We start from the raw sequence: 54849 nt of genomic DNA, 5'->3' as shown, positions 1-54849 counted from the left end.
TGCCACTTCAACGCCGCCGACGTGGTGCGCCACGAACTGGTCGGCCGCATCGTCGCCGCCTATGACAGCAAGGACGCGGCGGCGCGGGCGGCGGCGCCCGCCGGAAACGGGGCACCGCGACGATGAGCGAGGCGACAGGCGGCGGCGGGCCGCGCATCGAGGTCGACGTGCTGGTGGAGGCCGACCGGTGGTCGACGCTCCCCGGCGCCGTTGACCTTGTGGCGCAGGCGGTGCGCGCGGCCTGCGCCGGTGCGCTGACCGAGTACGAGATCGACATTGACGGCGCCGAGATCGCGGTGAAGCTGACCGACGACGACGCCATCCGCGCCCTCAACCGCGACTGGCGCGGCAAGGACAGCGCCACCAACGTGCTGTCCTTCCCCACGCCCGACGTGGCGCGGGCGGGCGGCGATCCCCATCTCGGCGACATCGCCATCGCCTATGAGACGCTGGCGCGCGAGGCCGAGGCGGAGGGAAAGCCGCTGGCCGACCATCTCGCGCATCTGGCGGTCCATGGTACGCTTCACCTGCTCGGCTACGACCACGAGGCCGTGGACGACGCCGAGGAGATGGAGGCGATGGAGCGCCGCGTGCTCGCCGGACTGGCGATACCCGACCCCTATGCCGAGACCGAACCCGTTCACCCCTGACCCAAACCTGATCCAGGCAAACAGACCCAAGACCGATGTCCGATCCTGTCTCGACCTCGTCCTCCTCCACTGCGGGCAGCGAGGGCCCAAGTAGCGGCGCCGCCGGTAGCGGCACCTCCAGTAGCGGCCCGGCCGGCGCCGGGCAGCGAAGCAAGGCCGGCGTGCGCTCCAGCGAGCCCCGCGCCGGCATCTTCGACCGCCTCCGCCACCTTATCGGCGGCAGGCGCTCCACCGGCTCGCTGCGCACCGACCTCGCCGCCATCCTCGCCTCGACCAGCGCCGAACCGGGCGCCGACCTGACGGCGACCGAGCGGACGATGCTGAAGAGCATTCTCGACCTGCGCGAATTGCGCATCGGCGACCTGATGGTGCCACGCGCCGACATCGTCGCGGTGCAGAAGGACATCTCGCTGGGCGAACTGCTCGCCGTCTTCGCCGAAGCCGGCCATTCGCGTCTGGTGGTCTATGACGACACGCTCGACGACCCCGTCGGCATGGTCCATATCCGCGATCTCGTGACCTACCTCACCCAGCGCGCCATGACGCCGCGCGGGCCGAATCCCGGCGCCGGCCTTCGTGGCAACGGCACGCCCGCCACGGAGGGCGCCTTCTCCTACGGCGGCAAGGCGGCGCGGCCCGCCTTCAACCTCAAGGCCATCGACCTCTCCAATTCGCTCAGCGGCGCCAAGCTGATCCGCCGGCTGCTGTTCGTGCCCCCCTCCATGCCCTCGATCGAATTGCTGGCCAGCATGCAGGCGAGCCGCATCCACCTCGCCCTGGTGATCGACGAATATGGCGGCACCGACGGTATCGTCTCGATGGAGGACCTGGTCGAGGAGATCGTCGGCGACATCGAGGACGAGCACGACGAGGACGAGACCCCCACCATCGCCCGCCAGGCCGATGGCAGCTTCATCGCCGATGCCCGCGCCAGCCTCGAGGACGTGGCGGAAATGATCGACCCGGCCTTCGCGCTGGGCGAGGAAGCGGAGGAGGTCGACACGCTGGGCGGCCTGCTCGTCACCCTTGCCGGCCGCGTGCCGGTGCGCGGCGAGATCGTGCTGGCGCCCGGCGGTTTCGAGATCGAGGTGCTCGACGCCGATCCGCGCCGGGTCAAGCGGCTGCGCATCTCGGCGAGCCGTGGCGAGGCCGGCACTGAGGCGCGGCCGGCGGGCGCCGAGGCGGCGCCCGGACACCCCCGCGCCCTGCCGCCGCCGGCCCAGCAGACGGATGAGGGCTCACGCAACGAGCGGGCACGCGGCACCGATGCCGCCTGACCGCGCGCGCGGCGCGGCGCCGGCTTCCCCCCGATGCTGATGCCCGGCCTGTTGCAGGCGGCGCCGGCGCGCTGGCGCGCGCTCGCCGCGCTTCTCGCCGGCGGGCTCTCGGCGCTCGCCATGCCGCCCTTCGGCCTGTGGCCGGTGCTTGCACTGACGCTGCCGGTGCTGGTGTTCCTGATCGACGCCACGGCCGGCCTGCCGCTGCGCCGGGCGCTGGGCGTCAGCTTCCTGGCCGGCTGGCTGTTCGGCCTGGGCTATTTCGTCGCCGGCCTGTGGTGGATCGGCGAGGCGTTCCTGGTGCAGGCGGACGCTTTTCTCTGGCTGATGCCGTTCGCGGTGATCGGGCTGCCGGCCTATCTCGCGCTCTATACCGGGCTTGGCTGCGCGCTGGCCCGGCTGGCGTGGACGGCGGGACCCGGGCGCATCCTCGTCTTCGCGCTCGCGCTCACCGTGACGGAGGTGCTGCGCGGCACGCTGCTCACCGGCTTCCCGTGGAATGATTTCGGCTACGCGCTGGCCACCGATCTGCGCTTCGCGCAAGGCGCCTCGGTGATCGGGCTGACGGGGCTGTGCCTGGTGACGCTGGCGACGCTGGCGGCCCCGGCGGCGCTGTTCGACGCGCACGCCTCCAGCCGCGCCCGCCATCTGCCGCTCGGCCTCGCCGTGGGGCTGCTCGCCGCGCTTTGGGCGGGCGGCCAGTGGCGCCTCGCCAGCACCGAGGTCGGCAGCGTGCCCGGGGTGACGCTGCGGCTGATGCAGCCCGACCTGCCGCAGGACCAGAAGTTCCGCTACGACGCCCGCCGCACCGTCATGGACCTCTACCTCGCCACCAGCGAGGGCCAGGGCGGCCTTGCCGGCGTCACCCATCTGTTCTGGCCGGAATCGGCGTTTCCGTTCTTCCTCGAACGCGAGCCGGAGGCCCTCGCCCGCATGGTGGCGATGCTGCCGCGCGGCACCACGCTGGTCACCGGCGCCGCGCGCTACCAGGCGGTGCCGGGACGCGAGCGGCCGGACGTGTTCAACAGCGTGCGGGTGATCGATTCCAGCGGGGCGATCCGCGGCAACGCCGACAAGGTCCACCTCGTTCCTTTCGGCGAATACCTGCCGTTTCAGGAAACGCTGGAGGCGATCGGGCTGGAGGCGTTGACCCGGGTCCGCGGCGGGTTCGCCGCCGCGACCTCGCGCCACCTGCTCGACATTCCCGGCCTTCCCCCGGCGGTGCCGCTGATCTGCTACGAGGCGATCTTCCCCGACGAGGTGATGCCCGCCGATCTCGGCGAGGGGGCGCGACCGGGCTTCCTGCTCAACCTGTCCAACGATGCCTGGTTCGGCATCACGCCCGGCCCCTACCAGCATTTCGAACAGTCGCGGCTGCGGGCAATCGAGCAAGGGCTGCCGCTGGTGAGGGTCACCAACAACGGCATTTCCGCCATAGTCGACCCGATCGGGCGAATCAGGGGAATTCTACCTCTGGGTGCACGCGGGGTGCTGGACGGCAGCCTGCCGCAAGCCCTGCCCGGTACCATTTATGCGTCGTTTGGCAGCAAGATATCGTGGCTGCTGGTTCTCGGCCTCGGCTTGGTGGCGTTCATGCTGCGCATGCGAGATATGCACGCCTAGATTGATCGACGGTAGAACCTGCTTTGCCTAGACTACTGCCGGGCTCGGGCACTGCTTCTCTCCCTCTGATCGGGGGGGAGAGGTATTTTTTTGTTTGCAGTCGGGGAAGCCGATGACCACGAAATCTCCCAATCCGATCGACAAATATGTCGGCAGCCGGGTCCGTATGCGCCGCATGATGGTGGGCATGAGCCAGGAAAAGCTCGGCGAAAGCCTCGGCATCACCTTCCAGCAGATCCAGAAATACGAGAAGGGCACCAACCGGATCGGCGCCAGCCGGCTGCAGAACATCTCCCAGGTGCTCGGCGTGTCGGTTTCCTTCTTCTTTGAGGGCGCGCCCAGCATGGGCGGCGAAGTGGCCGGCTTCGCCGAGGATGCCTCGCCCGCCTATGTGTCCGATTTTCTCGCCTCCTCCGAAGGGCTGGCCCTTACCCGCGCCTTCCTCAAGATCGCCGATGGCAAGGTCCGCCGCCGTATCGTGGACCTGGTCGAGGCGCTCGCCGAGCCTGGCCCGACCCCCTGAGGCGAACACGTCGCAGCGTTCTTTTTTCCGAACGAATCCGCCGTTAAAATCTTGACCGGCCCGACCGCGCTTGCAAAAGATGCGCGGCCGGGCGCGCTCCACATGCCCCGGTCGAGAATCGAGGAGCCGACGCGTGTCCCGCCAAGCCTATCTCTTCACCAGTGAATCCGTTTCCGAAGGCCACCCGGACAAGGTCTGCGACCGTATCTCCGATGAGATCGTCGACGCCTTCTTCAAGCACGGCCCGGAATTCGGCTGGGACCCGAGCCACCTGCGCGTGGCGGCCGAGACGCTGGCCACCACCAACCGGGTGGTGATCGCCGGCGAGACCCGGGGCCCGGCGCAGATCACCCGGGATTTCCTCAGCCACATCGCCCGGCTCGCGATCAAGGATATCGGCTACGAGCAGGACGGCTTCCACTGGGAGAAGGCGGAGATCGACGTGCATCTGCACGCGCAGTCGGTTGACATCGCCCAGGGTGTCGATTCCGCCGGCAACAAGGATGAGGGCGCCGGCGACCAGGGCATCATGTTCGGCTATGCCTGCCGCGAGACGCCCGAACTGATGCCCGCGCCGATCTATTACGCCCACAAGATCCTCAAGCTGCTCGCCGATGCCCGCCATTCCGGCGAGAGCACCGTGCTCGGCCCCGATGCCAAGAGCCAGGTGACGGTGCGCTATGAGGGCGGCAAGCCGGTCGAGGTGACGCAGATCGTGCTCTCGACCCAGCATCTCGACGCCGACCTGTCCTCGCACGACGTGCAGAGCATCGTCGAACCCTATATCCGCCAGGCGCTGCCGGAAGGCTGGATCACCCCGGCCACCGTGTGGCACGTCAACCCCACCGGCAAGTTCGTCATCGGCGGGCCGGACGGCGATTGCGGCCTCACCGGCCGCAAGATCATCGTCGACACCTATGGCGGCGCGGCCCCGCATGGCGGCGGCGCCTTCTCCGGCAAGGACCCGACCAAGGTCGACCGCTCGGCCGCCTATGCCGCGCGCTATCTGGCCAAGAATGTGGTCGCCGCCGATCTGGCCGACCGCTGCACCATCCAGCTCGCCTACGCCATCGGCGTGTCCGATCCGCTGGCCGTCTATGTCGACCTCTACGGCACCGGCAAGGTCGAGGAAGCCAAGCTGGAGAACGCGCTGCGCGAGGTGATGAACCTGCGCCCGCGCGGCATCCGCGAGCATCTCGGCCTCAACAAGCCGATCTACGCCCGCACCTCCGCCTATGGCCATTTCGGCCGCGCGCCGGAGGCCGATGGCGGCTTCTCCTGGGAGCGGACCGACCTGGTCGCGGCGCTGAAGTCCGCCGTCGGCTGACGGCTTGCCGCCCGCGCCGCGATTGCGCGCGCACGACACTGCGATTATGCGGGGCGGACAGGTAATTGTCCGCCCCGTCTGTCTTTCGAGCGCCCGCATGACCGCCGACGACCCCAGCAATGACGAGCCGGCCGCCGGCCGCAGCGGCGAGCCGCGCGGCGCCGCCTTCTACGGACGGCGCAAGGGCAAGAAGCTGCGCACCGCGCAGGCCGCCCATCTGGCGCAGGACCTGCCGCGCCTTGCCATCGCCCTCGACGATATCGGCGAGGCGCCACTCACCGCGCTGTTTGCCGGTCCGGTGCGCGCGGTGCGGCTGGAGATCGGCTTCGGCGGCGGCGAGCACCTGCTTGCCGAGGCGCGGCGCCATCCCGACATCGGCTATATCGGCGCCGAGGCGTTCCTCAACGGCATCGCCAAGGCGACGGCGCGGGTGAGCGAAGAGGGCCTCGCCAATGTTCGGCTCTATGGCGACGACGTGGTGCCGCTGCTCGACCGCCTGCCCGGCGGCAGCCTGGAGCGCATCGACCTGCTCTATCCCGACCCGTGGCCGAAGCGCCGGCACTGGAAGCGGCGCTTCGTGCGGGGCGACAACATCGACCGCTTCGCCCGTCTTCTCGCGCCCGGCGGGCATTTCCGCTTCGCCACCGACATCGAGCACTACGCCGCCTGGACGCTGCGCCTGCTGCTCGCCGATCCGCGCTTCGAGTGGACGGCGGCGCGCGCCGACGACTGGCGCCTGCCGTGGGAGGGCTGGCCCGGCACGCGCTACGAGGCCAAGGCGCTGCGGGAGGGACGGAGGCCGGGATACTACGAGTTCCAGCGCCGGTGAATACCGCCTAGAGTGGGAACCATGGCAATGGCGCCCGCGTTGTCGGGCTGTTCCTTTCCTCGTTTCCTACTCCCCGGAGATCACCATGGCCCAACCGAATGCGCAGGACGATTTCGCCAAGCTGTCCGCCGACCTCTCGACCCTGCGGGGCGATGTCGCCAAGCTGACCGAGACGCTTGCCGCCATCGCCAAGGCGGAGGGCGGCGCGGCCGCCGATGCCGTCACCGGCCGGTTCCGCTCCGGTGCGGCACGGGCCGAGGCGGCGGCCGCCGGCCTGGCGGAAGAAGGCTATGCCGCCCTGCACGATGCCAAGACACGGGCGCAGGCGCTCGGCGGCGACCTCGGCGCGACGATCGAACGCAATCCCTATGGCTCGGTGCTCGCGGCGCTGGGGGTCGGCTTCGTGTTCGGCCTGCTGTCGCGGGGCCGGTAATGCTGCGGCTGCTGCTGTCCATCTTCGGCGCGGAACTACGCCTGACGGTACGCAGGGCCGCCAACACGGCCCTGCTGCTCGCCATTGGCGGTCTGCTGGTCGCGCTCTCCGTGCTCTTCTTCATCGCGGCGACGTTCATCGTGCTGGCCGAGCGCTATGACGCGCTCACCGCCGCGCTGGTGCTGGGCGGGGGCACCTTGGTGGTGGGCCTGATCTTTTTCCTCGTCGCCCTGCTGCGCAACCGGCGGCGGCCAGGGGCGTTTGGTGGCTATGGCGGGTATGGCGCCTTTGGCGCCGCACCGCCGGTGGCAGGAGTGCCGCCGGCGGCGCCCCCCACGCCGTCCCCCGGCCTGAATACCACCTTGGGCATTGCGGCGGGTGCGGCGATAATCGGCCTTATTCTTGGCCGACGGGTCTGAAACTGTCGCATCGGGCCCTCGCGGGCCCGGTCCGCATTAGCCTCCCGTTATTGCAGCGGCCGCTAAAAAGGACCAATCTGCCACAAAGGCCGGAACCCGGCGCTACCCACGTGGTGCAGGGGTGTTCCGCTTGCCGCAGGAGGTTCCAACTTGACGTTCCGACGCTTGTCGCTGCGGCCGGGAGCGGCCATTCTCGCCACGCTCACGGCATTGGGCCTCACCCTGCCCGCGCGCGCCGACGCCCCTCCGGCCGATTTCATCGCCCGCTCCGCCCCCGCCGGCAACTATCTGGCGGCCCGTCTCGCCATTGCCGAGCGCGACACCGCGGCGGCGGCGGCCTATTACCGCGAACTGGTGCGGCTGTTCCCGCGCAATGGCGAACTGCTGGAGCGCGCCTTCCTCACCCTGCTGGCGGAAGGCTCGATCGAAGAGGCGGTGCAGCTCGCCCGGCGCATCGTCCGGATCGACCCCGAGCACACGCTGGCGCGGCTGGTGCTCGGCGTGCGCGCCATCAAGGCGAAGCAGTACGTCACCGCCCGCAGCAATCTGCGCCGCTCGGGCCAGGGCGCCATTGCCGAATTGAACGCCACCCTGCTGAGCGCCTGGAGCCAGTTCGGCTCGGGCGAGGCGCGTGCCGGCGTCAAGGCCATCGACGCGCTGCAGGGGCCGGAATGGTACACCGGCTTCAAGGATTTCCACGCCGGGCTGATCCTCGACGCGGCCGGTGTGAAGAAGGAGTCCGGCCAGCGGCTGGAGGCGGCGCTGAAGCTCGACCCGCGCACGCTGCGGGTGGTCGACGCCTATGCGCGCTGGGCCTCGCGCAACGCCGACAAGAAGCTCGCCATCGAGACCTATGAGGCGTTCGACAAGCTGGTGCCCGGCGATCCGCTGGTGGCCGGCGCGCTCGCGCAGCTGAAGGCCGGCAAGACCCTGCCGCCTCTGGTGACGACGCCTGCCGCCGGCGCGGCGGAGGTGCTTTACGGCATCGGCGCCGCGCTCGGCCGGCAGGGCGGCGAGGACCTTGCCCTCGTCTATCTCCAGCTCGGCCGCTGGCTCGACCCCTCGCAGCCGCTGATGACGATCACCCTCGCCGACCTGTTCGAATCGATGAAGCGGCATGAGGATGCCATCGCGCTCTATGCCGCGGTGCCCGATTCGTCGCCCTTCAAGACCAATGCGGAGGTGCAGCGCGCGCTCAATCTCGACGCCGTCGGCCGTCATGACGAGGCGCTGGCGGTGCTGAAGCAGGTGGTTGCCGGAAATGTGAAGGACCAGCGCTCGATCATGGCGCTGGGCGATGTGCTGCGCGCCAACGAGAAATATGCCGAGGCGGCGGAGGTCTACACCCGGGCCATCGACGATCTGGGCACGCCCGACAGCAAGGACTGGATGCTGTATTATTTCCGCGGCACCTGCTTCGAGCGCACCAAGCAGTGGGACAAGTCCGAGGCCGATCTGAAGAAGGCGCTGGCGCTCAGCCCCAACCAGCCGCATGTGCTGAACTATCTCGGCTATAGCTGGATCGACCAGGGGGTGAACCTCGAGGCCGGCACCGACATGATCCGCAAGGCGGTGTCGCTGCGGCCCGATGACGGCTTCTTCATCGACAGCCTCGGCTGGGCCTATTACCGCACCGGCCATTATGACGAGGCGGTGCGCGAACTCGAACGCGCGGTCGAGCTCAAGCCGAACGAAGCGGTGATCAACGACCATCTCGGCGACGCCTACTGGAAGGTCGACCGCAAGCTGGAAGCCCGCTTCAAGTGGAACCACGCCCGCGACCTGAAGCCGGAGCCGGACGAACTCGCCGACATCGAGCGCAAGATCGCCGTCGGCCTCGACGAGGCGGAGCGGGTCAAGTCCGGCAAGGACGGCCAGAGCGGCGAGATCCAGAAGACCGAGGCGTCCCCCGCCGCCGCGCCGCAGAAGGCGGCGGTCGACAAGTCGCAGGACGCGCCGAAGACCGGCGACGGCGGCTGATCCCCGCCCTGTCGGTACTCCCGGGATTCAACACGGGCGGGTCTGGCCAGACCCGCCCGTGTTCGTTTCAGCGGCCGCCCGCTCAGGCAGCGGCCGGGCGGCCGACAAAGAGCAGCGGGCGCGAGCGCAGCGCGAAGGCGCCGTCGCCGATCAGCCACAGCGCGAAGGAACTCACGATCAGGAAGCCGGGATATTCCCAGCCGCCGCCGGCGGCGGAGAACAGCCAGCCATTGGGAATGTGCACGCTCATGGCGCCGGCCATGACCGGGATGAGCAGCAATGCCACGTGGCGGGCATAGACCCCGGCGATGATCAGCAGGCCGCCGGCCAGTTCGGCCAGGAACACCGGCCAGGCCAGCGCTTCCGGCAGGCCGAGGCTGCCGAGATAGCCGGCAAAGCCGGGAATGGTGAAGACGGCGTATTTCAGCAGGGCATGGGTCACCCACATCAGGCCGAGGGCGACGCGGAGGACGAAGGCGCCATAGGGCGCGGAACGGGAATCGATCATGGCGGGTCTCGCGGGAAGCGTTGAGGGAACGGAGCAGGCAGCGCCTGCCATGGCCCCGAGGTAACCCAACGCCTTCTGCAACACGATAGCCGCAATTACCGGAACGACCTTGCGCCCGTGCAATAGAAGAGTGATTGACAGCCGCCTCTCGAACGGCAGCCATCGGCATGGCCGGGAATTCCGGGAGAGCCACGCCTTGACCGATGGAGCCGCTGCTCGACGGTCGGGAGCGGCGCCTATTCCTCGGAAACGATCTCGGCCGCGTGCGGCCCGGGCGCCGCCGTCTTGCGGCTGGCCGAGCGCTCGGCCAGCCGGGTGCGCCCGCTGCCGCCGCGCTTGAACTCGCACCACAGCCGGTCCGCCCCGGCGAGATTGCCGCGGAAGCTGACCTTGTCGGTTTTCTCCAGCTCGAAACAGGGCTGGAACGCCATCCCCTTGAGCTTGGCGCACACCTTCTCGCCGCGCACCATGATGGTGCCGGCCGGCAGCGTCACATAGCGCGCGCTGCCCTTGCCGCGGATCTGGATGGTACCGGCCACCGAGCCGTCCGGCATGATGCGGCCGGAGCCGGCCGTGCCCTCATAGCAGGTATAGGAGAAGGTCTGCCCCATGACGAAGCGCTGGGCGTCCTGCGCCGTGAGCGTTTCGGCCGAGGCGGACGCCATCGGCGCCGCGACGGTGGCGGCGAGAACGGCGACAGCCGGCAGGGCAGAAAACACGCGCATGAGGGTTTCCATCGCTCGGGGGCATTCACGATGCGCTGCGAAGGGCCTGCCTTGTCAAGGCCGGGCGGCGAATCAGCGCCCTCGGCGAGGGCACGCGACCTGCCTTGTGTGGCCCCGTCGCAACGCCATCGGTACCACGACGCCTATGGTGAAGGATGAGGGTTAACGCCGCGCAAACACGCGGCACCCTTACGGCGTGGCCGGCTGCGGGCTGCGCGCCACCGGCTTCTCGACGATCGGCAGGTTGATGGCGGCAGAGGCGAAGCTCAGCGCCACCGACAGCCACCAGACGAAATCATAGGAGCCGAGTTGCTCGTAGAGCAGCCCGCCCAGCCAGACGCCGAGGAACCCGCCCACCTGGTGGCTGAAGAAGGCGAAGCCGAAGAGCATGGCGAGATAGCGGGTGCCGAACATCAGCATCACCAGCCCCGAGGTCGGCGGCACGGTGGAAAGCCACAGCAGGCCGAGCACCACGCCGAAGCCCAGCGCGGTGACCGGCGTCGCCGGCAGCAGAACGAAGGCGATGATGGCGAGGCCCCGGGCAAAATAGATCGCCGCCAGCAGGTAGCGCCGCGGCATGCGGCTCGACAGCCAGCCCGAGCCGAGCGAGCCCACCATGTTGGCGAGGCCGATCGCCGCCAATGTCCAGCCGCCCACGGTGATGGAGAGCCCGCGGTCGATGAGGTAGGCCGGCAGATGGGTGGTGACGAAGGCCAGCTGGAAGCCGCAGGTGAAGAAGCCGAGCACCAGCAGCACATAGCTCGGGTGGCGGAACGCCTCGCCCAGCGCGGCGCCGATGGATTGCTGGCGCTCCCCCGCCCTGGCGGCGGAGGGCGCCCCGGCCAGCGCCAGCGAGATCGGCAGCACCAGCAGCATGACGAGGCCGAAGACGATCAGCGTCTGGTGCCAGCCAATGGTCATATTGAGCCCGGCGGCGAGCGGGGGAAACAGGAACTGGCCGAACGAGCCGGCTGCGGTGCCGGCGCCGAAGGAGAGCGGGCGCCACTTCTCCGGCAGCATCTTGCCGAAGGCGGCGAGCACGATGTTGAACGAGCAGCCGGAAAGACCGAAGCCGACCAGCACGCCGGCCGACAGATGCAGCATCCCCGGCGTCGCCGAATAGGCCATCAGCACCAGCCCGGCGGCGTAGAGCAGCGCGCCCAGCCACAGCACCCGCATCACCCCGAAGCGGTCGGCGACGGCGCCCGCGAAGGGCGTGCCGAGGCCCCAGACCAGATTCTGGATGGCGATGGCGAGGCCGAACGTGTCGCGGCCCCAGCCATATTCGCCCGTCATCGGCAGCATGAAGATGCCCGACGAGGCGCGCGGGCCGAAGCTGAGCATGGCGATGAGGCAGCCGCACAGCACGATCAGCAAGGGCGCGCGGGCGGCGAGGCCGGTTCGGGGGGCAGGGCTGGGCCCGGGGGCGTCGGTGGCAGCGGACATCGCAGGGCCTCGAATCGGGACGGGCTCCAGGGCCGCGTCGAGCGGTCAGATTACGATCGGGAGCCTATGGTGGATAACCAATAAATTTCAGGATGACCATCAGCAAAACTGATGAGCCGTGCCGGGAGCGCCGATGAAACGGTGCCTGCGTGCGTCAGGCGTGGCCATCGTGCCACAGCCGCCGGCAATAGAGGCCGCTGACGCGCCCGTGATCGGCCGATTCATGCACTTTGCCATGCTTCGCCTGTAGGTGAGGATCATTGCCCCATTTCACCGCCTCCCCGTCTCCCCTCCCCGCGTGCGCCCCCCCATGCTCCTCGACCGACGCCTGTTCCTGATCGCCTCGCCCCTCGCCCTCGCCGGCTGCGTCACCACGCGCGAGCCGATGACGAGCCGGGTCCTGCCGCCGGCGATGGACCCGCACTATCTGCGCATGTATGCGGCGATCAACGACGAGCCGTTCCCGGTGCCGGCGGTGGACCTGACCGAGATCGACCCGCGCTTCCTGCGCCAGGAAGTGGCCTTCAGCACCCGCTACCAGCCCGGCACCATCGTGGTCGACCCCAATGAGCGCTTCGCCTATCTCGTGATGGCGAATGGCCGGGCGCTGCGCTACGGGGTCGGCGTCGGCCGGCAGGAAGGCTTCAATTTCCGCGGCGAGGGCATCATCGCCCGCAAGGCGGCGTGGCCGGGCTGGACGCCCACGCCCGACATGATCGCCCGCGAGCCGGAGCGCTACGGCCCCTATGCCGGCGGCCTGCCCGGCGGGCCGACCAACCCGCTGGGGCCGCGCGCGCTCTACCTCTACAAGAACGGCCGCGACACCTATTACCGCCTGCACGGCACCACGGAGCCGTGGACCATCGGCACCCAGGTCTCCTCCGGCTGCATCCGCTTCATCAATCAGGACATCATCGACCTCTACCGCCGCGTGCCGACCGGCACCCGCGTGGTGGTGCTGCCGGCGGGCGGCGTGCCGGTGAGCTGAGCGCGGGGCGCGACGCGCACCGGCCACCCGTGCAGACCTTTGACGCCCGGGAACGTAGCGCACGCCGCCAGGGCGGCGTCGTGCCCGGGTCTGGCCCCGGGGACGACGGCGAGGTTCCACCACACCCGGCGTCGGCCGCCGCGAAGCTCTCAGCCCAACTTTATCTCGAACGGCTCGTTCTCCATCGCCTCGCGGCCACGGCCGATAGCAGCGATGGCGGCGCTCATGCGGCCCTGCCGGCCGAGCGCGGCATCGGCGATCTCGACCAGCAGCGCGTTCGGCGTGGCGATGGGCGAGGCGGCGCGCAGCGCCTGCGCGAGTTCGGCCTCATTGCGGCCCGGCTCAAGCGCGCAGGCGGCGATATAGGCCGAGGCGGTGGAGCGGCTGATGCCGGCAAAGCAATGCACCACCAGCGGCGCCGCGCGCGGCCAGCGGCTGATGAAGCCGAGCATCGCCTCCACATGCTCCGCCGCCGGGTGGATCAGCCCCTGCTGCGGGGCGAGAATGTCGTTGAAGCCGACGAAGAGATGGTTTTCGCGCCGCACCGTTGCCGGCAGCGTCACCGGCGTGGCGACATTGATCACGCTCAGCACATGCTGGGCGCCGGTGCGGGTGACGGTCTCCTCCAGGCGGGAGAGCGGGCAGACGTGGATCATGATGCCTCCGCGACCAGTTCCTCGAAGCGGGCAAGGAAGCGCGCCTTGGCCTCGTCCGCGCTCCAGGGGGTGAGGTAGTCCCGCTCGTCGGCGCTGTCGAGCGGGCACGGCGTGCCGAAGAAGCGGCGGGCTTCGGTGACCTCGAAGCCGGCGAGCCGCGTCGCCTCCAGGAAGGCGCTGGCGCGGTCGGCCGCCTTCACCCGGGCGACCAGCGCCGCGGGCCAGTGCGGCGGCAGGCCGAAGCGCAGGCTCACCGCCGCCAGCAGCCGCGCCTCCACCGCCTTGTAGTCGCCGCCGATCACCGCCTTGAACGGGCTGATCATGTCGCCGACCACATATTCCGGCGCGTCGTGCAGCAGCATGGCGAGCCGCCAGCGGCGGTCGAGATCTCCGCCGCGCGCTCCGGCCTGCCGGCGGGCGATCAACTCCACCAGCACCGAGTGCTGCGCCACCGAGAAGATGTGCTCGCCGCGCGTCTGGCCGTTCCAGCGGGCGACGCGGGCGAGTCCATGGGCGATGTCCTCGATCTCGATGTCGAGCGGCGAGGGATTGATGAGGTCGAGCCGCCGGCCCGACAGCATGCGCTGCCACGCGCGCAACGCCTTGCCGCGGCCCGGCGCCCTGGCACCGGCGGCGCTGGCGCTCTCGCTCATCGCGCCGCACCCGCACCCGCACCCGCACCCGCACCCGCACCCGCACCGTGACGGTGGCAGGTGACGGCGTGGTCGTCCACCATGCCCACCGCCTGCATGAAGGCATAGACGATGGTCGGGCCGACGAAGTTGAAGCCGCGCGTCTTCAGCTCCTTCGACATGGCGAGCGCCACCGGCGAGGTGACCAGCGCCGGCGCGCCGGGTTCCCGGCGATTGTCCAGCACCGGGCCGTTGATGTCCCAGAGCAGCCGGGAGAAGCCCGGCCCGCGTTCCTGGATGTCGAGCCAGACCTGCGCCGAGCGCACCGTCGAGACGATCTTCGAGCGGTTGCGCACGATGCCGGCATCCTGCATCAGCGCCTCCACCTTGTCAGGGGTGTAGCGGGCGATGATCTCCGGCTGGAACCCGTCGAAGGCGGAGCGAAACCCCTCGCGCTTCCGCAATATGGTGATCCAGGCGAGGCCGGCCTGGAAGCCGTCGAGGATCAGCTTCTCGAACAGAGCGCGGTCGTCATATTCGGGCACGCCCCATTCGGTGTCGTGATAGGCGACATAGAGCGGATCGGTGCCGCACCAGGCGCAGCGGGTGACGCCGTCGTCATGGCTGTGGACCTTCATGCCGCGCCCTCCGTGCCGGGGACGGCAAAGCGTGCCCAGCTCGGGCGTTCGGGCACCAGCGCGGCGCCGTCCGCCTCCACCACATGGCCGGCGGCGCGTGCATCCTCCAGCCGGTCGAGCCGCACCAGCGCCAGCGCCCGCCCCTCCACGCCCGAGCCGACGCGGCCGATGCTCTTGCCGCCGGCGGTGATCGGCGTGCCCTCGGCCGGAGGCGGGCCGCACAGGGCGAGCGGGATGATGCGGGTCCGGGCCGTGCCGCGATGCTGCACGCGGCTGACGATCTCCTGCCCGACATAGCACCCCTTGTCGAAGTCGATGCCGCCGAGCTGGTCCATGTCCGCCTCGTGCGGGAAGGCGTCGCCATAAAGGAAATCCTGCCCGCCCTCCGGCACGCCGAGGGCGATGCGGTGGGCCTGCCATTCGGCCTCCGGCACCATGGCGATCTGCGCCGCCTCGGCGGCGGGCAGCAGGAAGCGCCGGCCGAGCGCGGGCAGGCGCGGGTCATCATAAGCCAGCGTGTCGACCAGCGGGCTCGCCCCGCCCCAGGCCACGGCGACCGCGAGATCGTCGAGCAGGCCGATCTCGACCTTGGCGCGCAGCCGGTAGAGCTGCAGCCGCTTGAGAAGATCGGCGGCGACGGCGCGGGGAATGTCGAGGCGGAAGCCGCCCTCGGTCGCCAGCACGATCATGTCGGCGACGATCTTGCCCTGCGGGGCGAGCAGCGCGGCATAGCGCGCCGCGCCCGGCGCGGGGGTGCGGGAGGTGAGCAGGTTGTCGAGAAAATGCGCGGCGTCGGCCCCGGCGATGCGGGCGACGGCACGTTCCTTCAGGATCGCGATCGGCATGCAGGCGCGCTCCAAAAAACAGCGGGGCCCGGCGGTGCGGGCGGGTTGCCCGAGAGGTACGACGCAGGGCGCTTTGGGGCAAGCACAAAGAAACGAAACGGGAACAGAGCGCCGGCCTGTCGATCGCGCACGGGCAATTGCCCGCGCGCGGTTGCCCGGCGCCCCGGACGCCCCATCTTCTGGCGGGGCCGCGCTGTCCCGGCCTCCACCATTTCCCAGGGAGATTCTGATGTCCGGCACCGTTCTCTTCACCGGCACCGCCACCGCCATCGGCGGGCGCAACGGCCATTCCCAGACCAGCGACGGCTCGGTCTCCGTCGATCTCGGCATGCCCAAGAACGGCGTGCTCGAACCCGGCATGACCACGCCCGAGCACCTGTTCGCCACCGGCTATGCCGCCTGCTTCGGCTCCGCCGTCGAGGCGGTCGGCCACCAGAAGAAGCTGGACGTCACCGGCGCCGCCGTCACCGTCGCGGTGTCGCTGGTGAAGGGCGATGACGGCTTCAGCCTCGCCGCCAAGCTCTCGCTCAAGGCCCCGACACTCACCGCCGAGCAGACCCAGGAGGTGCTGGAGGCGGCGCATCAGATGTGCCCCTACTCCAAGGCGACGCGCGGCAATATCCCGGTCGAGCTCAGCGTGGCGTAAGAGGCGTCGAAAGAACGACGTCGCCAAACTGAGGCGTCATTCCGGACGGCCATAGGCCGATCCGGGATCGCTTGCCGTCCCGATCCCGGCTCTCGCCACGCTCGGCCGGGATGACGATCGGGGCGGCCCCGAACAGCGTCGTCCCCGGGCCGTGCCCGGGGATCAACGACTTTGATGTGCGACAACTAAGAACGTGGATGGCCGGGTCCAGCCCGGCCATGACGTTGTTGGCGGTGGTGCCGGCGCTATGGGCGCGCCGGCCTCTCCTCACGCCGAGCGGCGCAGTTCGCCGGCGTCGCCGCGCGCCACAAGGTCGCCAAGGCTCGGCAGCTCGACCGGCGCCCCCGTCGGGCTGACCAGGCCGCGCGCGCCGGTGAGCGCGCCGGGCGTCAGCTCCAGCCCGAGGAAGCGGTTGCGGTCGAACGCGCCCGGCAGCCACAGGCCCTGCGTCAGCCCCACCTCGAAGCCGAAGCGGGCGTAATAGGGCGCGTCCCCGACCAGCAGGATGGCGCCGTGGCCGAGCCGGGTCGCCTCGCAGATCGCCGTAGTCATCAGCGCGCCGCCGAGCCCGCGGTCGCGGAACCACGGGTGCACGGCGAGCGGGCCGAGCAGCAGCGCCGGCCGGCCGGGGCCGGCCGCGACATGCCACAGGCGCAGCGTGGCGACCACGCGCCCGTCCGGCCCATGGGACGCGAAGGCGAGCCCTTCGGCGGGCTTGCGGCCTTCGCGCAGGCGCTCGCTGGTCTTGGCGAGGCGCGCGGCGCGGCCGAAGGCGAGATCGAGCAGCGCCTCGCGCTGGGCGATGTCGGCTTCGGTTTCCAGCGAGATGGCGGGTGCGGCGGTGGCGAGCGAAAAGGTGGACATTGACGGCCTCCAACACCCGGGATCGCCGGGTAAAGAGGGACAGGGAATTGTGAAAGCTCAGGGCCCGGCCATGAGGCGAGGAAGCGGGCGCGGCCCGCTCAGATCACATAGGATCGCAGCGGGTCGAAGCCGTTGAACGCCACCGCCGAATAGGTGGTGGTGTAGGCGCCGGTCGCCTCGATGAGCACCTTGTCGCCGATGGCGAGCGACACCGGCAGCATCACCGGAGTCTTCTCGTAGAGCACGTCGGCCGAATCGCAGGTCGGGCCGGCCAGCACGCAGGGCTCCACCGCGTCGCCGTCGCGCGGCGTCACGATCGGGTAGCGGATCGCCTCTTCCATCGTCTCGGCGAGGCCGCCGAACTTGCCGATGTCGAGATAGACCCAGCGCACCGAATCGGTAGCCGACTTCTTCGAGATCAGCACCACCTCGGCCTCGATCAGGCCGGCGGCGCCGACCATGCCGCGGCCCGGCTCGATGATGGTCTGTGGGATGGCGTTGCCGAAGTGCCGCGACAGGGCGCGGAAGATCGCCTCGCCATAGGCCTCGGCCGCCGGCACGTCCTGCAGGTACTTGGCCGGGAAGCCGCCGCCGAGATTGACCAGGCTCAGCGAGAAGCCGCGCTCGGCACATTCGCGGAAGATCGCCGAAGCGGAGGCCAGCGCCGAATCCCAGGCTTCGACGTTCTTCTGCTGCGAACCGACATGGAACGACACGCCATAGGCGCGCAGGCCCAGCCGGTGGGCGTGCTCCAGCACGTCGACCGCCATGTCCGGCTCGCAGCCGAACTTGCGCGACAGCGGCCATTCGGCGCCGGCGCCGTCGCACAGGATGCGGCAGAACACCTTGGAGCCGGCGGCGACGCGGGCGACCTTCTCGACTTCCTCGGTGCAGTCGACCGCGAACAGCCGCACGCCAAGCTGATGGGCGCGGGCGATGTCGCGCTCCTTCTTGATGGTGTTGCCGAAGGAGATGCGGTCGGCGGTGGCGCCGGCGGCGAGCGCCATCTGGATCTCGGCCACCGAGGCGCAATCGAAGCACGAGCCGAGCTGGGCCAGCGCCGAAAGCACCGCCGCGTCCGGGTTGGCCTTCACCGCGTAGAACACGCGGGTGTCCGGCAGCGCCCGGGAGAAGGCGGCATAATTGGCGCGCACCACGTCGAGATCCACGACGACGCAGGGACCGTCTTCACGGCGGGTACGCAGAAATTCACGGATACGGTCAGTCATGGCAAATCCCACAGACCCGAAGCTTCGACCCAGATGAAGCGAACATCTGGATGCGAACACTCGCCCGCGGCGCCAATGGGCCGCGTTGATGGCGAGAATGCGCATCCGTTCGCCGACCGCACGGCATTTGCCGATTGGCCGTATGGAAAGGAGCCGTGGCATCAAATCGCTCGCCGAGCGCATGTGGAGAGCGCCAGCGTCGTCCGATGCCTTCGCTTGGTACGGGAGACCCGACCGCACGCCCGGCAAGATGTAGTGCCTCTTCAGTTTCCCGACCTTTGGAGGGCCGACAGAGACTAAAAAAGCCCGTACGTCGTTGCTTCAAGTCACGTTCCCCGCTGAGAGCGAGGTGCGCCGGTTTCGCCTCCGGCTACCGATCTGACTGGCGATTTTCCGGCCTCTTGTCCGGACTTCCGCCGATCGGCACGCGACCACAGGCACGTGCGAATGTTGGGCAAGGCGGGATGTATGGATTTACGCTGTCATTTGCAAGCGGGTGGTGCGGAATTTTTGTCGTTTACGCCGGATTCAGGCAGCACGATACCCGCAGCCGGCGTGCATATCCGACATAGCCGGCAAAGCTTGACCCGGCCGGCGTTCCGACGCGCAAGGACTCCGCCGGTCGCGGCCGCCGGCGGGGCGATGTCAGCCCTCGACGAAGGGCTCGATCGACTTCGCCTTCTTCACGAAGCGGTAGATGCCGTAGATGGCGAGCAGGGCGAAGATGGCCTCGAAGATCAGCTCCCACACCCAGCTGGCCTGGAACAGGGCGGCGAGGGCCCAGCCGGCGGCGAGGCCGGCCCCGATGAGCTCGGCACCCAGCAGAATGGCGGCGCTGCCCACCGTGCTGACATTGTCCCAGCGAATGCGTCGGCCCGTGCTCATCTCGTCCCAATCCGTCTACTTCGGCGGGGCGCAAACTGCTATGCCCGGCGGCGCGGGTCAAGCTGCCGGCCGCCGGCGGCCCTGCGGGGAGTACGAAATGGCTCACGATCGGCTTCACGAGAGCGCGCGCGCCGGTGCCGGCATGGTCGCCACCCCCCACAGACACGCCACCGAAGCGGGCCGCGCCGTGCTGGAGGAAGGCGGCAATGCGGTGGAGGCGGCGCTGGCCGCCGCCGCGACCCTGGCCGTGGTCTGCCCGCATCTGAGCCAGCTCGGCGGCGACGGCGTCTGGCTGATCCGCGACCCCGCCGGGCGCGTCGCCTGCATCGACGCCGCCGGGCCGGCGGGCGCCGGGGCGACGCCGGCCTTCTACCGCGAACGGGGCCATGACGAGATTCCTTCGCGCGGCGCGCTCGCGGCATTGACCGTGCCGGGTCAGGTCGGCGGCTGGAGGCTGGCGCAGGAGGCCGCCCACGCCTATGGCGGCAAGATGCCGATGCGCCGGCTGCTCGAATCGGCGATCGAGCAGGCGCGGGCCGGCATCACCGTCTCGCCCGCGCAGCACCGCGCCAGCCTTGCGACCCACGCCGCGCTCGGTGAGATCCCCGGCTTCCGCGACGCCTTCCTGGAGCCCGACGGCAAGGTGCCGGCCGTGGGCACGGTGACGCCCTGCGAGCGGCTTGCCGACACGCTGGCGCAGCTCGCCGGGGCCGGGCTCGACGATTTCTACCGCGGCGATGTCGGCCGCGAGATCGCCGCCGATCTGGCGCGCGCCGGCAGCCCGGTGACGCGGGCGGACCTCGCCGCCTACCGCGCCGCGACCCGCTCGCCGCTGACGCTGAAGCTGCCGGAGATGACGCTGTGGTCGGCGCCCCCGCCGGCGCAGGGGCTGGCGACGCTGATGACCCTCGCGCTGTTCGCCCGTCTCGGCGTCGCCCGGCCGGAGGGCTTCGCCCATGTCCACGGGCTGGTCGAGGCCACCAAGCGCGCCTTCCACGCCCGCGACCTGCTGGTAACCGAGCGCGACCTGCTCGCCCGCGACCCCGCCGATTTTCTCGCCCCGCAGGCGCTCGCACGCGAGGCGGCGGCGATCGACCCGCGCCGCGCCGCGCCCTCAAAGCACCGGGTGGCGCCGGGCGGGGCGGTGTGGTTCGGCGCGGCGGACCGGAGCGGGCTGATGGTCTCCTGCGTCCAGTCGCTCGGCGCGGTGTTCGGCGCCGGCCTCGTGCTGCCGGCGACCGGGGTGCTGATGCACGCCCGCGGCGGCGCCTTCTCGCTCAACCCGCGCGCCACCGGCGCGGGCGCCACAACAAGCCCGCTCGCCCCCGGCCGCCGGCCGCCGCACACGCCGGCCCCCGGCCTCGCCGAACTGCCGGACGGGCGCGTCATCGCCTATGGCGCGACGGGTGGAGACGGCCAGCCGCAGGCCGAAGCGGCGGTGATGAGCCGCTACGCCCTGTTCGGAGGGCCGCTGGGCGAGGCGATCGCCGCCCCGCGCTGGCGGCTGGGAGGCGGCACCCGCCCCGGGACGGCGGGCCTCGACCTGGAAGAGGGGCTCGACGGCGCCGTGGCCGAGCAACTCGCCTCGGCCGGTCACGAAGTCGAGATCGCCGCCGCGCCCTTTGCCGACGAAATGGGGCATGCCGGGGCCGTGGTCCTGCATCCGGGCAGGGGCGGGCTGGAAGGCGCGCACGACCCGCGCGCGGAGGGCGCCGCGGGCGGCGTGTAGGGCGCGCGGGGCGGCGGACTTCATCGAAAGGTCACAACAACATGCGAGAGGCGCGATCATGGATGTGATTCTGACCAATGCCCGCCTGGTACTCGAAGACCGCGTCATCGACGGCACGCTGGTGCATGCGGACGGGCGCATCCGCGCGATCGACGAGGGCCGCTCGCATCTTCCCGCCGCGCTCGACTGCGAGGGCGCCTATCTCGCCCCCGGCCTGATCGACCTGCACACCGACGCGCTGGAAGGCCATTTCGTGCCGCGCCCCAAGGTGATCTGGCCGGATGCGCGCGCCGCCGCGCTGGCGCATGACGCGCAGATGGCCTCCTCGGGCGTCACCACCGTCTATGACGCGATCTGCGCCGGCGGCTTCGACCAGGCCAAGGCGGACCGCCGCGCGCTGTACGAGATCATGCTCGACGCGGTCGATTCGGGCGTCGCGCGCGGCCTGTTCCGCGTCGATCACCGCATCCATCTGCGCTGCGAACTGACCGACCGCACCCTGCCCGAACTGGTCGACGCCGCGCTGGGGCGCCCGACGCTGGCGCTGGCCTCGCTGATGGACCACACGCCCGGCACCCGGCAGTGGCGCAATGTCGAGCACCTGAAGGTCTATCTCACCGGCATCGGCAAGAGCGGCGGCGACATCGACGCCGAGGTGGCCGACCGCATCGAACGGGCGCGCGGCGCGGTGGCCGGAAATTTCCAGCGCATGGTCGCGCTGTTCGCCTCCTCCGGCCTCGTGCTGGCGAGCCATGACGACACCACCCCCGACCATGTCGACGAGGCGGTGGCGGCCGGCTGCACCGTCTCCGAATTCCCGACCACGATGGAAGCCGCCCGCGCCGCCCGCGACAGGGGCCTCGCCACCATCGGCGGCGCGCCGAACGTGGTGCGCGGCGGCTCCCATGCCGGCGGCGTGTCGATGCGCGATCTCGCGCGCGAGGGGCTGCTCGACGCCCTCGCCTCGGACTATGTGCCGGCCAGCCTGCTGCAGGCGGCGCTGGCGCTGACCCGTACCGCCGGGCTGTCTGTGCCCGACGCGCTCGCCCTCGTCACCGCCGCGCCGGCCCGGCTCGCCCGGCTGGAGGATCGCGGCCGGCTGGCGCAAGGGCTGCGGGCCGATCTCGTGCGATTCCGCCTCGCCGACGACACCCCCCGGGTCGACGAGGTGTTCCTCGCCGGCCGGCGCGTCTTCTGAAGGCCATGCCCATGTCTGCACTGACGATGTCTGCCCCGACGATGTCCGCCAGGCTCGGCCCCTCTATGCCCGCCGCCGTTCCCGACGACCACGCGCGGCGACCGGAAACCGCCGTACCGCAGGCCGGTGCGGTCGGATCGGGCCCGCAGAGGGCGGCCACGCCGCGCTATGCGGTGTATTTCGCCCCCCCGGCGCAGAGCCCGCTCTGGCGCTTCGGCTCCGCCGCGCTCGCCTATGACGCGGAGGCCGGCGCCGAGTGCGCGCCGCTGCCGCTGCACCGTTTCGACGCCGCCCGCTGGCGCGAGATCACCGCCGAGCCGCGCCGCTACGGCTTTCACGGCACGCTGAAGGCGCCGTTTCGCCTCGCCCCGGGCCGCACCGAGGCGGAGCTGCGCGCCTGCTGCGCCCGCTTCGCGCAGAACCGCGCCGGCTTCGCCTGCCCGGGGGTGACGCTGGCCAGCATCGGGCGCTTCCTCGCCCTGCGGCTCGCCGTGCCGAGCGCGGCGCTGGACCGCCTCGCCGCCGGCACGGTGGCGGCCTTCGACGATTTTCGCGCGGCGATGACCGAATCGGAGCGCGAGAAGCGCCTGCGCGCTCCGCTGACCCCGCGCCAGCAGGAATATCTGGGGCGCTGGGGCTACCCCTATGTGCTGGACGATTTCCGCTTCCACATGACGCTCACCGGCTCGCTCGACGACGAGGAGCGGGCGCTCGCCGAGGCGGAGCTGGCCGAGCATTTCGCCGCCAGCGGCGCCGACGGGCCGCTGATCGTGCGCGAGATCGCGCTCTACCGGCAGGAGGCCGGCCCGTTCCGGCTGATCGCCCGCTTCCCCTTCGGCAGCTGAGGCGGAACGTCCCATGGCCGGCAGGCTCGGCCCGGCGCCGACCATCGACGAGACCGCCCGGGTGGTCCGCTCCAGCCTCGGCCGTTACACCGAGGTGGGGCCGCGCACCCAGCTCCTGGAGGTCGAACTCGACGATTATTCCTACGTCGTCAACGATTCCGATATCGCCTACACGCGGATCGGCAAGTTCACCTCGATCGCCGCCATGACCCGGATCAACCCGGGCAACCACCCGATGCAGCGGGCGAGCCAATCGCATTTCACCTACCGCGCCTCGGCCTATTTCGACGATGCCGAGGACGAGGCCGGCTTCTTCGCCTGGCGCCGTGCGCAGGGCGTGACCATCGGCCACGATGCGTGGATCGGCCACGGCGCCATCATCCTGCCCGGCCGCGCCGTCGGCGACGGGGCGGTGATCGCCGCCGGCGCGGTGGTGACCAAGGACGTCGCGCCCTACAGCATCGTCGCCGGCGTGCCGGCCCGGCCGGTGCGCGAGCGCTTCCCGCCCGCCATCGCCGGACGCCTGCAGGCGCTGGCCTGGTGGGACTGGGAGCATGCGCGGCTGCGCGCCGCGCTGGAGGATTTTCGCGCGCTGCCGGTCGAGGCGTTTCTGGAGACGCACGGCGGGTAGGGGCGCATGGGGGGTAGGGGCGCATGGCCGCCCTCCCTCCCGCGCTCGCCCTTGCGCCGGTCCCGCTGCCCGGCTACGCCTTGGCGCCGGAATCGGGGAGGACGCGATGGCCGCCAGCGCATTGGATGTCGACGAAGTGCTCGCCCGCCGCCGGCTGCGCCGCAAGCTCGCCTTCTGGCGGGTCCTGACGCTGCTGGTGGTGCTGCTCGGCGGGCTCGGCGCCTTCGCCTGGTGGAGCGACGGCGCGCTGCTGCCGCGCGCCTCCGCCCATGTCGCCCGAGTCACCATCGGCGGCATCATCCGCAACGAGCGCGAGCGGATCGAGATGCTGGAGGCGATCGGCCGTTCCGGCGCCAGGGCGGTGGTCCTGTCCATCGACAGCCCCGGCGGCACGGTAGTGGGCTCGGCCGCGCTCTATGACGCGCTGCGCCGCCTCGCCGCCAAGAAGCCGATCGTCGCGGTGGTGGGCGGCATGGCCGCCTCCGGCGCCTATATCGCCGCCATGGGCGCCGACCACATCGTGGCGCCGCGCAACGCGCTGGTCGGTTCGATCGGCGTCATCTTCCAGTTCCCCAATTTCTCCGAGCTGATGAAGAGCGTCGGCATCTCCTATGAGGAGATCAAGTCGAGCCCGCTCAAGGCGGCGCCCAACATGTTCGACCCGCCGACCGAGGAGGCCCGCGCCGCGGTGCGCTCGCTGGTCGAGGACAGCTATGACTGGTTCAAGGGGCTCGTCGCCGAGCGCCGGCTGCTGGACGGCGACAAGCTGGCCTTCGCCGCCGACGGGCGGGTCTTCACCGGCCATCAGGCGCTGCCGCTGCGGCTGATCGACGAGATCGGCGACGAGCGCACCGGCCGCGACTGGCTGGAGCGCGAGCGCGGCGTCGACCGGGATCTTCCCGTACGCGACTGGCACACCAGCCGCGCCGGCGACGAATTCGGCTGGCTCCGCGGTATGTCGATAAAGCTCATGTCGTTGATCGGGCTTGAAGATCTGGGGCGGATCGTGGCAGATGCGGCCGGCGGGGCCGCCACGCAGGCCCGCCTTGACGGTCTTCTGGCCCTCTGGCACCCTCGCGGAGGCTAGACGGGGCCAACAGCTTCCAAAATATCAATTTTTTTGGAGTACCGACGAGCCGAACAAAAAAGGGGCCGGGGCGTCGATGATCAAGTCCGAACTGGTGCAGCGGATCGCTGAAGCCAATCCGCATCTCTATCAGCGCGATGTAGAGAACATCGTGAACGCGATACTCGACGAGATCGTCGCGGCGCTGGCGCGTGGCGACCGCGTCGAACTGCGCGGCTTCGGCGCCTTCTCGGTGAAGGCGCGCCCGGCGCGCACCGGCCGCAACCCGCGCACCGGCGCGCATGTGGATGTCGACGGCAAGGCCGTGCCCTATTTCAAGACGGGCAAGGAAATGCGCGAACGCCTGAATGATGGCGTCGATCTGGAATGAGCCGCCCGAGGGAGTTGTCGTGCTGCGTCGTCTGCTGCTGATCCTCATCGTCCTGCCGGTCTCGGTGGGTCTCGTCATGCTCGCCGTGGCCAACCGCCATTCGGTGCCGCTGTTCGTCGATCCGCTGTCCGGCCCCGAGGGCGCCTCGCTCGATGTGCCGCTGTTCCTCGTCGTGTTCGCGGCGATGATCGCCGGCGTCGTGCTGGGCGGGGTGGCGGCGTGGCTGAGCCAGGGCCGCTACCGCAAGGCCGCCCGCCAATCGGCGCGCGAGGCGCGCTCCGCCCATGCCGAGGTCGAGGAACTGCGCGCCGCCACCCGTGAGCCATCGACCCGGCCGGCGCTGGCGCATCGTCGCGACGCGGCCTGAACATGCCCGACCTCCGCTTCGTCTCGTCCGGCGAGATCGCCGGCCTGCTGTCCTTTCCCGCGCTGATCGACGCCATCGAGGCCGCGTTCCGCCGCTCCATCACCGTGCCGGTGCGCCATCACCACGCGCTGCCGCGCCCCGATGGCGAGGCGACGCTGCTGCTGATGCCGGCCTGGACCGGCGAGGGCAGCGAGGCCGACATGCTCGGCACCAAGCTGGTGACGGTGTTTCCCGGCAATGGCGCCCGCGGCATCGAGAGCATCACCGGCCTCTACATCCTCAATTCCGGCGCCACCGGCGAGCCGCTGGCGGTGATGGACGCGCGCGCCCTCACCGTGTGGCGCACCGCCGCCGCCTCGGCGCTCGCCGCCCGCTATCTCGCCCGCGCGGATGCCAGCAGGCTGGCGCTGATCGGCGCCGGCGCGCTGGCGCCCCATCTCGCCCGCGCCCATGCCAGCGTGCGGCCGATCCGCTCCATCGCGATCTGGAACCGGACGCTGGCGAAGGCCGAGGCGCTGGCGCAGACGCTGCGCGCGGTAGGCTTCGACGCGCGGGCCGAGGTCGACCGGGGCGCCGCCATCGCCGGCGCCGACATCATCAGCTCCGCCACGCTCTCGCCGCAGCCCCTCGTCGAGGGGCTCTATCTCAGCCCCGGCCAGCATGTGGACCTGGTCGGCGGCTTCACGCCCACCATGCGCGAGGCCGACGACGAGGCGATCCGCCGCTCGCGGGTCTATGTCGACACCCGCGCCGGCGCCGGCAAGGAGGCGGGCGACATCGTCATCCCGCTGGCGAGCGGGCTGCTGACGCCGCAGGACATCCACGGCGACCTGTTCGAGCTGACCGCCGGCACCGCCCAGGGGCGCGGCAGCGACCAGGAGATCACCCTGTTCAAATCGGTCGGCACCGCGATCGAGGACCTCGCCGCCGCCGAGCTGGTGTGGAAGGCGCTGAAAGGCTGACGTAGCTCGCTCTGCCCTGAGGAGAGAGTGAAAGGTTCTCTTAATGCCCCGGCTTGCCCTGCGCCTTCACCCGCGCGGCGTCGAGCCGCTCGATGATCGCCTTGGCGACCAGGGTGACCAGCGCCACCAGGGTCAGCAGCGTCGCCACCGCGAAAGCGGCCACCGCGTTATTGTCCTGGTAGAGCAGCTCGATCTGCAGCGGCAGGGTGTTGGTCTGGCCGCGGATGTTGCCGGAGACGATCGACACCGCGCCGAACTCGCCCATCACCCGCGCATTGCACAGGGCGGCGCCATAGAGCAGGGCGAAGCGCACATTGGGCAGGGTGACGAGGCGCAATATGCGCCAGCCCCCCGCCCCCAGCGTCACCGCCGCCTCTTCCTCCTCCGACCCTTGAGCGATCATCAGCGGGATCAGCTCGCGGGCGACGAAGGGGGCGGTGACGAACAGGCTGGCGAGGATGATCGCCGGCACCGCGAACATGATCTTGATGTCGTGCTCGGCCAGCCACGGCCCGAGCAGCCCCTGCCCGCCATAGACGAACAGATAGGCCACGCCGGCGATGATCGGCGAGATCGAGAACGGCAGTTCCACCAGCGCCACCAGGAGGTTGCGGCCGGGAAAGCGGAACTTCGCGATGCACCAGGCGGCAGCGATGCCGAAGCCGACATTGATCGGCACCACGATCAGCGCGGTGAAGACGGTGAGGCCGATGGCGTATCGGGTGTCCGGCGCGGCGAAGGAGGCGGCATAGGCGGCCGCGCCCTGCCGGAAGGCCTCGGCGAAGATCGCCAGCAGCGGCGCCACCAGCACCAGCGCGGTGACCAGCAGCACGCTGCCGATCAGCACGGCACGCGCCAGCGGCCCGTCGCCGACGCGGATGCGGCGGGGGGAATGGGCTGAGGGGGAGGGCAGGGAGTCGCCGGGAAGCGGTTCGCGGACCATGATGTCAGTCCCCCGTGCCGATGCGACGCTGCTGCCAGAGCTGGATCATGTTGACCAGGAACAGCAGCACGAAGGCGAAGCCGAGCAGCGTCGCGGCAATGGCGGCGGCGGCCGGGTAGTCATATTCCTCGATGCGGATGAAGGTGAGCAACGACACCACCTCGGTCTTCAGCGGCAAATTGCCGGCGATGAAGATGATGGCGCCGAACTCGCCCAGCGAGCGGGCGAAGCCGAGCGAGGCGCCGGTGAGGAAGGCCGGCAGGATGGCCGGGAAGATGATGCGGGCGAAGACCCGCAGGTCGGAGGCCCCGAGCGTCGCGGCGGCTTCCTCCACATCGGTGGCGAGATCCTCCAGCACCGGCTGCACGGTGCGCACCACGAAGGGGATGGAGGTGAAGGCCATGGCCAGCGCGATGCCGAGCGGGGTGTAGGCGACCTCGATGCCGATCGCCGCCAGCGGCCCGCCGAACCAGCCGTTCTTCGCGAACAGAGCCGAGAGGGCGAGGCCGGCCACGGCGGTGGGCAGGGCGAAGGGCACGTCGACCAGCGCGTCGAGAAAGCGCTTGCCGGGAAACTCGTAGCGCACCAGCACCCAGGCCAGCCCCAGCCCGTAGATGCAGTTGAACACCGTGGCGATGGCCGCGGTCGACAGCGTGACGCGGAAGGCGGCCATGGTGCGCGCCCCGCTCATGATGGCGAGGTAGCGGTCCCAGCCGACATCCAGCGCCTGCCAGACCAGCGCGCCGAGCGGCAGCAGCACGATCAGGCTGAGATAGAGCAGGGTGATGCCGAGCGAGAGCGACAGGCCCGGTATGACGCGGTTCAACGGGCGGCTCCTTCCGTCGGTGGCGCCGTTCGGCACGGGCCGTGAGGGAAACGGCGATGGCCGGGACACGCCCGGCCATGCCGCAATTCAATGCCGATGTCCAGCGCGGGGTAGCCGGCCCGTCATGCCCGACCCCCGGCCGGGCATCCACGACGTCAGCAGGTGAGATGACGTGGATGGCCGGGACCCGCCCGGCCATGACGGTGCTCAGGAAACGCTTCGACCGCGATGGCGGGCGGCGCTTCACCGCTCACTGGGCGACGAACAGCTCGTCGAGCTTGCCGCCGGAGGCGAAATGTACCTTCTGGGCGTTGGCCCAGCCGCCGAACACGTCCTCGACCTTGACGAGGCGCACCGGGGCGAACTTGGCCTTGAACTCCTCGGCCACCTTGGGGTCGACGACGCGGTTGTTCAGCTCGGCGGCGATCTTCTGGCCTTCCGGCGTGTAGAGATAGGAGAGGTAGTCGGTGGCGATCTGGCGCGAGCCGCGCTTGTCGACCACCTTGTCGACCACGGCCACCGGGAATTCGGCGAGCAGGCTCACCTCCGGCACCACGACCTGGAAGTTCTTGTCCTTGTAGGCGTCCTTCACCCCGATCACCTCGGCCTCGAAGGTGATGAGCACGTCGCCCTGCTCGCGCTCCACGAAGGAGGTGGTGGCGCCGCGCCCGCCGGTGTCGAACACCACGACGTTGGAGAGCAGCTTCTTGGCGAATTCGTCGGCCTTGGCGGTGTCGCCGTCGAACTTCTCCAGCGCGAAGGCATAGGCGGCGAGATAGGTGTAGCGCGCATTGCCCGAGGTCTTCGGGTTGGGGAACACCAGCTTCACGTCGTCGCGGACGAGATCGTCCCAGTTCTTCACGTTCTTCGGGTTGCCCTCCCGCACCAGGAAGGCGGGGAACGAGTACCAGGGGGAGGAGGCGTTGGGCAGGCGCTGCTGCCAGTCCTTGGCGACGAAGCCCTTGTCGACCAGGAACTGGATGTCGGTGATCTGGTTGAAGGTCACCACGTCGGCCTCGAGGCCCTCGACGATCGAGCGCGCCTGCTTGGAGGTGCCGGCATGGCTCTGGTTGACCTTGATCTCCTTGCCGGTCTTGGCCTTGTAGGCCGGCTCGAACTGCTTGTTCTCGGCCTCGAACAACTCGCGCGCGATGTCGTAGGAAGCGTTGAGGATCTGGTTCGGCTCGGCGGCGCGGGCCTGGGAGGCGAAGGCGCCAAGGACGAACGGCCCGAGGGCGGCGGCGAGGGTCGAGGTCAGCATCAGGCGGCGCGAGAGGCGCATGGGCAAGCTCCGGGATCGGAAGTGGGCGCGACCGGGGAGGCGGCCGCTATATACGTTATTTGTGAGTGAATTAGATAATTTCACAGTCAAACATGAGTAGCATGCGGAATATCGTGACGGAAGGGGTATTTTCAATCCCGCCCGCGCCCATTCACACGCCGGGCAGGCACCAGCGCCCGCCACGAAGCGCGCACCGGGAAAGGCGCTCCATGTCGCGCCGCTTCAGCGTGGCCTTCGGCGACACCCTCGCCTCGCCGGGCGGTTCCGTGCTAGGTGGCTCTCTTCCAGGAGGCGTCCTTGTCGCTTGAGATCAAAATCTGCGGGCTCAGCACCGCCGAGACGCTGGAAGCGGCACTCGGCGCGGGTGCGGATATGGTGGGCATGGTGTTCTTCGCCCCCTCGCCGCGCCATGTGGACCTCGCCGTCGCCGCCGGCCTCGGCGCGCGGGCGCGCGGGCGTGCCCAGATCGTCGCGCTCACCGTCGATGCCGACGATGCGACGCTGGCCGCGATCGTCGACGCGCTGCGACCCGACATGCTGCAGCTGCACGGCCGCGAAGCCCCGGCGCGCGTCGCCGCGATCAGGGCACGCTTCGGCCTGCCGGTGATGAAGGCGCTCGGCATCGCCACCCAGGACGATCTCGCCGCGCTCCCCGCCTATGAGGCGGTGGCCGACCGGCTGCTGCTCGACGCCAAGCCGCCCCGGGGCGCCGTGCTGCCCGGCGGCAATGGCGTCGCCTTCGACTGGAACCTGCTCGCCGGGCTCGACCTCGCCCGGCCCTACATGCTGTCGGGCGGCCTCGACCCGGAGAATGTCGCCGGCGCGGTGCGGCTCATCCATCCGCCCGGCGTCGACGTATCCTCCGGTGTCGAGCGCGGTCCCGGTATCAAGGACCCCTTCCGCATCGAGGCTTTCCTGCGCGCCGCGCGGGGGGCCGCGAAGGAAGCCGGGGCCTCCCGCCCGAACGGAACTGAACCAGCCGGCAAAACGCCGATGCCGCCTTCACCTGCCAGAGAGACGAGCCCGTCGTGAACGCTCCCAATTCCTTCCGCACCGGCCCAGACGAGACCGGGCATTTCGGCCTTTTCGGCGGACGCTTCGTTGCCGAAACGCTCATGCCGCTGATTCTCGATCTGGAAACCGCCTATGAGGCAGCCAAGGTCGATCCCGCCTACAGGGCGGAGATGGACGCCGGGCTGAAGCATTATGTCGGCCGCCCCAGCCCGCTCTACTACGCCGAGCGGCTGACCGAGCATCTGCGCGCCGGCGCCCCGGCGGGGATGGGCGCCAAGATCTATTTCAAGCGCGAGGAACTGAACCACACCGGCTCGCACAAGGTGAACAACGTCCTCGGCCAGATCCTGCTCGCCCGCCGCATGGGCAAGAAGCGGATCATCGCCGAGACCGGCGCCGGCCAGCACGGCGTCGCCACCGCCACGCTGTGCGCGCGCTACGGGCTGGAATGCGTGGTCTATATGGGCGCTGTCGACGTCGCCCGGCAGGCGCCCAACGTGTTCCGCATGAAGATGCTCGGCGCCAGCGTCGTCCCCGTCCAGTCCGGCTCGAAGACGCTGAAGGACGCGATGAACGAGGCGCTGCGCGACTGGGTGACCAATGTCAGCGACACGTTCTACTGCATCGGCACGGTGGCCGGCCCGCACCCCTACCCGGCGATGGTGCGCGACTTCCAGAGCATCATCGGCACCGAGACCCGCGAGCAGATTCTGGAGATGGAAGGCCGGCTGCCGGACAGCCTGATCGCCTGCATCGGCGGCGGCTCCAACGCCATGGGCCTGTTCCACCCCTTCCTCGACGACCCCGGCGTGAAGATCTTCGGCGTCGAGGCCGCCGGCCACGGCATCCCCACGGGCGAGCACGCCGCCTCGCTCACCGGCGGGCGCCCGGGCGTGCTGCACGGCAACCGCACCTATCTGCTGATGGACGATGACGGCCAGATCGCCGAGGCGCATTCCATCTCCGCCGGCCTCGACTATCCCGGCATCGGGCCGGAGCACTCCTGGCTGCACGACACCGGCCGCGCCACCTACATCTCCGCCACCGACGACGAGGCCCTCGCCGCCTTCCAGCTGGTCGCGAAGCTGGAGGGCATCATCCCGGCACTGGAGCCGGCTCACGCGCTGGCCAAGGTCGCCGACCTCGCCCCGACCTTCCCGGAGGATCACCTGATGGTGGTCAATCTCTCCGGCCGCGGCGACAAGGACATCCCGCAGGTGGCGGACATTCTGGGGACCCGCCTATGAGCACCCGCATCGAGAGCCGCTTCAAGGCCTGCGCCACCGAGGGCCGCGCTGCGCTGGTCACCTTCGTCACCGCCGGCGACCCGGACTACGAGACATCGCTGGCGCTGCTCAGGGCGCTGCCGGCGGCGGGCGCCGACATCATCGAGTTCGGCGTGCCGTTCACCGACCCGATGGCCGACGGCCCGGTGATCCAGGCGGCGGGGTTGCGCGCGCTCAAGGCCGGGCAGACGCTGGCCAGGACGCTGGAGATGGTGCGCGCCTTCCGCGAGGGCGACGACGCCACGCCCATCGTGCTGATGGGCTATTACAACCCGGTCTATATCTATGGCGTCGAGCGTTTTCTCGCCGACGCCAGGGCCGCCGGCGTCGATGGCCTCGTGGTCGTCGACCTGCCGCCGGAAGAGGACAGCGAGTTGTGCCTGCCGGCGCTGGCGGCCGGGCTCGACTTCATCCGCCTCGCCACCCCGACCACCGACGACAGGCGCCTGCCGGCCGTGCTCGCGAACACGGCGGGCTTCGTCTACTATGTCTCGATCACCGGCATTACCGGCGCGGCGACCGCTATCCCCTCGCTCGTCGGCCAGGCGGTGGCGCGGATCAAGCGCCACACGTCGCTGCCGATCGCGGTCGGCTTCGGGGTGAAGACGCCGGAGGGCGCCGCCGCCATCGCCGCCGGCGCCGATGGCGTGGTGGTCGGCTCGGCGCTGATCGACGCGCTGCGCGCCACGCTCGACAGCGAGGACCGGGCGACCCCCGCCACCATCCCCGCCGTCACCGGCCTGGTCGGCAAGCTTGCCGCGGCGGTGCGCGCGGTGCGCCGGCAGGCGGCCGAGTAGGCACCGGACGCGCGCGGCGGGCGGCAGAGAAGCCGCCCCCGCGCCGGATTCGCGCTTGTGCCTTTTCATCGCCCTTCTGCGGCATTAGATGAAGGCGCGGCCGGCGTGGGGAAACCCTTGCGCGGGCCGCCGCCTGCACCTCCGTCCGGAGCCTGACCGTTGAACTGGATCTCGAACGTCGTCCCCAAGCTGAGCTCCTTCCTGAACCGCCGGGAAGTGCCGGAAAACCTGTGGGTGAAGTGCCCCGAGACCGGGCAGATGGTGTTCCACAAGGATCTCGAGGCGAATCTCCACGTCGTCCCGGGCTCCGGCTTCCACATGCGCATGGACCCGGCCACGCGGCTGCGCTCGGTGTTCGACGGCGGCAAATGGTATGACATCGCGCTGCCGGCGGTCGCCATCGACCCGCTGAAGTTCCGCGACGAGAAGCGCTATGTCGACCGGCTCAAGGACGCCCGCACCAAGACCGGGGCGCAGGACGCGGTGAAGGTCGGCTACGGCAAGCTGGAGGGCCTGCCGGTCACCGTGGCGGTGCAGGATTTCGGCTTCATGGGCGGCTCGCTCGGCATGGCGGCGGGCGAGGCCATCGTCACCGGCCTGGAGACCGCCGCCTCGCGGGGCACGCCCTTCATCATGTTCGCCTCTTCCGGCGGCGCGCGCATGCAGGAGGGTATCCTCTCGCTGATGCAGATGCCGCGGACCACCTGCGCCATCCAGGAACTGCGCGAGGCCAGGCTGCCCTACATCGTGGTACTGACCAACCCGACCACCGGCGGCGTCACCGCCTCCTACGCCATGCTGGGCGACATCCAGATCGCCGAGCCGGGCGCGCTGATCGGCTTCGCCGGCCCCCGCGTCATCGAGCAGACCATCCGCGAGAAGCTGCCCGAGGGCTTCCAGCGCGCCGAATATCTGCGCGACCACGGCATGATCGACCTCGTCGTGCACCGCCACGACATGCGCGCCACGCTGGCCCGGCTGTGCCGCCTGCTGATGCGTGCGCCCGCCCCGGCCGTCACCGAGGTGAAGAACGCGCCCGCCAAGGACGCGCCGGCACGGGACGCGACGGGCACGGACACCGCCGGCACGGACGCCGCCGCCAGGGAGACGCCCGCGAATGAGGCCCCGGCCCGGCCGGCCGACGACAAGACCAACGGGGCCCCGGCCCTGCCCGCTGCCGCGCCCCCGAGCGCCTGAGGCCCGCCATGACCGCGCTTCCCGCCGCCGGCCCCGCCCCCGCCGAGGGGCCGCGGCGGCCCGTGGACGACATTTTCGATCGCCTGCTGGCGCTGCACCCCAAGCTGATCGACCTGTCGCTCGACCGGATGTGGCGGCTGCTGGAGCGGCTCGGCCATCCCGAGCACCGCCTGCCGCCGGTGATCCATGTCGCCGGCACCAATGGCAAGGGCTCCACCGTCGCCTTCATGCGGGCGATACTGGAGGCCGCCGGCAGGCGCGTGCATGTCTACACCTCGCCGCATCTGGTGCGCTTCAACGAGCGCATCCGCCTTGCCGGCACGCTGGTCGACGACGCGCGCCTGACCGAGGCGCTGGCCCGCGCCGAACTGGCCAATGACGGCGAGCCGATCACCTTCTTCGAGATCACCACCGCCGCCGCCATGCTGCTGTTCGCGGAGGTTCCGGCCGACATATTGCTGCTGGAGGTCGGGCTCGGCGGGCGGCTCGACGCCACCAACGTCATCGAGACCCCGCTGCTGAGCGTCATCACCCCGGTCTCGGTCGACCATGTCGATTTCCTCGGCGAGACGGTGGCCGAGATCGCCGGCGAGAAGGCCGGCATCCTCAAGCGCGGCGTGCCCGCCGTGCTCGGCCACCAGCCGCGCGAGGCGCTGGCCGCGATCGAGCGGCAGGCGGCGCGTCTCGGCGTGCCGCTGTCGATCATGGGCGAGCACTATCAGGCGCATGAGGAGGGCGGCCGGCTGGTCGTCGCCGACGAAGCCGGGCTGATGGACCTGCCGCGCCCGCGCCTGGTCGGGCCGCACCAGATCGGCAATGCCGGGCTGGCGGTGGAGGCGCTGCGGGTCGCCGATCTCGGCCTGCCGGCCTATGCCTTCGAGGAGGGGATGCGTTCGGCGCAGTGGCCGGCGCGGCTGCAGCGGCTCGGCCCCGGCCCGCTGACCCAGCGGGCGCCGGAAGGCGTCGACATCTGGCTCGATGGCGGCCACAACGCCGCCGGCGGCCAGGCACTCGCCGCCGCGCTGGCCGATCTCGAAGACCGGGTCTCGCGGCCGCTGGTGCTGATCGTCGGCATGCTGGGCTCGAAGGATTCCGGCAGCTTCCTCGCGCCCTTCGCCGGCCTCGCGCGCGAACTCGTGGCGGTGCCGGTGCCCGGCGAGCACAAGGGCCAGCCGCCGGAGGAAGTGGCGGAGGCCGCGCGGGCGCACGGCATCGACGCCTCCGTCGCGCCGAGCGTCGCCGCGGCGCTGGACGGGCTGGCGGCGTTCCCGGTCGGCCCGGCGCCGCGCGTGCTGATCGCCGGCTCGCTCTATCTCGCCGGCGCGGTGCTGGGCGAGAACGGCGCGCTGCCGGACTGAATGGCACCCTCCCCCCCGATGCGGGAGGTGAAAATGCCGGGCTGGAAAAGACGATCCCGGACACGGCCTGTCGACCGTTCCGGGATGACGTCGTCCTGCAGGAAGCGGCAGCCGTCGAGCGCGAGGCTCAGCGCGGCGCCAGCACCATGATCATCTGGCGGCCTTCGAGCGAAGGCTCGGCCTCGACCTTGGCGATCGGCGCCAGCTCTTCCTTGACCTTGTTCATCAGCTTGTAGCCCAGCTCCTGATGCGCCATCTCGCGACCGCGGAAGCGCAGGGTGATCTTCACCTTGTCGCCTTCCTCGAAGAAGCGGTGGATGGACTTCATCTTCACCTCGTAGTCATGGGTGTCGATGCCGGGGCGCAGCTTGATTTCCTTGATCTCGACGACGTGCTGCTTCTTGCGCGCCTCGTTGGCCTTCTTCTGGTTCTGGTACTTGAACCGGCCATAGTCGAGAATCTTGCAAACGGGCGGGGCGGAGTTCGGGGCGATCTCGACGAGATCGAGACCGGCTTCCTGCGCCATCGTGATCGCGTCGCGCGTCAGCACGACGCCGCGGTTCTGCCCGTCCTGGTCGATGAGCTGAACTTCGCGGATGCGGATGTCTTCGTTGACGCGCGGACCGTCCTTCTCCGGCGCGACGGGTCTCATGGGGCGACGAATGGCGTCTTCTCCTCTGCCATTTCAGAATAGTGGCGTTTCCACCGCGCCTCGAAGGGTCGCCGGCCGGCAATTTTCCGCGCGCGTAAAACGGTCGCAGAAGATCGTGACAAACCCGACAGAAGTCAACGGCGTGACAGCGCAGATCGCACGTAATTACGCATGCCAGCGGTGCTTCGACACGCCGACAGCCCGGCACGCTGTTCGCGCGCGGCCCCCGCCTGTAAGCCAAGATGGCGCGGCGGGGCCGAATCGCAAGGCCCGGGGCCCCGGCCGTGCCGCCCGCGATGCCCGAGACGCCTACCGGAAGGAACACCCGATGAGCGACCCCACCCAGTCCCACGACGAGCCCGCTGCCGCGCCCTCCTTTCTCACCGTCGGCGAGGATGCCCGCCGGATCGCGGTGCGCGTCACCCCCGGACGGGCGACGCCCAGCCATCCCGGCATCCTGTGGTGCGGCGGCTTTCTCTCCGACATGCGCGGCACCAAGGCCGAGGCGCTGGCCGAATGGGGCGCCCGCCACGACCGGCGGGTGGTGCGCTTCGACTATTCCGGCCATGGCGAATCCGGCGGGGAGTTCGAGCAGGGCACCATCTCCCGCTGGGCCGAGGACGCGCTGGCGGTGTTCGACCGCGTCACCGAGGGCCCGCAGGTCGTGGTCGGCTCCTCCATGGGCGGCTGGATCGCGCTGCTGCTGGCCCGGGCGCTGGCGGCGCGCGGGGAGAGCGGGCGGCTGGCGGCGCTGGTGCTGATCGCCCCGGCGCCGGATTTCACCGAGGAACTGATGTGGAAGGCGATGCCCGAGGAGGTGCGGGCCACGCTGATGCAGGAGGGCCGCTGGGTGCGGCCCTCGCAATATGGCCCCGGCCAGGTCATCACCCGCGCGCTGATCGAGGACGGGCGGCGCAACCTGGTGCTCGGCGCGCCGTTCGCGGTCGGCTGCCCGGTGCGCATCCTGCAGGGCGTCGCCGATCCCGACGTGCCGTGGCAGCACGCGCTGCGCCTCGTCACCTGCCTCGCCGAGGACGACGTGGTGCTCAGCCTGATCAAGGACGGCGATCACCGGCTGTCGCGGCCGGAGGACCTCGCGCGCATCCTCGCCGCGGTGGCCGAAGTGGGGTGAGCGGCGGGGTCAGCCCGGCACGCGCAGGAAGACGATCTCGCTGGCGTCGTAGCGGCGGCGCTCCAGCTCCTCGAAGCCCTCCGGCGCGGTGAACGCCGCCTCCACCGCCTCCTCCACCACGACGAGCGCGCCGGGCGCCAGCCAGTGGCCGGCCCGCGCGCCCGCCAGCGCCCGCTCGGCCAGGCCCCTGCCATAGGGCGGGTCGCAGAACACCAGGTCGAAGGCGTCGCTGGCGAAGGCCTCGCCGAGCCTGGTGGCGTCGCGGCGGAAGATGCGGGTGATGCCGCCGACGCCGAGCGCCTCGACATTGGCGCGGATCAGCGCGCGCGGCTCCGGCGCCTCGTCGACGAACACGGCGAGCCGGGCCCCGCGCGAAAGCGCTTCCAGCCCCAGCGCGCCAGTGCCGGCGAACAGGTCGAGCACCCGGGCGTCGCCGGCGGCGTCGTCATAGGCATGGGCGAGCACGTTGAACAGCGCCTCGCGCAGCCGGTCGGAGGTCGGCCGCGTGGCATTGGAGGAAGGGCCGCGCAGCGCACGCCCCTTGAAGCGCCCGCCGACGATGCGCATAGCCGCACCCGTCAGCTACGCGGCGGACGCGGCGGCCGCCCGGAAGGCTTCCCTCCACCGGGCTTGCCGCCGGAAGGTCTGCCGCCTGCGGGCCGACCGCCAGCCGGTTTGCCGCCAGCCGGACGGCCACCGGGTTTGCCACCTACGGGGCGCCCGCCCGGCTTGTCGGCGAAGTTCTTGGCGCCATAGCTCTTGCCCGCGCCGCCCTTGCCGAAGGTCCGGGTGCCCGCCGGCTTGTCGCCGAACGACCTGCCGCCGGCCGGCTTGTCACCAAACGAGCGGCCGCCCGCCGGCTTGTCGCCACGCGGCGCGCGGTCCTCGCGGGGCGCACGATCGTCGCGCGCGGGACGCTCGTCGCGGGAGCGGAACGGGCGTGCGCCTTCGGGGCGCTCGCGGCGGGCGGGACGCTCGTCACCCTCCGGACGCGGCCGGAAGGAACGCGCCGGACGCTCGCCCTCGGGGCGCGGGGTGCGTTCGCGGAACGGACGCGCGCCCTGCGGGCGGTCGCCCTCGGGCCGCTCGCGCCGGGCGGGACGCTCCTCGCCTTCCGGACGGGGCCGGAAGGAACGCGACTGCTCGGATTTCACCCGGCCGCTATAGGGCCGGTTGCTGCCGGCGCCGCGGAACGAGCGGCCACCCTCGGGCCGTTCCGGCCGGGCGGGACGGTCACTGCGCTCGCCCTCGGGACGCGGGGCACGCTCGCGGAACGGACGGTCGGGACGCTCGCCGCGATCCGGCCGGTCGCCACGCGCCGGGCGATCACCGCGCGGCGCCTCGGCGCCGTCGGTGCGGCTGCGGAACGGGCGTTCGCCGGCATCACCCTCGGCGCGCGGACGCGCCGGGCGCGGGCCGCCGACCTTGCGGTCGCGGCTCGACGCCGCCCGGGCGGGCCGCTCGGTGGTGGAGCGCTCGCGGAAGGGACGCTCCTCGCGCGCCGGGCGGGCGTCGCCGGCATCGGTGGAAGGCTGATCGGGGCGCTTGCGGAAGGTGCGCTCGCCACCGCGTTCGCCGCGGGCGGCACCGGGGCGTTCGCCGGTCCGCACGCTGGCACGCTCCTCGTCGCGCCGCGCGCGGGCCGGGCGGATGGGGGCGTCCTCGGCCGGCGGCTCGGTGGAGCGCACGCGCTGCACCAGCACCTTGCGGCCCTTGCGGTCGGCAAGGATGCCGGCCTTCACGCTCTTGCCCTCGCCCGGCTCGGTGTCGATCGGCAGGCGGCGGTGGCGGTCCTCGGCGCCTTCCGGCTTGGCGTAGCGCGGCTTGGCACCCCGCTTGAGGGCGGCGCTTTTGGGCGCCTCGTCCTCGCCATGGTTGAACAGCGGCCCCTCGAAATCGGCCCCGGCCGTCTTGGCCAGCGCCTCGCCGAGCTGGTCGGCCAGCACGCGGGTGCGCACCTCCTCGGCCTCGCCCTGCGCCAGCTCGCCGAGCTGGAACGGGCCATAGGAGAGCCGGATCAGCCGGTTGACGTCGAGCCCGAGCGAGCCCAGCACGTTGCGCACTTCGCGGTTCTTGCCCTCGCGCAGCGCCAGAGTGAGCCACACATTGGCGCCCTGCACCCGGTCCAGCACCGCCTCGATCGGGCCGTACTGCACCCCGTCGACGGTGATGCCGGCGATCAGCGCGTCCAGCTTGTCCTGGGTGATGTCGCCCTTGGCGCGCACGCGGTAGCGGCGCAGCCAGCCGGTTTCCGGCAGCTCCAGCACCCGCGAGAGCCCGCCATCATTGGTGAGCAGGATCAACCCCTCGGTGTTGAGGTCGAGCCGGCCGACCGAGACCAGCCGCGGCAGGCCGGCGGGCAGGATCTCGAACAGCGTCGGGCGGCCTTCGGGGTCGAAATTGGTGGTCACCACGCCCTTGGGCTTGTGGTAGAGGAACAGCCGCGTGCGCTCCCGGTCGGGCAGCTTCACCCCGTCGACGGTGATCTCGTCCTCGGCGGTGACCGTGCGGGCCGGGCTTTCCAGCACCTCGCCATTCACCGCCACCCGGCCGGCGAGGATCCATTCCTCGATCTCGCGGCGCGAGCCGAGGCCGGCGCGGGCCACCACCTTGGCGATGCGCTCCGCCTCGCGCGGGCCCGCCTCCTCTGGCGCGGCCGGGCGGGCGGCGCGGGGAACGCGGTTGATTTCCTTGCGGGGCGGCGTGTTTTTGGGCATGGGGATTGATCCGGTCTCCGGGCGGCGGGTGCTAGCATGTCCTGCGGCATGAAGCGAGCTTTAGACGAGTAGGGCGTTGACGAGCGACAATTCCGACCCGGAAAACGCCGGCACCGGGCGGGCGCGCCGGGATTTCATGCAGCTCGCCCTCATCGAGGCGGCGCGCGCCGCCGCCCGCGGCGAGGTGCCGGTGGGCGCGGTGCTGGTGCAGGCCGGCACGGTGCTGGCCGCCGACGGCAACCGCACCCGCGAACTGGCCGACCCTACCGCCCATGCCGAAATGCTGGTCATCCGCACGGCGGCCTCCCGGCTCGGCAATGACCGGCTCGGCGACTGCGATCTCTACGTGACGCTGGAGCCCTGCACCATGTGCGCGGCGGCCATCTCCTTCGCCCGGCTGCGCCGGGTCTACTACGGCGCGTCCGACCCCAAGGGCGGGGCGGTGGAAAGCGGGGTGCGCTTCTTCGCCCAGCCGACCTGCCACCACCGGCCGGACGTGTATGGCGGCCTTGGCGAACGCGAATCGGCGGGCCTGCTGCGCGATTTCTTCGCCGGGCGACGCTGAACGGGCACCGGCCTCAGCCCAGCACCGCCTCCAGCCGGCGCTTCACCTCGTCCTTCACCGGCTCGGCCGCCTTCAGTATGGCGGCGGCGCGGAAGAAGTCGAGCACGCGGAAATCATGCACATTGGGGCGGATCAGTATGTCCGGCGCGCCCGCCTTCAGCTTCTCGCCGACGATCGAGGAGGCCATGATCTGCAGCGTGGCGAACATTGCCTCGAACGGCGCCGGCACGCCGCGCGTCTCATTGCCATGGCCGCCGGTGATGTCGACCGCGATCACCACATTGGCGCGGCTGAGCAGCAGGTCGAAGGGCAGCGGGTTCACCGCGCCGCCATCGACCAGCGTATGGCCGTCGAGCTGTACCGGGCGCATGAGGCCGGGAATGGCGAGCGAGGCCGCCACCGCCGGGCGGATCGGGCCGCGCGCGAAGGTGCGCTCGCAGCGCTCCCAGTAATCGGTCGCCACCACCTGCAGCGGAATGGACAGGTCCTCGAAATTTTCCGGCACCGCCTCCGGCAGGAAGCCGCCGATGAAGCGCTCGGCGTCGATCAGCACCGGGTTGCCGAGCCCGGCGCCGAACAGGTCGGCGATGCGCCCGACCCGCGCCGCCAGCAGGCGCTTCATCACCTCGCCGCGGTTCCTGAGAGTCTGGGTGACGAGATGGCGAATCTCGCGCGCGGGCATGCCGGCGGCATAGACGCTGGCGAACAGGGCGCCGATGGAGGCGCCCGCCATGGCGGTGGGGCGCAGGCCGAGATCGTCCAGCGCCTCCAGCACCAATATGTGCGAGAGACCGCGCGCCCCGCCCGAGCCCAGCGCCACGCCGAGCGTGGGCACGCCATGGCCGATCGCGCCCGGCACGGCGCTGCCGCCGGAGGAGATGACGGCGCTGCCCGCATTCTTCTCCGCCAGCCGCGTCCCGCCCTCAGCTTCTCTCGCATGCGGCAGCTCCGGCTGCGCGAGAGCGGCGTCGTCGACGGCGGTATCGGCCGCCGGTGCCCGGCGGCGCCGGCGTGAGGTGGAATCGTCCATGGCTTCGCCCATCTGCCCCGCGTGAGAGGCGCCTCCCGTGAGACGCACCGCTTCTGCCACGGGCTCGCGGCATTTGTTTGAACATGGGCACGGCGCCGCGGCGCCGCCAGTGTGCAAAGCGCGTAATCAATCGCGCCCGGCTCCCGCCCGCTCAGTCGTCCAGCGCCCGCCAGGCGATGTCGTGGCGGCAGAAGCCCTCCGGCCAGTCGATGCGGGCGACGGCGTCATAGGCCCGCTCGCGCGCCTCGGCGACATTGGCGCCCACGGCGGTGACGTTGAGCACCCGCCCGCCATTGGCGAGGATGTCGTCGCTGTCCTGGCGGGTGCCGGCGTGGAACACCTTCACCCCCGGCACGGTTTCGGCCGCCTCCAGCCCGCCGATGCGCGAGCCCTTCGGGTAGGCGCCGGGATAGCCCTTGGTCGCCATGACCACGCAGATCGCCGCGTCCGGCTTCAGCGCGACCGGCTGGTCCTCCAACCGGCCGGTGGCGACGGCGGCGAGCAGCGGCAGCAGGTCGCCTTCCATGCGCATCAGCAGCACCTGGCATTCCGGGTCGCCGAAGCGGACATTGTATTCGATCAGCTTCGGCCCGTGGGCGGTGATCATCAGCCCGGCGAACAGCACGCCGCGATAGGGGCTGGCCGCGTCCGCGAGCGCCCGCGCGGTCGGCTTGACGATCTCGTGCAGGGTGCGCCGCTCCATCTCGGCGGTGAACACCGGGGCCGGCGAATAGGCGCCCATGCCGCCGGTGTTGGGCCCCTCGTCGCCATCGAAGGCGCGCTTGTGGTCCTGCGCCGAGCCGAAGGGCAGCACCGTCTCGCCATCGACCAGGCAGAAGAACGAGACCTCCTCGCCGGCGAGATATTCCTCGATCAGGATTTCCGTTCCGGCGCCGCCCATGGCGAACACCTCATCGACCCCGGCCAGCGCCTCCTCCAGCGTCATCGCCACGATCACGCCCTTGCCGGCCATCAGCCCGTCGGCCTTGAGCACGATCGGCGCACCGTGGCGCTGGACGAAGTCCTTTGCCGGCTCAGCGTCGATGAAGCGGCCGAAGGCGGCGGTGGGAATGTTGTGCGCCTTGCACAATTCCTTGGTGAACAGCTTCGAGCCTTCGAGCTGTGCCGCCACCCGGCGCGGGCCGAACACCGGAATGCCCTCGGCGACCAGTCGGTCGGCGATGCCGTCCACCAGCGGCGCCTCCGGACCGACCACCACGAGGTCGATCTTCTCGGCGAGGCACAGGGTGACGATGGCGTCGTGGTCTTCCAGAGGCACATTCGCGAAGCAGGTGGCGAACTGGGCGATGCCGGGATTGCCCGGCAGCGCGAAGAAGGCGCCGATCTGCGGGCTCTGCGCCAGCTTCCAGGCCAGCGCGTGCTCGCGGCCCCCCGAGCCGAGCAGAAGAACGTTCATGCGGCAACCTCGATCTGCGGCGCCCCGGCGGACGCCTCGCTGAGCGTTTCGCCTAAACGTTCGGGCGGCGGCGGGCAAGGGGGAGAGCCGAATGGGGGGCGGAGCGGGGCCAATGACATCCTTCGAGGCGCGGGCGTTGCCCGCGCGCCTCAGGATGACGTCGCGCCGGGGCGGCATGCCAGCTTCGTCATGCTGAGGTACTGCCCGCAGGGCAGCCTCGAAGCACGCAGCCGGCCTCCAAACCCACTTCTCTACTCGTAGGCCAGCGCCACCACCGGGTCGAGCCCCGCCGCCTTGCGGGCGGGGAGATAGCCGAAGACGAGGCCGGTGAGGAAGGCGCAGGCGAAGGCCAGCAGCGGCGGCATGAGCGAGAGCACGATGGTCACGCCCATGCCCTCCAGCCCGAGCGCGGCGGCGAGGCCGAGCCCGACCCCCACCGCCCCGCCGACCGAGCACACCACCAGCGCCTCGGTGTTGAACTGCAGCATGATGTTGCTCATCCGCGCCCCGGTGGCCATGCGGATGCCGATCTCGCGGGTGCGCTCGGTCACGCTCACCAGCATGATGTTCATCACCCCGATGCCGGCCACCAGCAGCGAGATGGCGGCGACGCAGCCAAGCACCAGCGTCAGCGTGTTCTGCGTCTCCATCGCGGTCTCCAGGAACTGCGCGGTGTTGCGCACCTGGAAATCCTCCGTCTGGTGGCGCTCGGCGATGGTGCGGGTGATCGCCGCCTCCACCGCCGGAATGTCGCCGGCATCGGTCACCTTCACCGTCACCGAATTGAGGAACTGCCGGCCGAACACCCGCACGAAGCCGGTGGAGAGCGGCACCAGCGCCACGTCGTCCTGGTCCTGGCCGAAGGCGTTGGCGCCGCGCGGCGACAGCACGCCGATCACCTCATAGGGCACGTTTTTCACCAGGATGTAGCGCCCGATCGGGTCGTCGTCGCCGAACAGGTTGTGCGCCACCGTCTGGCCCAGCACCACCACCGGCGCATAGGCGCGCAGATCGGCCTGGGTGAACATCACCCCTTCGGCGATCGGCCAGTCGCGGGCGAGCAGATAATCCGGCGTGGTGCCGGTGACGGTGGTGAAATAATCGAGCGAGCCGAAGCGCAGCGTGTAGCGGCCGGAGCGGTCGGGCGCGATGGCGGCGACGCCGGGAATGTTCTTCAGCGCCTCGGCATCCTCGGGCATCAGCGTGGCGTTGTCGCCGGCGGAGCGGATGCCCGGCGCGCCGGGTCGCACGATCAGGAGATTGGTGCCGATCTGCGAGATGCGGTCGAGCACGCTCTGCTTGCCGCCATCGCCTACCGCCAGCATGGTGATGACCGAGGCGACGCCGATGACGATGCCGAGCAGGGTCAGCGCGGTGCGGAACAGGTTCGCCGTCATCGAGGCGAAGGCCATGCGCACCGCTTCCGCGAGATCCGGCACGAAGCGCGCCAGCCCGCCGCGCCGCGCCGGGCCGGTGCCGGGCAGCGGCGCGCGCGGCGGCTCGGCCTCCCGCCGCTCGTCGGAGACGATGCGCCCGTCCTGGAACCGCACCACGCGCCGCGCATGCGCCGCGACATCCGGGTCATGGGTGATGAGGATGACGGTGTGGCCCTCGGCATTGAGTTCGCCGAGCAGCGCCAGCACCTCCTCGCCGGAGCGCGAATCGAGCGCGCCGGTGGGCTCGTCGGCGAGGATCACCGGCGCGGCGTTCATCAGCGCGCGGGCGATCGAGACGCGCTGCTGCTGGCCGCCGGAAAGCTGGTTCGGCCGGTGCTCGCTGCGCTCGCCCAGCCCCAGCCGGGCGAGCAGGTCGTGCGCCCGCTCCTCCCGCGCCTCGCGCCCGGCGCCGGCATAGATGGCGGGAATGGCGACATTCTCCGCCGCCGTCAGGCTGGGCAGCAGGTTGTAGCGCTGGAACACGAAGCCGAACGCCGAGCAGCGCAGTTCCGCCAGTTCGTCGGGGTCGAGGTCCTCCACATCCACGCCATTGACGCGGTAGAGGCCGGAGGACACCCGGTCGAGGCAGCCGATGATGTTCATCAGCGTCGACTTGCCCGAGCCGGACTGCCCCATGATGGCGATGAACTCGCCGGGATGGATGGCGAGCGACACCCGGTCGAGCGCGCGCACCACGCTCTCGCCATTGGGGTAGATGCGGCTCACATCGACAAGTTCGACGATCGGCCGCAGTGCCTCGCCCGGCGACACCGGCGCCGGCGGGGAAAGGCCGTCGATGCGGGGGGCGATGTCGCTCATCGCCCGCCTCAGCCCAGCCGCGGCGGCATGCGCGGGCGCCCGCCGCCCGGGCGCGGCGCGGCCGCGGCGCCGGTGCCGAGGATGACGGTCTCGCCCGGCTCCAGCCCCTCCAGAATCTGGGTCTGGCTGCGGTTGGACAGGCCGGTCTTCACCGTGCGCTCCTGCGGCCCCTGCGGGGTCAGCACGCGCACGCTCTGGGTGCCGTCGCGCGCCGTACGCACCGCCGGGGTCGGCACCAGCGGCACGCCCTTGGCCTCGCCGAGACGGAAGAACACCTGCGCCGTCATGTCGGTCATCAGCATCAAATCGTCGTTCGGCACGTCGATCAGAACATTGTAGAGCACCACGTCGTTGACGATGGTCGGGGTCGGCTCGATCTGCCGCACCGTGCCGCGCCAGCGCCGGTCGGGCAGGCCGAGGGTGGAGAAGGAGGCCGGGGTGCCGACGGTGACGCGCGGAATGTCGCCCTCCGCCACCTGCGCGGTCACCGTCATGGTCTGCAGGTCGGCGATGCGCAGCACGATGGGGGCGGACTGGTTGGCGTTCAGCGTGCCGCCCTCGCGGGCGGTGATGGAGACGACGGTGCCGTCCATCGGCGCGTAGATCTTGGTGTAGCCGAGATTGGCGAGGTCGCCGTCGAGCGTCGCCTGGGTCTGTGCGATCTGCGCCTTCAGCGCGTCGATCTTGGCCTCGCTGATGCGCTCGGTCGCCATGGCGGCGTCGGCGGCGTCCCGGCTGCCGGCCTGATTCTTGAGCAGTTGCTGGGCGCGCCCGTTGCGCAGCTTGTCCAGCGCCAGCTGAGCCTCCGCCTGCGCCAGCTGGGCGCGCAGATTGTCGAGGCTGGCGCGGTCGCCGGCGACGCGGGTCTGGTAGACGGTGGGGTCGATCTCGGCCAGCAGGTCGTCCTTCTTCACCAGGTCGCCGACCTCGGGATGAATGGTACGCAGCTGGCCGGAGACCTGTGTGCCGACATCGACATAGGTCTTGGGCTGCATCTTGGCGATGGCGGTGACGTTGGTCTCGATGTCGCCAAGCTCGACCGTGGCGGTCTGCAGGGCGGGTGCCTGCTGCGGCGCGGTGCCTTCGGCATAGTAGAAATAGCCGCCCCCGGCGAGCAGCACGGCGGCAAGCAGCCACGGCCAGCGCCGGCGGCGCCGGCGGCGCGTCGTCTTCTCACCCGTCCAGCTGCTTTCCGACTTCTGCAACATCGCGCCACCGCCTCCTCGATAGCTTCAAGGCGTAAGGCCTAAGTCACGGCGTATAAAGTGAATTCGCGGTAATGATGGGGCTCGGGCGAAGATTGGAAAGGTTCCAGCGGTGCGCGCGCCACGCGGCACCCGCAAGGCCCGCCCCCGGGCCGGCATTCATGCCCGGAGGCCGAGGGCAGTAGGCATGGCCGGGACCAAAGCCGGCTTCTCCCCCGGCCTAGGAATCCGTCGGCCGGTAGTCGCCGGTGGCGGGGTCGCGGCGCAGCGTGGCGCGGCTGTCCAGCGTGCCGGCCTGCTCGGCCCGGCGCCGGGCGTCGAGTTCGGCGTTCACGCGGCGCGATTCGCGCGACAGCACCTTCACGAGGGCGGCGGCGCCGAAGGCGCCGAGGGCGATCACCAGGACGGGCGGCATGGGCGTGGTTCCAGGCAAGGGAGCGGCCCGGGCGTGTCAGAGCCCGAAGCGGCTCCATAATGCGCGCTCCTCTGCGGCGGAAATGAGGGCTTGCGCCGCCCCGGCGCCGATCTCGGCCGCCGGGCCGCCGAGGCCACCCGGGCCGATCCCCACGCCGGGCGAACGGCGGCCGAACAGGCCGGGCTTCACCTCGATCAGCGGGGTGCGCACCTGCTCGCCATAGCGGGCGCGCAGGAAACCGCGCAGGTCGCCGATGCTGTCCACCAGCCCAAGGGCCTGCGCCTGCGGCGCGACCCAGAACTCGCCGGAGAACAGCGTGTCGTCGTCGCCGGAGAGCACGTCGCCGCGCCGCTCCTTCACCAGCCCGACAAAGCCGGCATGGATTTCCTGCTGCAGCGCCTTCAGCCGTTCGATGTCCTCGGCCTTTTCCGGCTGGAACGGGTCGAGCATCACCTTGCGGGTGCCGGCGGTGTAGACCCGGCGCTCGATGCCGAGCTTCTCCAGCGCACCGGGAAAGCCGAAGCCGGCGCTGACCACGCCGATGGAGCCGAGGATCGAAAAGGTGTCGGCGACGATCTCGTCGGCCGCGCAGGCCAGCATGTAGCCGCCGGAGGCCGCGACATCCTCGACGAAGGCGATCACCGGCAGTTGTTTCTCCTGCGCCAGCGCGCGGATGCGCCGGTAGACCAGGTGCGACTGCGTCGGCGCCCCGCCCGGCGAGTTGATCACCAGCGCCACCGCCTTGGCGCCCTTCGTCGCGAAGGCGCGGTCGAGGGTCTTCGCGGTGTTGGCGAAGGTGATGCCCGGGCGAAACGGGCTCGACATGCCGATCGCCCCGTTCAGCCGCACCACCGGCACGACGGGCGTGCCGCCGCGCAGCTTGGCGGGCAAGAAGGGATCGAGACGGCGGCGGAAATCGGCGAAGAAGGATGAGTTGGCCATGCCGCTAGAGATAGGGTGCGTTGGCCCTTCGCTCAATGCGTTCTCGCACGGCAAGATGACGCTTCGTCAGTCCGGCCCGATCGCTCCGCCCGCGCGCAGCACATGCTCGGCCGCCGCGCTCGGCCGTCCGGCGTCGTCGGCCAGCACCAGGACGGGCAGGAAGACCGGCGGCGTGCGGCGTCCCTTGGTGGCGCCGATCAGCAGCCGGTGCGCCGGAGCGGAGGGAGCGGGATGCACCGGGCGGATCGTCACGCTTCCGAAACGGCCCTTCAGTCCCGCCAGCAGCGCCTCGATCGCCTCCGGCCGGTGGATCAGAGCCAGCCGCCCGCCCGGTGCCAGCAGCCGCTCGGCGGCGCGCAGCCAGGTCGCGACATCGGCATCGGCGACCATATGCGCCAGCGCCCGGCCGGCATCGGGTGAGGCGCGGTGGCGGCCGGGGTCGTTGAAGGGCGGGTTCATCAGCACCAGGTCGGCCGCGCGGGCCGCCGGAAATTCCGGTCCGGAGGGCCGGCCGAGGGTGGCGACATCGGCGCACACCACGGCCACCCGTCCGGCGAGGCCGGGCCGCTGGCGCGCGGCGTTGCGGGCGGCGAGTTCGGCGAGTTCCGGGACGATCTCGACCAGCGTCGCCATGGCGGCCGGCACCCGCACGGCGAAGGCCAGCCCGGCGGCGCCGACCCCGGCACCGAGATCGACCGCCCGCCGCGCGCCCGACGGCGCGCTGGCCGCCAACAGCATCGCATCGTGCCCGGCGCGGTGGCCGCGTGCCGGCTGCAACAGCCGCAGCCGGCCGCCGAGAAACGCGTCGTCGGTCAACGCGTCATCGGGCAACATCGTGCCGGGTGAAGTCTTCTCGGGCGGCGCGTTGTCGGTCAGCGCCGGATCGGCCGGCGCCGGCTCCCCCGTGGGCGCGCCCACCGTGCCGCTCACCCGTCGACCAGCGCGGCGCCGAAGCCGGCCTGGTTCAACAGCGCCCGCGCCCGGTCCTCCTGGTCGCCCTCCACCAGCAGCCGGCGCGGCAGCAGGCCGATCGAGCCCTCCATCACACTCATGTGCTGGTCGAGCACGAGATGGCCGATTCCCGCGCTGTCGAGCAGGGCGGCGACCGCGGAAATCAGGACGATGTCGTTGCTTCGAAGCAGTTCACGCATGGCGGCATGATGCCACGATCGCCATAAAAGCGCAGTCCCGCGCGCCATGTGGCTTTCCCCTTGTCCCGCGATTACGCTATTGCGGGGGCAAAGGGCGCCATTGTGCCCGGCGGAGAGAGGCGGTAGTGCCGCGTACGGCGCCGCTTGCCGAAACCGCTGGCGGTAATAGTGTGCCTTCGCTTGGTCAGAACCGGAATCGATCCGTGTCCGTCGTGTTGCCGTTCAATCCTATCGCCGAAATGGCGCCCGAACCCTCCCTCGAAGGTATCGTCACCCTCGTGCAGGCCGATATGGGGCGCGTGAACGCGCTGATCCTGTCGCGCACCGGCTCCGAGGTGACGATGATTCCCGAGGTCGCCCAGCATCTCATCTCGTCCGGCGGCAAGCGGCTGCGGCCGATGCTCACCCTCGCCACCGGCGCGCTGAGCGGCTATGAGGGCGACGGCACGGTCAAGCTGGCCGCTTCGGTCGAGTTCATGCACACCGCGACATTGCTGCATGACGATGTGGTCGACGACAGCGAGATGCGCCGCGGCAAGCTCGCCGCCCGCATGCTGTGGGGCAACGAGGCCAGCGTGCTGGTCGGCGACTTCCTGCTCGGCCAGGCCTTCCGCATGATGATCGAGGTCGGCAACATGCGGGCGCTCGACATCCTGTCCACCGCCGCCGTGGTGATCGCCGAGGGCGAGGTGGCCCAGCTCGCCGCCGCCAAGAACATCGCCACCGACGAGGAGGCCTATCTCGCCGTCATCCGCGGCAAGACCGCCGAGCTTTTCGCCGCCGCCTGCGAGGTCGGGCCGGTGCTGGCCGGGCGGAGCGAGGCCGAGCAGGCCGCCTGCCGCGCCTATGGCATGAATCTCGGCATCGCCTTCCAGCTGGTCGACGACGCGCTGGACTATGGCGGCTCGCAGGCCGATCTCGGCAAGAATGTCGGCGACGATTTCCGCGAGGGCAAGATCACCCTGCCGATCGTGCTCGCGGTGCGGCGCGCCGACGAGGCGGAGCGGGGCTTCTGGCGCCGCTGCCTCGAACAGAGCGAGATCGGCGAGGGCGACCTCGAGCGCGCGCTGGCGCTGCTCACCCGCCACGGTGCCATCGGCGAGACGGTGGAGCGCGCCCGGACCTATGGCGCGGCGGCCAAGAAGGCGCTCGACGGCTTCTCCGCCGGCCCGGCGAAGCATGCGCTGCTCGATGTGGTCGATTTCTGTATCTCGCGGGTGCGGTGAGCGCTCACCCGCGCGGCGCGAACACGATGAGCGCCGCGCCGGCGAGGCAGACGGCGCCGCCGGCAAGGTCCCAGCGGTCGGGCCGGAAGTCCTCCACCGCCCACAGCCAGACCAGCGACGCCGCGACATAGACCCCGCCATAGGCGGCGAAGGCCCGCCCGGCCGCGGCCGCCTCCACCTGCGTCAGCGCCGCCCCGAAGGCGAGGAGGCTCACCGCGCCCGGCACCAGCCACAGGGCGGCCGCCCCGTTGCGCAGCACCGCCCAGAAGGCGAAGCAGCCGGCGATTTCCAGCAAGGCCGCCATAGCGAAGAACAGGGCGGTGCGCATCGTCTCTCCCTGGTTTCGCGGCTCAGCCCAGCACGGTGGGCTTGACCCACCAGGCAGGATGGGCGCCGGCGATCCTCTTTGCGGCCGCGGCGGCGGCACGGCAATCGTCATAGAGCGCGAACATGGTGGCGCCCGAACCCGACATGCGCACCAGATGTGCGCCCGTCGTCGCCCGCAGCGCCGCCTCGACCGCGCCGAGCACGGGCGCCAGCGCCCGGGCCGGCGGTTCGAGATCGTTGGGCTCGGCGGCGAGCCAGTCGAGGAGCGCGTCCCGCGCGGCGCCGGCCGGCACCGGCGAGGCATGCCCCCGCCATGTCCCCGGAGCGAGGGAGAGCGCTCGAAACACGTTGGCGGTCGGCACCGCCACGCCGGGATTGACCAGCACGGCGCCGAAGCGTGGCAGTTCCAGCGGGGTGAGCGCCTCGCCCCGCCCCTGCATCAGGCACGCGCGCCCGTCGAGGCAGGCCGGCACGTCGGAACCGGTGGCGAGCGCGGCCTCGAACAGCCGGGGATCGTCCGCCCGCAGAGCGTTCGCCCGCGCCAGCAGCCGCAGCGCCGCCGCCGCGTCGGCCGAACCGCCGCCGAGGCCCGCCGCCACCGGCAGCCGCTTGAGGAGGGTGAAGCGGCCGAGGGCGAGGCCCGGCACACGCGCCGCCAGTTCCCGCGCCGCGCGGATCACCAGATTGTCGGCGTCGCCGGCCAGGGTGGCGGCGCCGGGACCTTCGAGGCCGAGCCCGAGCCCGCCCCCCGGCGCGAGCGCCAGCCGGTCGCCCGCGCCGGCAAAGGCGACGACGCTCGACAAATCGTGATAGCCGTCCACACGCCGGCCGAGCACCCGCAGGGTGAGGTTCACCTTGGCGGGCGCACGCTCGTGCAGCAGCGCGGGACGGGGCGAGAATTCGGCGCACATGGAACCGCTTATGCGACGCGCCCACGTCGCCGGCAAGCTGGCCCGCAAGCGCGCCGGCAAGCGCGCCACTGCACCGCTTCGCATCGCCGGCTTGCGTCGAAAGCCGGTTTGGCTGTATAAGCACGTCATTCAACGATCTCACAAACGATCATCTGGTCGGTTGAGAGTGGGTTCCGACGCCGGGGCCCGCTCTTTTTGCATTGCGGATCGTGCGGCGATCCGACGAGGACGATGAGCGAAACCGAAGCCAACGCCACTGAAGCCCAGGCGACTGACGCCAACGATCTGCCCGAGGGCCGTCTCGACGAGCCACGTCTCGTCATCGAGGCCGGCCCCGCCGCCCGTGTCGCCGCCATTGTCGGCCCGGTGCTGCAGGGCCTCGGCTTCCGCCTGGTGCGGGCGAAAATCTCCGGCGGCAGCCCGCCGACGCTGCAGATCATGGCCGAGCGCCCGGACGGCTCCTTCGGCATCGACGAGTGCGAGACGGCGAGCCGCGCCATCTCGCCGGTGCTCGACGTCGAGGACCCGATCACCGGCGCCTACAATCTCGAAATGTCCTCGCCCGGCATCGACCGGCCGCTGGTGCGGTGCTCCGATTTCCAGCGCTGGGCCGGCCACGATATCAAGGTCGACATGGCCGTGCCGGTCGGGGGGCGCAAGCGTTTTCGCGGCATCCTGGTCGGCGCGAAGGGCGCGGAAGCCGGGGGCCAGGAAGCCGGGGGCCAGGAGGCGCTGTTGCGCCTGCCCGACGCCCCGGCCGGCGCGCCCGACACCGTCGCCCTGCCGATCGCCGATATCGGCGAGGCGCGCCTGGTGATGACCGACGCGCTGATCCGCGAGGCGCTGCGCCGCGACAAGGCGCTGCGCGAGGGCGCCGGCATCGACGAGGACGACATCGACACCGCCGATATCGGCGAGGTTCCGCTCGACGACGAGGGGGACGACCTGACGGACGAGGAAGCCGCTGAAGCCGATGATGGCGGCGGCGTGCTGCGCGTCCCGCCGAAGAAGAAGCCGGTACGCGGCAAGCAGAAGACCCAACCCCTGCTGAAGCCCAAGGGCGCCGCCAAGCCCGGCAAGAAATCCAACGCCAAACGCAAATCCCATGCGAAGGAGACGCATTGATGGCCGTCGTCAGCGCAAACCGGCTCGAACTGCTGCAGATCGCCGACGCCGTCGCGCGCGAGAAATCGATCGACCGGGGCATCGTGATCGCCGCGATGGAAGACGCGATCGCCAAGGCGGCGCGCTCGCGCTACGGCGCCGAGACCGACATCCACGCCGAGATCAACCCGCGCACCGGTGAACTGCGCCTCGCCCGCCACCTCCTGGTGGTCGAGCAGGTCGACAATCCGGCGATCGAGATCGAGCTGGCCGGCGCGCGCCGGCTGAACCCGGCGGCGCAGATCGGCGATTCCATCGCCGACACCCTGCCGCCCTTCGATTTCGGCCGCATTGCTGCGCAAAGCGCAAAGCAGGTCATCGTGCAGAAGGTGCGCGAGGCCGAGCGCGACCGGCAGTATGACGAGTTCAAGGACCGCATCGGCGAAATCGTCAACGGCGCGGTCAAGCGCGTCGAATATGGCAATGTGGTCGTCGACCTCGGACGCGGCGAAGCCTCGCTGCGCCGCGACGAATTGCTGCCGCGCGAAGTGTTCAAGACCGGCGACCGCATCCGCGCCTATGTCTACGACGTGCGCCGCGAGCAGCGCGGGCCGCAGGTCTTCCTCTCGCGCACCCATCCCCAGTTCATGGCCAAGCTGTTCGCGCAGGAAGTGCCGGAGATCTATGACGGCATCGTCGAGATCAAGTCGGTGGCCCGCGACCCCGGCTCGCGCGCCAAGATCGCGGTGGTCTCGCGCGATTCCTCGGTCGATCCGGTCGGCGCCTGCGTCGGCATGCGCGGCTCGCGCGTGCAGGCGGTGGTGAACGAGCTGCAGGGCGAGAAGATCGACATCATCCCCTGGTCGCAGGACGTCGCGACCTTCATCGTCAACGCGCTCGCCCCGGCCGAAGTGGTCAAGGTGGTGCTCGACGAGGACCGCGAGCGTATTGAAGTCGTGGTCCCGGATGCCCAATTGTCGCTTGCGATCGGCCGCCGCGGCCAGAATGTGCGCCTTGCCTCCCAGCTCACCGGCTGGGACATCGACATCATGACCGAGGCGGAGGAGAGCGAGCGGCGGCAGAAGGAATTCGCCGAGCGCACGAAGGTGTTCGCCGAGGCGCTCGACCTCGACGAGATGATGGGCCAGCTCCTCGCCTCGGAAGGCTTCGCCTCGGTCGAGGAAATCGCCTATGTGCCGCTGAACGAGCTTGCGTCCATCGAAGGCTTCGACGAGGACACGGCGCAGGAACTGCAGAACCGCGCTCTGGCGCATCTGGCGCAGGTGGAAGCCGAGTTCGACGAACGCCGCCGGGCGCTCGGCGTCGAGGACGCGCTGCGCGACGTGCCGGGCGTCACCTCGCCGATGCTGGTGGCGTTCGGCGAGAACGACATCAAGACGGTCGAGGACCTTGCCGGCTGCGCCACCGACGACCTGGTCGGCTGGACCGAGCGCAAGGACGGCGAAGTGGTGCGGGTGGCCGGCGCGCTGGAAGGCTTCGAGCTTTCCCGCGAGGAGGCCGAGCAGCTGGTCATGCAGGCCCGCGTGAAGGCCGGCTGGATCAGCGCCGAGGATCTCGTGGCCGCGTCCGATGCCGAAGCCGAGACCGAGACGGTCGAGCAGGACGACGCCGGCGAGAGCCAGGCCTGAACGGCCGGTTCCACGCGGCTTCACACGGCGCGACACAATTCGTCGCGGCTTCGGGACCGGAGGAGTGGACCGGGAGATGGCAGCGGTGACGGACGAGACGACGCCCCTCGCCGCGGGCCCGGACGGCACCGGCGCGGAGCGTGGCGCACCCGATGCCGGGTTCGCCGATGCGGGTGCGGCCGATGTCGGGCTGACCGACGCCGGCCTGCCCGATGCGGGCCGCGCGCCCACCCGGCTGTGCATTGCCAGCCGGACGGTGCGGCCGGTGGAGGAGATGCTGCGCTTCGTCGTGGCGCCGGATGGCACGGTGGTGCCGGACATCCACGCCCGGCTTCCCGGGCGGGGCGCCTGGGTGACGGCACGGTCCGCCGCGCTGGCCGAAGCGCTGAAGAGGAAGGCGTTTTCGCGCGCCTTCCGCGGCAAGGGACGTGTCGATGCGGCGCTGTCCGACCTGGTCGGGCAGTTGCTGGAGAAGGACGCGCTCGCCGCCCTCGCCCTCGCCAAGAAGGCGGGGCAGGTGGTGACCGGCAACGCCAAGGTGATCGAGGCGCTGCAGAGCGGGAAGGTCGCGGTGCTCATGCATGCGAGCGAAGCCGCCCCAGACGGGGCGGGAAAGCTCGACGCGCTGGCGCGGCGGATCGGTGAGGCTGCCGGGCGCGACATTGCCCGCATCGACAGCCTGCCGGGGACACAATTGGACTTGGCGCTGGGGCGGGCAAATGTGGTACATGCTGCGCTGCTCGCGCATCCGACGAGCGCGGGGTTCCTCGCGCGCATGAAAAGGCTCGAAGGCTGGCGCGCGGATTAAGCAGGCTGGCCGACGAAAGTGGGGCCTTTCCGCATGAGGCGGAAAGGTACAGGAACGGATACCGAATGACCGATACGAAGAACCCGGGCGAGAAGACGATGGGCGTCGGACAGGGCGGCAAGACCACCCTCACGCTCAAGCGACCTGTCGAGCAGGGCGTCGTCCGCCAGAGCTTCAGCCATGGGCGGTCCAAGTCCGTCGTGGTGGAGAAGGTGAAGCGCCGCGTGCTCGGCCCGGGCGACAAGCCCGAGGCGCCGGCTGCGGCCGCGCCCGCTTCGCCGCCGGCCGCCGCTCCCCCCGCCCCGCAGGCCGCCCGGCCGCCGCAGGC

The 54849-nt window shown here is 70.7% G+C and carries 58 protein-coding genes (1 of these 58 only partly in view); 32 read left to right on the top strand and 26 right to left on the bottom strand.

The annotated features are described in order from the left end of the window. From KHC23_RS02720 to KHC23_RS02675, 10 genes are all read left to right on the top strand, one after another. Positions 1-126, top strand: the 3' end of a protein-coding gene (locus tag KHC23_RS02720; protein ID WP_213369753.1) for a PhoH family protein. Its footprint begins 903 nt before the window's first position; the window shows 126 of its 1029 coding nt (coding positions 904-1029); its start codon lies off the left edge, out of view; it ends in the stop codon at positions 124-126. Next, entirely contained in the window at positions 123-650 is a 528-nt protein-coding gene (gene ybeY / locus KHC23_RS02715; RefSeq protein ID WP_213369245.1) for an rRNA maturation RNase YbeY, read from the top strand. Before KHC23_RS02720 ends, ybeY begins: the two co-directional genes overlap by 4 nt. Positions 651-685: 35 nt before the next feature. Beyond that, entirely contained in the window at positions 686-1927 is a 1242-nt protein-coding gene (locus tag KHC23_RS02710) for a hemolysin family protein (protein ID WP_213369236.1), read from the top strand. A 33-nt stretch (positions 1928-1960) separates the two neighbouring features. Further along, positions 1961-3550 carry an apolipoprotein N-acyltransferase gene (lnt, locus tag KHC23_RS02705; protein ID WP_213369235.1) on the top strand — a complete coding sequence of 530 codons (1590 nt, stop codon included), beginning with the start codon at positions 1961-1963 and terminating at the stop codon, positions 3548-3550. A 112-nt stretch (positions 3551-3662) separates the two neighbouring features. Then, positions 3663-4073, top strand: coding sequence for a helix-turn-helix domain-containing protein (locus tag KHC23_RS02700; protein WP_213369233.1), 411 nt, complete (start codon positions 3663-3665; stop codon positions 4071-4073). A gap of 133 nt (positions 4074-4206) precedes the next feature. After that, positions 4207-5400, top strand: a complete 1194-nt coding sequence (gene metK / locus KHC23_RS02695; protein ID WP_213369231.1) for a methionine adenosyltransferase — start codon at positions 4207-4209, stop codon at positions 5398-5400. A 97-nt stretch (positions 5401-5497) separates the two neighbouring features. Continuing rightward, complete coding sequence (gene trmB / locus KHC23_RS02690; protein WP_213369229.1) at positions 5498-6229, top strand: tRNA (guanine(46)-N(7))-methyltransferase TrmB; 732 nt, start codon at positions 5498-5500, stop codon at positions 6227-6229. An 85-nt stretch (positions 6230-6314) separates the two neighbouring features. Further along, the gene (locus tag KHC23_RS02685; RefSeq protein ID WP_213369228.1) at positions 6315-6662 is read left to right on the top strand and encodes a hypothetical protein; all 348 of its coding nucleotides are present in this window, start codon (positions 6315-6317) and stop codon (positions 6660-6662) included. Continuing rightward, positions 6662-7081, top strand: a complete 420-nt coding sequence (locus KHC23_RS02680) for a phage holin family protein (RefSeq protein WP_213369226.1) — start codon at positions 6662-6664, stop codon at positions 7079-7081. The genes KHC23_RS02685 and KHC23_RS02680 overlap by 1 nt, the downstream gene beginning before the upstream one ends. A 150-nt stretch (positions 7082-7231) precedes the next feature. After that, positions 7232-9061, top strand: coding sequence for a tetratricopeptide repeat protein (locus tag KHC23_RS02675; protein ID WP_246544101.1), 1830 nt, complete (start codon positions 7232-7234; stop codon positions 9059-9061). 82 nt (positions 9062-9143) lie between these two features. Here the strand turns inward: KHC23_RS02675 and KHC23_RS02670 are convergent, their stop codons facing one another. From KHC23_RS02670 to KHC23_RS02660, 3 genes are all read right to left on the bottom strand, one after another. Next, positions 9144-9569: a DoxX family protein gene (locus KHC23_RS02670; protein WP_213369224.1), complete on the bottom strand. Its 426-nt coding sequence runs from the start codon at positions 9567-9569 to the stop codon at positions 9144-9146. A 236-nt stretch (positions 9570-9805) separates the two neighbouring features. Next, on the bottom strand, positions 9806-10294 hold the full coding sequence (locus KHC23_RS02665) for a hypothetical protein (protein WP_246544100.1): 489 nt from the start codon (positions 10292-10294) through the stop codon (positions 9806-9808). A 189-nt stretch (positions 10295-10483) separates the two neighbouring features. Next, complete coding sequence (locus KHC23_RS02660) at positions 10484-11740, bottom strand: MFS transporter (RefSeq protein ID WP_213369220.1); 1257 nt, start codon at positions 11738-11740, stop codon at positions 10484-10486. Positions 11741-12050: 310 nt separating this feature from the next. Here KHC23_RS02660 and KHC23_RS02655 point away from each other — a divergent pair, with 310 nt between their 5' ends. After that, positions 12051-12728, top strand: a complete 678-nt coding sequence (locus KHC23_RS02655; protein WP_213369218.1) for a L,D-transpeptidase — start codon at positions 12051-12053, stop codon at positions 12726-12728. A 149-nt stretch (positions 12729-12877) separates the two neighbouring features. On the opposite strand, the gene KHC23_RS02650 is transcribed toward KHC23_RS02655, so the two are convergent. Genes KHC23_RS02650 through ygfZ form a run of 4 tightly spaced genes read right to left on the bottom strand, consistent with a single transcriptional unit; the run spans position 12878 to position 15499 of the window. Continuing rightward, positions 12878-13384: a tyrosine phosphatase family protein gene (locus KHC23_RS02650; protein WP_213369217.1), complete on the bottom strand. Its 507-nt coding sequence runs from the start codon at positions 13382-13384 to the stop codon at positions 12878-12880. Further along, positions 13381-14037 carry a YfbR-like 5'-deoxynucleotidase gene (locus KHC23_RS02645; RefSeq protein WP_213369215.1) on the bottom strand — a complete coding sequence of 219 codons (657 nt, stop codon included), beginning with the start codon at positions 14035-14037 and terminating at the stop codon, positions 13381-13383. Before KHC23_RS02645 ends, KHC23_RS02650 begins: the two co-directional genes overlap by 4 nt. Next, positions 14034-14654, bottom strand: coding sequence for a DNA-3-methyladenine glycosylase I (locus tag KHC23_RS02640; RefSeq protein ID WP_213369213.1), 621 nt, complete (start codon positions 14652-14654; stop codon positions 14034-14036). Before KHC23_RS02640 ends, KHC23_RS02645 begins: the two co-directional genes overlap by 4 nt. Continuing rightward, positions 14651-15499, bottom strand: coding sequence for a CAF17-like 4Fe-4S cluster assembly/insertion protein YgfZ (ygfZ, locus tag KHC23_RS02635; protein WP_213369211.1), 849 nt, complete (start codon positions 15497-15499; stop codon positions 14651-14653). Before ygfZ ends, KHC23_RS02640 begins: the two co-directional genes overlap by 4 nt. Before the next feature lie 229 nt (positions 15500-15728). Here ygfZ and KHC23_RS02630 point away from each other — a divergent pair, with 229 nt between their 5' ends. Further along, entirely contained in the window at positions 15729-16145 is a 417-nt protein-coding gene (locus KHC23_RS02630) for an Ohr family peroxiredoxin (protein ID WP_213369209.1), read from the top strand. 267 nt (positions 16146-16412) lie between these two features. Here the strand turns inward: KHC23_RS02630 and KHC23_RS02625 are convergent, their stop codons facing one another. From KHC23_RS02625 to KHC23_RS02615, 3 genes are all read right to left on the bottom strand, one after another. Next, a complete protein-coding gene (locus KHC23_RS02625; RefSeq protein ID WP_213369207.1) occupies positions 16413-17009 on the bottom strand; it encodes a GNAT family N-acetyltransferase in 597 nt (198 codons plus the stop codon). Between the two features lie 98 nt (positions 17010-17107). Then, entirely contained in the window at positions 17108-18238 is a 1131-nt protein-coding gene (locus KHC23_RS02620; RefSeq protein ID WP_213369205.1) for a type III PLP-dependent enzyme, read from the bottom strand. A 645-nt stretch (positions 18239-18883) separates the two neighbouring features. Then, the gene (locus KHC23_RS02615; protein ID WP_213369203.1) at positions 18884-19123 is read right to left on the bottom strand and encodes a hypothetical protein; all 240 of its coding nucleotides are present in this window, start codon (positions 19121-19123) and stop codon (positions 18884-18886) included. 97 nt (positions 19124-19220) lie between these two features. Here KHC23_RS02615 and KHC23_RS02610 point away from each other — a divergent pair, with 97 nt between their 5' ends. From KHC23_RS02610 to lhpI, 8 genes are all read left to right on the top strand, one after another. Continuing rightward, positions 19221-20852: a gamma-glutamyltransferase family protein gene (locus tag KHC23_RS02610; protein ID WP_213369202.1), complete on the top strand. Its 1632-nt coding sequence runs from the start codon at positions 19221-19223 to the stop codon at positions 20850-20852. A 58-nt stretch (positions 20853-20910) separates the two neighbouring features. Further along, on the top strand, positions 20911-22050 hold the full coding sequence (locus KHC23_RS02605; RefSeq protein WP_213369200.1) for an alpha-D-ribose 1-methylphosphonate 5-triphosphate diphosphatase: 1140 nt from the start codon (positions 20911-20913) through the stop codon (positions 22048-22050). Between the two features lie 11 nt (positions 22051-22061). Beyond that, complete coding sequence (locus KHC23_RS02600) at positions 22062-22895, top strand: DUF1045 domain-containing protein (protein ID WP_246544098.1); 834 nt, start codon at positions 22062-22064, stop codon at positions 22893-22895. Positions 22896-22908: 13 nt separating this feature from the next. Further along, the gene (locus KHC23_RS02595; RefSeq protein ID WP_213369198.1) at positions 22909-23526 is read left to right on the top strand and encodes a DapH/DapD/GlmU-related protein; all 618 of its coding nucleotides are present in this window, start codon (positions 22909-22911) and stop codon (positions 23524-23526) included. Between the two features lie 106 nt (positions 23527-23632). Beyond that, positions 23633-24613 (top strand): signal peptide peptidase SppA, encoded by a 981-nt coding sequence (gene sppA, locus KHC23_RS02590; protein WP_213369196.1) that lies wholly within the window; start codon positions 23633-23635, stop codon positions 24611-24613. A 76-nt stretch (positions 24614-24689) separates the two neighbouring features. Then, on the top strand, positions 24690-24983 hold the full coding sequence (gene ihfB / locus KHC23_RS02585; protein WP_091439795.1) for an integration host factor subunit beta: 294 nt from the start codon (positions 24690-24692) through the stop codon (positions 24981-24983). Next, complete coding sequence (locus KHC23_RS02580; RefSeq protein WP_246544096.1) at positions 24961-25350, top strand: lipopolysaccharide assembly protein LapA domain-containing protein; 390 nt, start codon at positions 24961-24963, stop codon at positions 25348-25350. Before ihfB ends, KHC23_RS02580 begins: the two co-directional genes overlap by 23 nt. A gap of 2 nt (positions 25351-25352) precedes the next feature. Continuing rightward, positions 25353-26312, top strand: a complete 960-nt coding sequence (gene lhpI, locus KHC23_RS02575; protein WP_213369189.1) for a bifunctional Delta(1)-pyrroline-2-carboxylate/Delta(1)-piperideine-2-carboxylate reductase — start codon at positions 25353-25355, stop codon at positions 26310-26312. Positions 26313-26352: 40 nt separating this feature from the next. Here the strand turns inward: lhpI and cysW are convergent, their stop codons facing one another. The 3 genes from cysW to cysP all read right to left on the bottom strand — a co-directional run bounded on the left by cysW (position 26353) and on the right by cysP (position 29363). Beyond that, on the bottom strand, positions 26353-27255 hold the full coding sequence (gene cysW, locus KHC23_RS02570) for a sulfate ABC transporter permease subunit CysW (protein ID WP_213369187.1): 903 nt from the start codon (positions 27253-27255) through the stop codon (positions 26353-26355). A 4-nt stretch (positions 27256-27259) separates the two neighbouring features. Further along, complete coding sequence (gene cysT, locus KHC23_RS02565) at positions 27260-28081, bottom strand: sulfate ABC transporter permease subunit CysT (protein ID WP_213369185.1); 822 nt, start codon at positions 28079-28081, stop codon at positions 27260-27262. Positions 28082-28331: 250 nt separating this feature from the next. Further along, positions 28332-29363 (bottom strand): thiosulfate ABC transporter substrate-binding protein CysP, encoded by a 1032-nt coding sequence (gene cysP / locus KHC23_RS02560; RefSeq protein WP_213369183.1) that lies wholly within the window; start codon positions 29361-29363, stop codon positions 28332-28334. Positions 29364-29660: 297 nt separating this feature from the next. On the opposite strand from cysP, the gene KHC23_RS02555 reads away from it, so the two are divergent. The 5 genes from KHC23_RS02555 (at position 29661) to KHC23_RS02535 (ending at position 35015) form a co-directional block, all read left to right on the top strand. Beyond that, complete coding sequence (locus KHC23_RS02555) at positions 29661-30395, top strand: phosphoribosylanthranilate isomerase (RefSeq protein WP_213369181.1); 735 nt, start codon at positions 29661-29663, stop codon at positions 30393-30395. After that, a complete protein-coding gene (gene trpB / locus KHC23_RS02550) occupies positions 30392-31624 on the top strand; it encodes a tryptophan synthase subunit beta (RefSeq protein WP_213369179.1) in 1233 nt (410 codons plus the stop codon). The genes KHC23_RS02555 and trpB overlap by 4 nt, the downstream gene beginning before the upstream one ends. After that, entirely contained in the window at positions 31621-32460 is an 840-nt protein-coding gene (gene trpA / locus KHC23_RS02545) for a tryptophan synthase subunit alpha (protein WP_213369177.1), read from the top strand. Before trpB ends, trpA begins: the two co-directional genes overlap by 4 nt. A gap of 159 nt (positions 32461-32619) precedes the next feature. Further along, on the top strand, positions 32620-33657 hold the full coding sequence (accD, locus tag KHC23_RS02540; protein WP_213369175.1) for an acetyl-CoA carboxylase, carboxyltransferase subunit beta: 1038 nt from the start codon (positions 32620-32622) through the stop codon (positions 33655-33657). An 8-nt stretch (positions 33658-33665) separates the two neighbouring features. Next, the gene (locus KHC23_RS02535; RefSeq protein ID WP_213369173.1) at positions 33666-35015 is read left to right on the top strand and encodes a bifunctional folylpolyglutamate synthase/dihydrofolate synthase; all 1350 of its coding nucleotides are present in this window, start codon (positions 33666-33668) and stop codon (positions 35013-35015) included. 127 nt (positions 35016-35142) lie between these two features. Here KHC23_RS02535 and infC read toward each other — a convergent pair whose 3' ends face one another. Beyond that, positions 35143-35667, bottom strand: a complete 525-nt coding sequence (gene infC / locus KHC23_RS02530; protein ID WP_213369171.1) for a translation initiation factor IF-3 — start codon at positions 35665-35667, stop codon at positions 35143-35145. A 328-nt stretch (positions 35668-35995) separates the two neighbouring features. Between infC and KHC23_RS02525 the strand changes: the two genes are divergently transcribed. Then, positions 35996-36799 (top strand): alpha/beta hydrolase, encoded by an 804-nt coding sequence (locus tag KHC23_RS02525; protein WP_213369163.1) that lies wholly within the window; start codon positions 35996-35998, stop codon positions 36797-36799. Positions 36800-36808: 9 nt separating this feature from the next. Here KHC23_RS02525 and rsmD read toward each other — a convergent pair whose 3' ends face one another. Together rsmD and KHC23_RS02515 are read right to left on the bottom strand one after the other, a co-directional pair. Next, a complete protein-coding gene (gene rsmD, locus KHC23_RS02520) occupies positions 36809-37366 on the bottom strand; it encodes a 16S rRNA (guanine(966)-N(2))-methyltransferase RsmD (RefSeq protein WP_213369161.1) in 558 nt (185 codons plus the stop codon). Between the two features lie 11 nt (positions 37367-37377). Beyond that, positions 37378-39516: a pseudouridine synthase gene (locus KHC23_RS02515; protein WP_213369153.1), complete on the bottom strand. Its 2139-nt coding sequence runs from the start codon at positions 39514-39516 to the stop codon at positions 37378-37380. Positions 39517-39652: 136 nt separating this feature from the next. Between KHC23_RS02515 and KHC23_RS02510 the strand changes: the two genes are divergently transcribed. After that, the gene (locus tag KHC23_RS02510; protein WP_213369745.1) at positions 39653-40081 is read left to right on the top strand and encodes a nucleoside deaminase; all 429 of its coding nucleotides are present in this window, start codon (positions 39653-39655) and stop codon (positions 40079-40081) included. Positions 40082-40094: 13 nt separating this feature from the next. Here the strand turns inward: KHC23_RS02510 and KHC23_RS02505 are convergent, their stop codons facing one another. From KHC23_RS02505 to KHC23_RS02470, 8 genes are all read right to left on the bottom strand, one after another. Next, entirely contained in the window at positions 40095-41111 is a 1017-nt protein-coding gene (locus tag KHC23_RS02505; protein WP_246544094.1) for a patatin-like phospholipase family protein, read from the bottom strand. 151 nt (positions 41112-41262) lie between these two features. Then, positions 41263-42528 (bottom strand): phosphoribosylamine--glycine ligase, encoded by a 1266-nt coding sequence (gene purD, locus KHC23_RS02500; RefSeq protein WP_213369149.1) that lies wholly within the window; start codon positions 42526-42528, stop codon positions 41263-41265. Between the two features lie 251 nt (positions 42529-42779). Beyond that, a complete protein-coding gene (locus KHC23_RS02495) occupies positions 42780-44717 on the bottom strand; it encodes a MacB family efflux pump subunit (protein WP_213369744.1) in 1938 nt (645 codons plus the stop codon). Between the two features lie 74 nt (positions 44718-44791). Then, complete coding sequence (locus KHC23_RS02490) at positions 44792-45991, bottom strand: efflux RND transporter periplasmic adaptor subunit (protein WP_213369147.1); 1200 nt, start codon at positions 45989-45991, stop codon at positions 44792-44794. A 217-nt stretch (positions 45992-46208) separates the two neighbouring features. Continuing rightward, the gene (locus tag KHC23_RS02485; RefSeq protein WP_213369145.1) at positions 46209-46403 is read right to left on the bottom strand and encodes a hypothetical protein; all 195 of its coding nucleotides are present in this window, start codon (positions 46401-46403) and stop codon (positions 46209-46211) included. Between the two features lie 36 nt (positions 46404-46439). After that, a complete protein-coding gene (locus KHC23_RS02480; RefSeq protein ID WP_213369143.1) occupies positions 46440-47345 on the bottom strand; it encodes a S49 family peptidase in 906 nt (301 codons plus the stop codon). 66 nt (positions 47346-47411) lie between these two features. Further along, positions 47412-48179 (bottom strand): tRNA1(Val) (adenine(37)-N6)-methyltransferase, encoded by a 768-nt coding sequence (locus KHC23_RS02475; RefSeq protein WP_213369742.1) that lies wholly within the window; start codon positions 48177-48179, stop codon positions 47412-47414. A gap of 92 nt (positions 48180-48271) precedes the next feature. After that, on the bottom strand, positions 48272-48496 hold the full coding sequence (locus KHC23_RS02470; RefSeq protein WP_213369141.1) for a putative signal transducing protein: 225 nt from the start codon (positions 48494-48496) through the stop codon (positions 48272-48274). Positions 48497-48735: 239 nt separating this feature from the next. Here KHC23_RS02470 and KHC23_RS02465 point away from each other — a divergent pair, with 239 nt between their 5' ends. Continuing rightward, positions 48736-49722, top strand: a complete 987-nt coding sequence (locus KHC23_RS02465) for a polyprenyl synthetase family protein (protein WP_213369740.1) — start codon at positions 48736-48738, stop codon at positions 49720-49722. A 4-nt stretch (positions 49723-49726) separates the two neighbouring features. Here the strand turns inward: KHC23_RS02465 and KHC23_RS02460 are convergent, their stop codons facing one another. Both KHC23_RS02460 and KHC23_RS02455 read right to left on the bottom strand, forming a co-directional pair. Beyond that, the gene (locus KHC23_RS02460) at positions 49727-50050 is read right to left on the bottom strand and encodes a YnfA family protein (protein ID WP_213369139.1); all 324 of its coding nucleotides are present in this window, start codon (positions 50048-50050) and stop codon (positions 49727-49729) included. Between the two features lie 22 nt (positions 50051-50072). Next, the gene (locus tag KHC23_RS02455; protein WP_213369137.1) at positions 50073-50960 is read right to left on the bottom strand and encodes a 4-(cytidine 5'-diphospho)-2-C-methyl-D-erythritol kinase; all 888 of its coding nucleotides are present in this window, start codon (positions 50958-50960) and stop codon (positions 50073-50075) included. Positions 50961-51191: 231 nt separating this feature from the next. Here KHC23_RS02455 and rimP point away from each other — a divergent pair, with 231 nt between their 5' ends. The 4 genes from rimP to KHC23_RS02435 form a co-directional block, all read left to right on the top strand. Further along, a complete protein-coding gene (gene rimP, locus KHC23_RS02450) occupies positions 51192-52085 on the top strand; it encodes a ribosome maturation factor RimP (RefSeq protein ID WP_213369135.1) in 894 nt (297 codons plus the stop codon). Then, positions 52085-53713, top strand: a complete 1629-nt coding sequence (gene nusA, locus KHC23_RS02445; RefSeq protein ID WP_213369133.1) for a transcription termination factor NusA — start codon at positions 52085-52087, stop codon at positions 53711-53713. The genes rimP and nusA overlap by 1 nt, the downstream gene beginning before the upstream one ends. A gap of 76 nt (positions 53714-53789) precedes the next feature. Next, positions 53790-54521: an RNA-binding protein gene (locus KHC23_RS02440; protein WP_213369131.1), complete on the top strand. Its 732-nt coding sequence runs from the start codon at positions 53790-53792 to the stop codon at positions 54519-54521. A 65-nt stretch (positions 54522-54586) separates the two neighbouring features. Beyond that, positions 54587-54849 (top strand): translation initiation factor IF-2 associated domain-containing protein (locus KHC23_RS02435; protein ID WP_213369129.1); only part of this gene is annotated, 263 nt, incomplete at its 3' end.

Source organism: Ancylobacter dichloromethanicus, from assembly GCF_018390645.1.
Taxonomy (GTDB): domain Bacteria; phylum Pseudomonadota; class Alphaproteobacteria; order Rhizobiales; family Xanthobacteraceae; genus Ancylobacter; species Ancylobacter dichloromethanicus.
Note: the sequence above shows the minus strand (reverse complement) of the source record. Positions and strands in the feature narration are given on the sequence as shown.

What these genes read in the sequence shown, in the direction of transcription:
- KHC23_RS02490 (WP_213369147.1), bottom strand. Translation starts at nt 45,991, where the DNA reads ATGTTGCAGAAGTCGGAAAGCAGCTGGACGGGTGAGAAGACGACGCGC.
- KHC23_RS02610 (WP_213369202.1), top strand. Translation starts at nt 19,221, where the DNA reads ATGGCTCACGATCGGCTTCACGAGAGCGCGCGCGCCGGTGCCGGCATG.
- infC (WP_213369171.1), bottom strand. Translation starts at nt 35,667, where the DNA reads ATGAGACCCGTCGCGCCGGAGAAGGACGGTCCGCGCGTCAACGAAGAC.
- KHC23_RS02670 (WP_213369224.1), bottom strand. Translation starts at nt 9,569, where the DNA reads ATGATCGATTCCCGTTCCGCGCCCTATGGCGCCTTCGTCCTCCGCGTC.
- KHC23_RS02580 (WP_246544096.1), top strand. Translation starts at nt 24,961, where the DNA reads ATGATGGCGTCGATCTGGAATGAGCCGCCCGAGGGAGTTGTCGTGCTG.
- KHC23_RS02510 (WP_213369745.1), top strand. Translation starts at nt 39,653, where the DNA reads ATGCAGCTCGCCCTCATCGAGGCGGCGCGCGCCGCCGCCCGCGGCGAG.
- cysP (WP_213369183.1), bottom strand. Translation starts at nt 29,363, where the DNA reads ATGCGCCTCTCGCGCCGCCTGATGCTGACCTCGACCCTCGCCGCCGCC.
- rimP (WP_213369135.1), top strand. Translation starts at nt 51,192, where the DNA reads ATGAGCGAAACCGAAGCCAACGCCACTGAAGCCCAGGCGACTGACGCC.
- KHC23_RS02480 (WP_213369143.1), bottom strand. Translation starts at nt 47,345, where the DNA reads ATGGCCAACTCATCCTTCTTCGCCGATTTCCGCCGCCGTCTCGATCCC.
- KHC23_RS02465 (WP_213369740.1), top strand. Translation starts at nt 48,736, where the DNA reads ATGGCGCCCGAACCCTCCCTCGAAGGTATCGTCACCCTCGTGCAGGCC.
- KHC23_RS02455 (WP_213369137.1), bottom strand. Translation starts at nt 50,960, where the DNA reads ATGTGCGCCGAATTCTCGCCCCGTCCCGCGCTGCTGCACGAGCGTGCG.
- ygfZ (WP_213369211.1), bottom strand. Translation starts at nt 15,499, where the DNA reads ATGCCGATCGCGATCCTGAAGGAACGTGCCGTCGCCCGCATCGCCGGG.
- KHC23_RS02685 (WP_213369228.1), top strand. Translation starts at nt 6,315, where the DNA reads ATGGCCCAACCGAATGCGCAGGACGATTTCGCCAAGCTGTCCGCCGAC.
- ihfB (WP_091439795.1), top strand. Translation starts at nt 24,690, where the DNA reads ATGATCAAGTCCGAACTGGTGCAGCGGATCGCTGAAGCCAATCCGCAT.
- ybeY (WP_213369245.1), top strand. Translation starts at nt 123, where the DNA reads ATGAGCGAGGCGACAGGCGGCGGCGGGCCGCGCATCGAGGTCGACGTG.
- KHC23_RS02630 (WP_213369209.1), top strand. Translation starts at nt 15,729, where the DNA reads ATGTCCGGCACCGTTCTCTTCACCGGCACCGCCACCGCCATCGGCGGG.
- KHC23_RS02470 (WP_213369141.1), bottom strand. Translation starts at nt 48,496, where the DNA reads ATGCGTGAACTGCTTCGAAGCAACGACATCGTCCTGATTTCCGCGGTC.
- cysW (WP_213369187.1), bottom strand. Translation starts at nt 27,255, where the DNA reads ATGGTCCGCGAACCGCTTCCCGGCGACTCCCTGCCCTCCCCCTCAGCC.
- KHC23_RS02620 (WP_213369205.1), bottom strand. Translation starts at nt 18,238, where the DNA reads ATGACTGACCGTATCCGTGAATTTCTGCGTACCCGCCGTGAAGACGGT.
- KHC23_RS02650 (WP_213369217.1), bottom strand. Translation starts at nt 13,384, where the DNA reads ATGATCCACGTCTGCCCGCTCTCCCGCCTGGAGGAGACCGTCACCCGC.
- rsmD (WP_213369161.1), bottom strand. Translation starts at nt 37,366, where the DNA reads ATGCGCATCGTCGGCGGGCGCTTCAAGGGGCGTGCGCTGCGCGGCCCT.
- KHC23_RS02640 (WP_213369213.1), bottom strand. Translation starts at nt 14,654, where the DNA reads ATGAAGGTCCACAGCCATGACGACGGCGTCACCCGCTGCGCCTGGTGC.
- KHC23_RS02525 (WP_213369163.1), top strand. Translation starts at nt 35,996, where the DNA reads ATGAGCGACCCCACCCAGTCCCACGACGAGCCCGCTGCCGCGCCCTCC.
- KHC23_RS02700 (WP_213369233.1), top strand. Translation starts at nt 3,663, where the DNA reads ATGACCACGAAATCTCCCAATCCGATCGACAAATATGTCGGCAGCCGG.
- lhpI (WP_213369189.1), top strand. Translation starts at nt 25,353, where the DNA reads ATGCCCGACCTCCGCTTCGTCTCGTCCGGCGAGATCGCCGGCCTGCTG.
- KHC23_RS02440 (WP_213369131.1), top strand. Translation starts at nt 53,790, where the DNA reads ATGGCAGCGGTGACGGACGAGACGACGCCCCTCGCCGCGGGCCCGGAC.
- KHC23_RS02460 (WP_213369139.1), bottom strand. Translation starts at nt 50,050, where the DNA reads ATGCGCACCGCCCTGTTCTTCGCTATGGCGGCCTTGCTGGAAATCGCC.
- KHC23_RS02595 (WP_213369198.1), top strand. Translation starts at nt 22,909, where the DNA reads ATGGCCGGCAGGCTCGGCCCGGCGCCGACCATCGACGAGACCGCCCGG.
- nusA (WP_213369133.1), top strand. Translation starts at nt 52,085, where the DNA reads ATGGCCGTCGTCAGCGCAAACCGGCTCGAACTGCTGCAGATCGCCGAC.
- KHC23_RS02600 (WP_246544098.1), top strand. Translation starts at nt 22,062, where the DNA reads ATGTCTGCACTGACGATGTCTGCCCCGACGATGTCCGCCAGGCTCGGC.
- KHC23_RS02475 (WP_213369742.1), bottom strand. Translation starts at nt 48,179, where the DNA reads ATGTTGCCCGATGACGCGTTGACCGACGACGCGTTTCTCGGCGGCCGG.
- lnt (WP_213369235.1), top strand. Translation starts at nt 1,961, where the DNA reads ATGCTGATGCCCGGCCTGTTGCAGGCGGCGCCGGCGCGCTGGCGCGCG.
- sppA (WP_213369196.1), top strand. Translation starts at nt 23,633, where the DNA reads ATGGCCGCCAGCGCATTGGATGTCGACGAAGTGCTCGCCCGCCGCCGG.
- KHC23_RS02615 (WP_213369203.1), bottom strand. Translation starts at nt 19,123, where the DNA reads ATGAGCACGGGCCGACGCATTCGCTGGGACAATGTCAGCACGGTGGGC.
- KHC23_RS02655 (WP_213369218.1), top strand. Translation starts at nt 12,051, where the DNA reads ATGCTCCTCGACCGACGCCTGTTCCTGATCGCCTCGCCCCTCGCCCTC.
- KHC23_RS02680 (WP_213369226.1), top strand. Translation starts at nt 6,662, where the DNA reads ATGCTGCGGCTGCTGCTGTCCATCTTCGGCGCGGAACTACGCCTGACG.
- trpA (WP_213369177.1), top strand. Translation starts at nt 31,621, where the DNA reads ATGAGCACCCGCATCGAGAGCCGCTTCAAGGCCTGCGCCACCGAGGGC.
- KHC23_RS02605 (WP_213369200.1), top strand. Translation starts at nt 20,911, where the DNA reads ATGGATGTGATTCTGACCAATGCCCGCCTGGTACTCGAAGACCGCGTC.
- purD (WP_213369149.1), bottom strand. Translation starts at nt 42,528, where the DNA reads ATGAACGTTCTTCTGCTCGGCTCGGGGGGCCGCGAGCACGCGCTGGCC.
- KHC23_RS02625 (WP_213369207.1), bottom strand. Translation starts at nt 17,009, where the DNA reads ATGTCCACCTTTTCGCTCGCCACCGCCGCACCCGCCATCTCGCTGGAA.
- KHC23_RS02660 (WP_213369220.1), bottom strand. Translation starts at nt 11,740, where the DNA reads ATGTCCGCTGCCACCGACGCCCCCGGGCCCAGCCCTGCCCCCCGAACC.
- KHC23_RS02645 (WP_213369215.1), bottom strand. Translation starts at nt 14,037, where the DNA reads ATGAGCGAGAGCGCCAGCGCCGCCGGTGCCAGGGCGCCGGGCCGCGGC.
- KHC23_RS02485 (WP_213369145.1), bottom strand. Translation starts at nt 46,403, where the DNA reads ATGCCGCCCGTCCTGGTGATCGCCCTCGGCGCCTTCGGCGCCGCCGCC.
- KHC23_RS02665 (WP_246544100.1), bottom strand. Translation starts at nt 10,294, where the DNA reads ATGCGCGTGTTTTCTGCCCTGCCGGCTGTCGCCGTTCTCGCCGCCACC.
- KHC23_RS02505 (WP_246544094.1), bottom strand. Translation starts at nt 41,111, where the DNA reads ATGGACGATTCCACCTCACGCCGGCGCCGCCGGGCACCGGCGGCCGAT.
- KHC23_RS02710 (WP_213369236.1), top strand. Translation starts at nt 686, where the DNA reads ATGTCCGATCCTGTCTCGACCTCGTCCTCCTCCACTGCGGGCAGCGAG.
- KHC23_RS02515 (WP_213369153.1), bottom strand. Translation starts at nt 39,516, where the DNA reads ATGCCCAAAAACACGCCGCCCCGCAAGGAAATCAACCGCGTTCCCCGC.
- trmB (WP_213369229.1), top strand. Translation starts at nt 5,498, where the DNA reads ATGACCGCCGACGACCCCAGCAATGACGAGCCGGCCGCCGGCCGCAGC.
- KHC23_RS02535 (WP_213369173.1), top strand. Translation starts at nt 33,666, where the DNA reads ATGACCGCGCTTCCCGCCGCCGGCCCCGCCCCCGCCGAGGGGCCGCGG.